This is a genomic window from uncultured Pseudokineococcus sp., assembly GCF_947499845.1.
Lineage (GTDB): Bacteria > Actinomycetota > Actinomycetes > Actinomycetales > Quadrisphaeraceae > Pseudokineococcus.
In genome coordinates, this window is sequence record NZ_CANMPM010000022.1 from 1 (window position 1) to 41,392 (window position 41,392).

34 protein-coding genes, 1 rRNA gene and 1 riboswitch are annotated in these 41,392 nt (G+C 78.7%); of the genes, 26 read left to right on the top strand and 9 right to left on the bottom strand.

What is annotated here, in order from left to right:
- The 15 genes from rrf to Q0789_RS14970 form a co-directional block, all read left to right on the top strand.
- Window positions 1-70 (top strand): 5S ribosomal RNA (gene rrf, locus Q0789_RS14900); the annotation flags it as partial.
- Between the two features lie 650 nt (window positions 71-720).
- Window positions 721-1,401 carry a hypothetical protein gene (locus Q0789_RS14905; protein WP_298806581.1) on the top strand — a complete coding sequence of 227 codons (681 nt, stop codon included), beginning with the start codon at window positions 721-723 and terminating at the stop codon, window positions 1,399-1,401.
- Window positions 1,398-1,967 carry a tetratricopeptide repeat protein gene (locus tag Q0789_RS14910; RefSeq protein WP_298806583.1) on the top strand — a complete coding sequence of 190 codons (570 nt, stop codon included), beginning with the start codon at window positions 1,398-1,400 and terminating at the stop codon, window positions 1,965-1,967. Before Q0789_RS14905 ends, Q0789_RS14910 begins: the two co-directional genes overlap by 4 nt.
- On the top strand, window positions 1,960-2,955 hold the full coding sequence (locus tag Q0789_RS14915; protein ID WP_298806585.1) for an HAD-IIA family hydrolase: 996 nt from the start codon (window positions 1,960-1,962) through the stop codon (window positions 2,953-2,955). Before Q0789_RS14910 ends, Q0789_RS14915 begins: the two co-directional genes overlap by 8 nt.
- Window positions 2,956-2,964: 9 nt before the next feature.
- Complete coding sequence (locus Q0789_RS14920) at window positions 2,965-3,192, top strand: hypothetical protein (RefSeq protein ID WP_298806587.1); 228 nt, start codon at window positions 2,965-2,967, stop codon at window positions 3,190-3,192.
- On the top strand, window positions 3,189-4,094 hold the full coding sequence (locus Q0789_RS14925; RefSeq protein WP_298806589.1) for a TlyA family RNA methyltransferase: 906 nt from the start codon (window positions 3,189-3,191) through the stop codon (window positions 4,092-4,094). Before Q0789_RS14920 ends, Q0789_RS14925 begins: the two co-directional genes overlap by 4 nt.
- Window positions 4,091-5,134 (top strand): NAD kinase, encoded by a 1,044-nt coding sequence (locus tag Q0789_RS14930; protein ID WP_298806592.1) that lies wholly within the window; start codon window positions 4,091-4,093, stop codon window positions 5,132-5,134. The genes Q0789_RS14925 and Q0789_RS14930 overlap by 4 nt, the downstream gene beginning before the upstream one ends.
- Before the next feature lie 3 nt (window positions 5,135-5,137).
- On the top strand, window positions 5,138-6,853 hold the full coding sequence (gene recN, locus Q0789_RS14935; protein ID WP_298806593.1) for a DNA repair protein RecN: 1,716 nt from the start codon (window positions 5,138-5,140) through the stop codon (window positions 6,851-6,853).
- A 70-nt stretch (window positions 6,854-6,923) separates the two neighbouring features.
- Window positions 6,924-8,111, top strand: a complete 1,188-nt coding sequence (gene steA, locus Q0789_RS14940; protein ID WP_298806595.1) for a putative cytokinetic ring protein SteA — start codon at window positions 6,924-6,926, stop codon at window positions 8,109-8,111.
- A 106-nt stretch (window positions 8,112-8,217) separates the two neighbouring features.
- Complete coding sequence (locus Q0789_RS14945) at window positions 8,218-9,207, top strand: copper transporter (protein ID WP_298806597.1); 990 nt, start codon at window positions 8,218-8,220, stop codon at window positions 9,205-9,207.
- The gene (locus Q0789_RS14950) at window positions 9,204-10,154 is read left to right on the top strand and encodes a hypothetical protein (RefSeq protein ID WP_298806599.1); all 951 of its coding nucleotides are present in this window, start codon (window positions 9,204-9,206) and stop codon (window positions 10,152-10,154) included. The genes Q0789_RS14945 and Q0789_RS14950 overlap by 4 nt, the downstream gene beginning before the upstream one ends.
- Window positions 10,151-11,962, top strand: coding sequence for a murein biosynthesis integral membrane protein MurJ (locus tag Q0789_RS14955; RefSeq protein ID WP_298806601.1), 1,812 nt, complete (start codon window positions 10,151-10,153; stop codon window positions 11,960-11,962). Before Q0789_RS14950 ends, Q0789_RS14955 begins: the two co-directional genes overlap by 4 nt.
- The gene (locus Q0789_RS14960; RefSeq protein WP_298806603.1) at window positions 11,959-13,173 is read left to right on the top strand and encodes a glycosyltransferase family 4 protein; all 1,215 of its coding nucleotides are present in this window, start codon (window positions 11,959-11,961) and stop codon (window positions 13,171-13,173) included. Before Q0789_RS14955 ends, Q0789_RS14960 begins: the two co-directional genes overlap by 4 nt.
- 94 nt (window positions 13,174-13,267) lie before the next feature.
- Window positions 13,268-14,989 carry a CTP synthase gene (locus Q0789_RS14965; RefSeq protein WP_298806606.1) on the top strand — a complete coding sequence of 574 codons (1,722 nt, stop codon included), beginning with the start codon at window positions 13,268-13,270 and terminating at the stop codon, window positions 14,987-14,989.
- The gene (locus Q0789_RS14970; protein ID WP_298806608.1) at window positions 14,986-15,633 is read left to right on the top strand and encodes an NUDIX hydrolase; all 648 of its coding nucleotides are present in this window, start codon (window positions 14,986-14,988) and stop codon (window positions 15,631-15,633) included. The genes Q0789_RS14965 and Q0789_RS14970 overlap by 4 nt, the downstream gene beginning before the upstream one ends.
- Window positions 15,634-15,697: 64 nt before the next feature.
- Here Q0789_RS14970 and Q0789_RS14975 read toward each other — a convergent pair whose 3' ends face one another.
- Together Q0789_RS14975 and Q0789_RS14980 are read right to left on the bottom strand one after the other, a co-directional pair.
- Complete coding sequence (locus Q0789_RS14975) at window positions 15,698-17,575, bottom strand: DNA polymerase (protein ID WP_298806610.1); 1,878 nt, start codon at window positions 17,573-17,575, stop codon at window positions 15,698-15,700.
- Window positions 17,572-19,317, bottom strand: coding sequence for an ATP-dependent DNA ligase (locus Q0789_RS14980; RefSeq protein ID WP_298806612.1), 1,746 nt, complete (start codon window positions 19,315-19,317; stop codon window positions 17,572-17,574). Before Q0789_RS14980 ends, Q0789_RS14975 begins: the two co-directional genes overlap by 4 nt.
- A 111-nt stretch (window positions 19,318-19,428) precedes the next feature.
- Here Q0789_RS14980 and Q0789_RS14985 point away from each other — a divergent pair, with 111 nt between their 5' ends.
- From Q0789_RS14985 to Q0789_RS15000, 4 genes are all read left to right on the top strand, one after another.
- Window positions 19,429-20,073 (top strand): hypothetical protein, encoded by a 645-nt coding sequence (locus Q0789_RS14985; protein WP_298806614.1) that lies wholly within the window; start codon window positions 19,429-19,431, stop codon window positions 20,071-20,073.
- 206 nt (window positions 20,074-20,279) lie between these two features.
- Window positions 20,280-20,705, top strand: a complete 426-nt coding sequence (locus Q0789_RS14990; RefSeq protein ID WP_298806616.1) for a YkvA family protein — start codon at window positions 20,280-20,282, stop codon at window positions 20,703-20,705.
- A gap of 106 nt (window positions 20,706-20,811) precedes the next feature.
- Window positions 20,812-22,197, top strand: coding sequence for a DUF4192 family protein (locus Q0789_RS14995; RefSeq protein WP_298806618.1), 1,386 nt, complete (start codon window positions 20,812-20,814; stop codon window positions 22,195-22,197).
- 97 nt (window positions 22,198-22,294) lie between these two features.
- Window positions 22,295-22,406: riboswitch (SAM riboswitch) on the top strand.
- Between the two features lie 292 nt (window positions 22,407-22,698).
- A complete protein-coding gene (locus Q0789_RS15000; protein WP_363325950.1) occupies window positions 22,699-23,862 on the top strand; it encodes a homoserine O-acetyltransferase in 1,164 nt (387 codons plus the stop codon).
- Here Q0789_RS15000 and Q0789_RS15005 read toward each other — a convergent pair.
- Window positions 23,859-24,356 carry an NUDIX domain-containing protein gene (locus Q0789_RS15005; protein ID WP_298806621.1) on the bottom strand — a complete coding sequence of 166 codons (498 nt, stop codon included), beginning with the start codon at window positions 24,354-24,356 and terminating at the stop codon, window positions 23,859-23,861. The two genes, Q0789_RS15000 and Q0789_RS15005, sit on opposite strands and share 4 nt — an antisense overlap.
- 140 nt (window positions 24,357-24,496) lie before the next feature.
- On the opposite strand from Q0789_RS15005, the gene Q0789_RS15010 reads away from it, so the two are divergent.
- Window positions 24,497-24,910: a universal stress protein gene (locus tag Q0789_RS15010; RefSeq protein ID WP_298806623.1), complete on the top strand. Its 414-nt coding sequence runs from the start codon at window positions 24,497-24,499 to the stop codon at window positions 24,908-24,910.
- 341 nt (window positions 24,911-25,251) lie between these two features.
- Window positions 25,252-26,856, top strand: coding sequence for an RNA polymerase sigma factor (locus tag Q0789_RS15015; protein ID WP_298806626.1), 1,605 nt, complete (start codon window positions 25,252-25,254; stop codon window positions 26,854-26,856).
- A gap of 90 nt (window positions 26,857-26,946) precedes the next feature.
- Here Q0789_RS15015 and Q0789_RS15020 read toward each other — a convergent pair whose 3' ends face one another.
- The 3 genes from Q0789_RS15020 to Q0789_RS15030 all read right to left on the bottom strand — a co-directional run bounded on the left by Q0789_RS15020 (window position 26,947) and on the right by Q0789_RS15030 (window position 28,204).
- Window positions 26,947-27,372, bottom strand: a complete 426-nt coding sequence (locus tag Q0789_RS15020; RefSeq protein ID WP_298806628.1) for a hypothetical protein — start codon at window positions 27,370-27,372, stop codon at window positions 26,947-26,949.
- Complete coding sequence (locus tag Q0789_RS15025; protein ID WP_298806630.1) at window positions 27,369-27,875, bottom strand: DUF456 domain-containing protein; 507 nt, start codon at window positions 27,873-27,875, stop codon at window positions 27,369-27,371. The genes Q0789_RS15020 and Q0789_RS15025 overlap by 4 nt, the downstream gene beginning before the upstream one ends.
- A gap of 128 nt (window positions 27,876-28,003) precedes the next feature.
- A complete protein-coding gene (locus Q0789_RS15030) occupies window positions 28,004-28,204 on the bottom strand; it encodes a hypothetical protein (RefSeq protein ID WP_171203702.1) in 201 nt (66 codons plus the stop codon).
- Window positions 28,205-28,479: 275 nt separating this feature from the next.
- Here Q0789_RS15030 and Q0789_RS15035 point away from each other — a divergent pair, with 275 nt between their 5' ends.
- Window positions 28,480-30,612 carry a DNA topoisomerase IV subunit B gene (locus tag Q0789_RS15035; protein ID WP_366917751.1) on the top strand — a complete coding sequence of 711 codons (2,133 nt, stop codon included), beginning with the start codon at window positions 28,480-28,482 and terminating at the stop codon, window positions 30,610-30,612.
- Between the two features lie 83 nt (window positions 30,613-30,695).
- Window positions 30,696-32,135: an APC family permease gene (locus Q0789_RS15040; RefSeq protein WP_298806637.1), complete on the top strand. Its 1,440-nt coding sequence runs from the start codon at window positions 30,696-30,698 to the stop codon at window positions 32,133-32,135.
- An 84-nt stretch (window positions 32,136-32,219) separates the two neighbouring features.
- Here Q0789_RS15040 and Q0789_RS15045 read toward each other — a convergent pair whose 3' ends face one another.
- Window positions 32,220-34,748, bottom strand: a complete 2,529-nt coding sequence (locus Q0789_RS15045; protein WP_298806639.1) for a DNA topoisomerase IV subunit A — start codon at window positions 34,746-34,748, stop codon at window positions 32,220-32,222.
- A 93-nt stretch (window positions 34,749-34,841) separates the two neighbouring features.
- Window positions 34,842-35,480, bottom strand: a complete 639-nt coding sequence (locus Q0789_RS15050) for a nitroreductase family protein (protein WP_298806641.1) — start codon at window positions 35,478-35,480, stop codon at window positions 34,842-34,844.
- Window positions 35,481-35,556: 76 nt separating this feature from the next.
- Between Q0789_RS15050 and Q0789_RS15055 the strand changes: the two genes are divergently transcribed.
- The gene (locus tag Q0789_RS15055; protein WP_298806642.1) at window positions 35,557-38,256 is read left to right on the top strand and encodes a GNAT family N-acetyltransferase; all 2,700 of its coding nucleotides are present in this window, start codon (window positions 35,557-35,559) and stop codon (window positions 38,254-38,256) included.
- Between the two features lie 42 nt (window positions 38,257-38,298).
- Here the strand turns inward: Q0789_RS15055 and Q0789_RS15060 are convergent, their stop codons facing one another.
- The gene (locus Q0789_RS15060) at window positions 38,299-39,273 is read right to left on the bottom strand and encodes an FkbM family methyltransferase (protein WP_298806644.1); all 975 of its coding nucleotides are present in this window, start codon (window positions 39,271-39,273) and stop codon (window positions 38,299-38,301) included.
- Between the two features lie 160 nt (window positions 39,274-39,433).
- Here Q0789_RS15060 and Q0789_RS15065 point away from each other — a divergent pair, with 160 nt between their 5' ends.
- Complete coding sequence (locus Q0789_RS15065) at window positions 39,434-40,030, top strand: DUF5998 family protein (RefSeq protein WP_366917752.1); 597 nt, start codon at window positions 39,434-39,436, stop codon at window positions 40,028-40,030.
- 83 nt (window positions 40,031-40,113) lie between these two features.
- A complete protein-coding gene (locus Q0789_RS15070) occupies window positions 40,114-41,202 on the top strand; it encodes an alkaline phosphatase family protein (RefSeq protein ID WP_298806650.1) in 1,089 nt (362 codons plus the stop codon).
- The last annotated feature ends 190 nt before the right edge of the window (window positions 41,203-41,392 follow it).

The window sequence follows — 41,392 nt, forward strand, 5'->3', positions numbered from 1 at the left end:
GGAAGCTAAGCCCGTTCGCGCCGATGGTACTGCGTGGGGGACTGCGTGGGAGAGTAGGTCGCCGCCGGACTTCACTTAGGAAGGGCCACCCCCCTGTGTGGGGGGTGGCCCTTTCGCATGCCCGGACCCGGTCGACTCCGTGGGGCCGCGCGAGCCCCACGGGACGCCGTGGGTCCGCAGCGACGGGCTCTGGTCCCGGGCCCCTCGAGGGCGACGAGTCGGTCGCAGCCGAGCGCGGGGCGAGATGGGCACCCGTCGGCTCGTGGAGCGACATCGCCGTCGCGCATGATGGGGTCGGTCGCCGAGCGCGCGCCGGTGCAGCCCCAGGAGGTCGTGCGCCGTCGCCCGGCGAGAGCAGAACAGCTGGTGGACCGAGTGCGCGTCCCGGACCGAGGAGGACCCATGGCCGAGTGGACCGGAGACGACCGTGCGGTGCGGGGAGAGCCACGCGAGGGCGACGGCGCCGGCCGTCACGGCGGCGACCGCGACCGTGCCCCGCGGGGTCGCGGTCCCCGTACCGGTGACGACCGCGGCCGCGGACGGGACGAGCGGACGAGCCGAGGGGAGCGGGACCGGACCGGGGGACCGCGGTCCCGCACGGGAGGCGCGGGCGACCGTGGCCTGGGCGACCGCGGGGCGGGGGCGCGCGGAGACGCCCCGCGCGGCCGCACGAGCCCCGGAGGTGCGCACCGTGGTCGCGAGGCCCGAGCCCCCCGACCGGTGGAGCCGCCGCTGCCCGAGGACGTCACGGGCAAGGAGCTCGACGCCGACGTGCGCCGCGACCTCAGCGGGCTGTCCGGCGAGAACGCCACCGCGGTCGCGCGGCACCTCGTGCAGGTGGCTCGCCTCCTCGACGACGACCCCGCCCTGGCGCTCGAGCACGCTCGCGCCGCCCAGCGCCGCGCGGGCCGGGTGGGCGCCGTCCGCGAGGCGACCGGGCTCGCGGCCTACCGGGCCGGGGAGTACGAGGAGGCGCTGCGCGAGCTGCGCACCGCCCGCCGGATCACCGGTTCCCAGGAGCACCTGCCGGTCATGGCCGACTGCGAGCGCGGGCTCGGACGACCGGAGCGCGCCCTGGACGCCGCCGCGGGCCCGGCGGCGGACGCGCTGGACCGCGCGGGCCGCATCGAGCTGGCCATCGTCGTCGCCGGCGCGCGCCGCGACCTCGGGCAGGCGGACGCCGCCGTCCTGGAACTGCGGCTGCCCGAGCTGACGGCCTCGGTGCCTCCCGGGCTGCGCGAGTCGCAGGCCCGCCTGCAGGAGGCCTACGACGACGCCCTCGCCGCGGCGGGCCGACCCGTCCCGCGTCGCGGGCGCGGCGGTGCCGCCGGCCCCCAGGTCGCCGAGGGCGGTGTCGCTGACGAGGACGACGACGTCCTGCTGTGGGAGGAGGAGGCGTGAGCGGACCCGGCCCGGGGGCCGCCTCCGGCTCGCCCGAGCGGGGGGACGGCCTCGGCACCTACGAGTGGCTGCAGCGGGGGCTCGGGCTCCTCGAGGGCGGGCACGCCGCCGCGGCCGCCACGGTGCTCGAGCGGGTCGCCGAGGACGAGCCGCGCTCGGCGAGCGTCCTCGAGGCCCTGGCGCGCGCGCAGTTCATCGCCGGTCGGCCGGGGGCCGCCGTCCGCACCTTCGAGCGCCTGGCCGAGGTGGCCCCGGACTCGGACTACGCCCGCTTCGGCTACGGCCTGTCCCTGCGACGCCTGGGGCGCCTGCCGCAGGCCGCCGAGCAGCTCGCGCTGGCCGTCGCCATGCGCCCGCAGCGCGCCGAGTACGTGGAGGCGCTCAGCAGCGTCCGCGCCCTCCTGCGGCCGCGTCCCGGTGCGAGCGGTGCGGGGGAGCCGACGGGCGAGGGCCCCGACAGCGCCGCTCCCGGCCTCCTCGACGTCGGCGGGACCTCGGCCACGCCCGACGACGGTGGCACGGACGGCGATGGTGGCACGGGCACGGACGGCGACGGCCGTGGCTGACGCCCTCGTCGCCTCGGCCGAGGTGCTCCTGCTCGACCTCGACGGCACCGTCTACGCCGGGGACCGACCGGTCCGGGGCGCCGCCGAGGCCGTCGCCGCCTGCCGCGAGCGCGGGGTGGCCGTGCGCTTCGTCACGAACAACGCCTCCCTGCCCCCTGAGGACGTGGCCGCTCACCTCGGCCGCACGGGCGTGCGCGCCTCCGCCGACGAGGTCCGCACGTCCTCGCAGGCGGGCGCGAGCCTCGTCGTCGACCGCTGCGGCGCCGGGGCGAAGGTGCTCGTCGTCGGCGGGCCGGGCGTCGCCCTCGCGTGCCGCGCCGCCGGTCTGGTGCCCGTGACGTCCGCGGACGACGAGCCGGTGGCGGTCCTCCAGGGCTTCGGCCCCGACGTCGGCTGGGCCGCGCTCACCGAGGCCGCGTACGCCGTCCGCGCGGGCGCCCTGTGGGTGGCGACCAACGTCGACACCGTCCTCGCGCGCGAGCGCGGCCCCGCCCTCGGCAACGGCAGCCTCGTCGCGGCGGTCCGGACGGCCACGGGCGCCGAGCCCCTCGTCGCCGGGAAGCCGGAGCGGCCGCTCCTCGACGCGGCGGCCGACGGGCGGCGGGCCCTCGTCGTCGGCGACCGGCTCGACACCGACGTCGCCGGAGCGCGGGCGGCGGGCCTGAGCAGCCTCTGGGTGGCCACGGGCGTGGACGCCACCGCGGCCGTGCTCGACGCCCCGCCCCACGAGCGCCCCGACCACCTCGGCGCCGACCTCGGCGCCCTGCTCGCGCCGGCGGCGACCGTCGTCCGGGAGGGCGAGGGCTCGCAGCGCAGCTGGCGCTGCGGCGACGCGCGGGTCCGGCGGGGTCCGGACGGCCTCGTGGCGGACGACGGCGGCGAGCCGCTCGACGTGCTCAGGGCCGCCTGCGCCGCGCGCTGGGAGCTCGAGGACGTCGCCGTGACCGACGACCTGCGACGCCGGGTGTCGCCGCTGGACGCCCGGTAGCGTGCCCGGGTGACCTCCGGCGACGCCCCGGCCTCCCGACCGGGCCCCGCGCCCGGCCCGAGGCCCGCTCCGGGGCCCCGCCCGGACGGCGCCGACCCGGTCCCGGACCCGGAGGTCGCGCAGGTGCTGGCCGACCTCGCGGCGACGCCGGACGAGGCGGGGCCGCTGGAGCAGGCCGCCGCCCTCGAGCGGGCGCAGGAGCGCCTCGCCCGACGGCTCTCCGGTACGGCGCGGTGAGCGCGCCCCGCCGCGCGCGCCTGGACGCCGAGCTGGTCCGCCGGGGCCTCGCCCGCTCGCGGCAGGAGGCCGGTGAGCTCGTGGGAGCCGGGTCGGTGCTCGTGCGGGGCCAGCGCGCCACGAAGCCGGCCACGCAGGTCGAGCGCGCCGACCCGATCGTCGTGGACGAGGTCGGCGAGGGGGAGGGGCCGTCGGGCTCCGGCCGCCGCTGGGCGAGCCGCGGGGCGCACAAGCTCCTCGGCGCGCTCGGGGCCTTCCCCGACGTCGACGTCACCGGGCGCCTCGCGATGGACGCCGGGGCGTCGACGGGGGGCTTCACCGACGTCCTGCTCGACCGGGGGGCGGAGCGCGTCCTCGCCGTCGACGTCGGCTACGGCCAGCTCGCCTGGCCGGTGCGCAGCGACGACCGCGTCGTCGTCCTCGACCGCACCAACGTCCGACTCCTCGCGCCCGACGCCGTCCTCGAGCAGCTCGGCGCCCTGCCGGCCCTCGTGGTCGCCGACCTGTCCTTCATCTCCCTGCGGCTCGTGCTGCCCGCCCTGGCGGCCTGCAGCGCCCCCGGCGCCGACCTGCTGCTCATGGTCAAGCCGCAGTTCGAGGTGGGGCGCGAGCGGCTGGGAGCCGGCGGCGTGGTGCGCGACCCGCGCGCCCGGGCGGACGCCGTCGTGGACGTGGCCGCCGCCGCCGTCGACGCCGGCCTCCTCGTCGTCGGCTGCGCCGCGAGCCCGCTGCCCGGCCCGAGCGGCAACGTCGAGTACTTCCTGCGCCTGCGCGCCGGGGGGCCGGGCCCCGCCGGGGTTGACCCGGCCGACCTCGAGGACGTCGTGCTGGCGGCCGTGCGCAGCGGCCCGGGCGGCAGCGCCACCGAGGACGACGCGAGCGACGAGAGGGGCGCGCAGTGACCCAGGACAGCCCGGAGACCCCGGGGACCCGGGTCGCGGACGGCGCGGACCCGCAGGCCCCCTCGGGCGAGCGGACCGTCCTCGTCCTGACCCACACCGGGCGGGCGACCGCCGTCGCCGCGGCCCGCGAGCTCGTGGACCTGCTGCGGGAGCGCGGGCTGCGGCCGGTCATGCTCGCCGAGGAGGTCGGGGACATCCCGGGCGTCGGGGACGTGCCCGTGCTCGACCCGGACGAGCTCGAGGACTCGGTCGTGAGCGGGGCCGAGATGGTCGTCGTGCTCGGCGGCGACGGCACGATCCTGCGGGCGGCCGAGCTCGTGCGGCACCGCCCGGTGCCCCTGCTCGGCGTGAACCTCGGCCACGTCGGCTTCCTCGCCGAGAGCGAGCGGGACGACCTGGCGCGCACGGTCGACCGCATCGCCGCCCGCGACTACGTCGTCGAGGAGCGGCTCACGCTCGACGTGCGCGTGCTGCGCGACGGCGAGGTCGTGACGACGTCGTGGGCGGTCAACGAGGCCAGCGTCGAGAAGGCCGAGCGCGAGCGGATGCTCGAGGTCGTCACCGAGGTCGACGGCCGGCCCGTGTCGGTCATCGGCTGCGACGGCGTCGTCATGGCGACGCCGACCGGCTCGACCGCGTACGCCTTCTCGGCCGGAGGACCGGTGGTGTGGCCGGAGGTCCAGGCGCTGCTCATGGTGCCCATCTCCGCGCACGCCCTGTTCGCCAAGCCGCTCGTGGCCTCGCCGGGCTCGGTCCTCGCGGTCGAGGTGCTCTCGCGGACGGCCGGCGGGGGCGTCCTGTGGTGCGACGGGCGACGCACGGCGCAGCTGCCGCCCGGCTCGCGCATCGAGGTGACCCGGGGCGTGCACCCGCTGCTGCTGGCCCGCATCTCCGACGGGCCCTTCACCGACCGCCTCGTCGCGAAGTTCCGGCTGCCCGTCGAGGGGTGGCGCGGACCGGTGGACCCCCTCGACGAGGCAGCCGACGAGGGCGCCGACGGCGCGGCGGACGACCGGGGCGGGCCGTCCGGGGGACGCTGAGGCGTGCTCGAGGAGATCCGGATCCGCGACCTCGGGGCCATCGACGCCTCGGCGCTCGAGATCGGCCCCGGCCTCACCGTCCTCACGGGGGAGACGGGCGCCGGCAAGACGATGGTCGTCACGAGCCTCGGCCTGCTGCTGGGGGCCCGGGCCGACCCCACGGCCGTCCGCTCGGGCGCGCGGAGCGCCCTCGTCGAGGGGCGCTTCACGCTGCCCGCCACGGGACCCGCCGCCGAGCGCGCCCGGGGGTCCGGCGCCGAGCTGGAGGACGTCGGGGCCGGGCGCAGCGAGCTGCTCGTGGCCCGCAGCGTCGCCGCCGGGGGCCGCAGCCGCGCCCACGTCGGCGGTCGCGCCGTCCCCAACGGCCTGCTCGGCGAGCTCGCCGACGACCTCGTCGCCGTCCACGGCCAGAGCGAGCAGGTGCTGCTGCGCTCGCCCGCGCGCCAGCGCGAGGTCGTCGACGCGTCGGCGGGCGAGGCGGTCGCGCAGCCGATGGCGCGCTACCGCACCGCCTTCGAGCGGCACCGCGCCGTGCGCGCCGAGCTCGACGAGATCCGCACGCGGGGCCGCGAGCGCGCCCAGGAGGCCGACCTCCTGCGGCACGGGCTCGAGCGCGTCGAGCGCGTCGACCCGCAGCCGGGGGAGGACGTGGCCCTGGCGCAGGAGGCCGAGCGCCTCACCCACGCCGAGGACCTCCGACTCGCCGCGGCCACGGCTCGCGCCGCTCTCACGGGTGACGACGACGCCGGCGGGGGCGAGGCCCCGGGGGACGCGGTCGGCGCCGTCGAGGTCGCCCGTCGGGCGCTGGAGGCGGTGCGGGCCCACGACCCGGCGCTCGCGGCGCTGGCCGACCGCCTCGCCGAGGTGTCCGTCCTCGTCGTCGAGGCCGGCGCCGACGCCGCCGCGCACCTCGCCGAGCTGGAGGCCGACCCCGCGCGGCTCGCCGTCGTGCAGGAGCGGCGCGCCGAGCTCGCGGCGCTGGTGCGCGCCTACGGCGAGGACGCGTCCGCCGTCCTCGCCTGGGCCCGGGAGGCCTCGCAGCGCCTCCTCGAGCTCGAGGGCGACGACGACCGGGTGGGCGCCCTCGCGGAGGAGGAGCGCGCCCTCGCCGAGGAGCTGGAGGCCCTCGCCGGCCGGCTGCACGACGCCCGGGCGGCGGCGGGCGAGCGGCTGGCCGCGGCGGCGAGCGCGGAGCTCGAGGCCCTCGCGATGGCCGGGGCCCGGCTCGAGGTGAGGGTGGAGCGCACCGAGCGGCTGTCGGCCACGGGGGGCGACGACGTCGCGCTGCTGCTCGCGGCCCACGCCGGCGCCGAGCCCCGGCCGCTCGCCCGGGGCGCCTCCGGCGGCGAGCTGTCGCGCGTGATGCTCGCGCTCGAGGTGGTGCTGGCCGAGGCCGACCCGGTGGAGACCTTCGTCTTCGACGAGGTCGACTCGGGCGTGGGCGGTCGCGCCGCGGTCGAGATCGGCCGCCGCCTGGCCGCGCTCGCGGAGCGCTCCCAGGTCCTCGTCGTCACCCACCTGCCGCAGGTGGCGGCCTTCGCCGACCACCACCTCCTCGTGGAGAAGGGCGGCGACGGCAGCGTCGTCGCGAGCGGCGTGCGCGCGCTCGAGGGCGAGGACCGGGTGGCGGAGCTGGCGCGGATGCTCGCCGGGCGCGGCGGCTCCTCGAGCGCGCGCGCCCACGCGGCCGAGCTCCTCGAGGGCGCCCGCCACCGGTGACGCCCGACGGCGCGGCGCGCGCGGGTCGTGGTGCCGGGGACGGGGCGTCGACGTGGGACCATCGGCCACGATGAGACGCGTCCTGCGCCGGCGGCCCGCCGCGCCCACCACCGCCGACGGCGTCGTGCGCGTCGACCGCCGCACGAAGGACCTCACCAAGAGGCTCCAGCCCGGGGACGTCGCGCTCATCGACCACGAGGACGTCGACCGCGTCGCCGCCGAGGCCCTCGTCGCCGCGCAGCCGGCCGCCGTCGTCAACGCCGCGGCGAGCACCTCCGGCCGCTACCCCAACCTCGGGCCGCAGATCCTCCTCGACGCGGGCGTCGTCCTCCTCGACCGGGTGGGCCCGGACGTCATGGGAGCCCTGCACGAGGGGCAGGCGGTGCGCGTCGACGGCGACCGGCTCCTCCTCCTCGAGGACGGCCGGGAGCGCGTCGTCGCCACCGGCGTCCGGCAGACGCCGGAGACCGTCGCGGCGGCCATGGAGGAGGCGCGCGAGGGCCTCGGGTCCCAGCTCGAGCTCTTCGCCGCCAACACGCTGGAGTACATGCTCCGCGAGAAGGACCTCCTCTTCGACGGGGTCGGCGTGCCCGACGTGCGCACGTCCTTCGCCGGGCGCCAGGCCCTCGTCGTCGTCCGCGGCTACCACTACCGGGAGGACCTGGCCACGCTGCGGCCCTACATCCGCGAGTACCGGCCGGTGCTCATCGGCGTCGACGGCGGAGCGGACGCGGTGCTGGAGGCGGGCCACGCCCTCGACATGGTCGTCGGCGACATGGACTCCGTCTCGGACGCGGCGCTGACGAGCGGTGCCGAGGTCGTCGTGCACGCCTACCGCGACGGCCGCGCCCCCGGGCTCGACCGCGTGCGCGCCCTGGGCGTCGACCCCGTCGTCTTCCCCGCCACGGGCACGAGCGAGGACGTCGCCATGCTCCTGGCCGACGACCGCGGCGCCGAGCTCATCGTCGCCGTCGGCACCCACGCGACCCTCGTGGAGTTCCTCGACAAGGGGCGCGCCGGCATGGCCAGCACCTTCCTCACGCGCCTGCGCGTGGGCGGCAAGCTCGTCGACGCGAAGGGCGTCTCGCGGCTGTACCGCCAGCGGATCTCCACGGCGCAGGTGGCCGCCCTCCTGCTCGCGGGCCTGCTCGCGCTCGTCGTCGCGCTGCTGTCGACGTCGGCGGGCCAGACGCTCGTGTCGCTCCTCGGGGCCCAGCTCGACGGCCTGCTCGCGCCGCTGCTCTCGTGGACCGGCTGAGCCGCCGGCAGGCCGCGGGCCGGACCGCCCCGCCCCGGCGGCCCGCCGCACCGACCCGCACCCCGCGCGCCGCACGGCGGGCACGACCGCTCCTGGGAGACCTCCGGTGATCGACTTCCGCTACCACCTCGTCTCGCTCGTCGGGGTCTTCCTCGCCCTGGCGATCGGCGTGGTGCTCGGCGCCGGGCCGCTGCGCGACTCCATCGGGGACACCCTCTCCAGCCAGGTCGACCTGCTGCGGGAGGACCGCGCGCAGCTCCAGGGGCAGGTCGACGACCTGTCCGGCCAGCTGGCCGCCCGCGACGCCGCCCTGGCCGCGGTCGCGCCCGCCGTCGCGGAGGGGGTCCTCGGCGGCACGACGACCGTCGTCGTCGCCCTGCCCGGCGCCGACGGCGAGCTCGTGGAGGACCTGTCGGACGCGATCACCGACGCGGGCGGCGACGTCACCGGCGTCGTCGACCTCCAGGGCGCCTGGAGCGACCCCGAGGCGTCGGACGCCCGCGACGAGGTGGCCGCGGCCCTCCCGGAGCGCGCTCTCGGGGAGGTGACGACCGAGGACGCCGGGACGTCGGCGCTGCTGTCGGCCGCGCTGGCCGGTGCGGTCGTCGCCCCCGACCCGGTCCTCGCGGGGACGGCGTCGGTCGCCGGTCGCGAGGTCCTCGACGCCCTCGCGGCCGCCGACCTCGTGCATCTGGAGGGCGACCCCGTGCTGCGCGCCGCGACGGCGCTGGTCGTGGCCCCGGCCTCCGCGCCGGAGCCGGCAGACGGCGACGCGGCGCCCGGCGCGAGCGCGGAGCTGGCCCTGCTGCAGGCGCTCGAGGCCACGGGCGCCGGGGTCGTCCTGGCGGGCCCGGCGGAGGCGGCGGCCGAGGGCGGCGCCGTCGCCCTCCTGCGGGGGGACGACCTCGCGGGTCTCGTCACGGGCGTCGACGGCGCGGGCTCCGCCGCCGGGGAGCTCGCCGTGGTGCTCGGCCTGCGCGAGCAGCTCGACGGCGGCGCCGGGCAGTACGGGGCGGGCGACGGCGCGGGCGCGGCGCTGCCGCCGCTGGCCGCGGCGCGCGCCACGGCCGCCGAGCAGCCCGGCGGTGAGGGGTGAGCGCCCGGGCCCTGCCGGCCGCCACCGCCGCGGCGACGGCGGGGCTCGCCTGGGCCGGGGCGCGGCGCCTGGCCGCCCGACCGGCGGGGGAGCGCTGGGCGCGCACCAACCACCGCGGCCGGCCGCTGACCCTCCTCGAGGGTCCCGCGCTCGCCGTCGGCGCCCTGGCCGCCGTCGCCGTCGCCCCCCTGCCCGCCCGGGCGCGGGCCGGGGCGGCCCTCGCCACCGCGGTCGCGGGCGCGCTCGGCGCGGTCGACGACCTCGCCGGCTCCGCCGACGCCCGCGGCCTGCGCGGCCACCTCGGCGCGCTGGCGCGCGGCCGCCTCACCACCGGCGGGCTCAAGGTCGTCGGCATCGGCCTCGGCGGGCTCGTCGGCGCGGCCGTCCTCGACGGCCGCGGCCCGGACCACGACGCGCCCTCGGCCCTCGACCGGCTCGTCGCGGGCGCCGTCGTCGCGGGCAGCGCCAACCTCGTCAACCTCCTCGACCTGCGCCCGGGGCGGGCCCTCAAGGCCGTCCTGCTGCTCGGGCACCTCGTCGGCGGCGCCGGCGTCCCGGGCTCGCGGCCGGGCGCGCCGCTGGCGTCGGCGGGAGCCGGCGCGGCCGCGGCGCTGCTGCTGCCCGACCTGCGCGAGCGCGGCATGCTCGGCGACTGCGGCGCCAACGCGGCGGGCGCCCTCTTGGGCTGCGCGGTGCTCACGCGGACGCGCTCGCGCGCCGCCCGCGCCGCCGTCCTCACCGCCCTGCTCGCGCTGACGGGGGCCTCGGAGCGGGTGAGCTTCACGCGCGTCATCGAGTCCACGCCCGGACTGCGCCAGCTCGACCGCCTCGGCCGCGCCGCTCCGCCCGCGGGCCGGCCCACCGCCCCGCACGCCGGCTCGCCCACTGCCGCGCCCACCGCCCCGCCCACCGCCCGGGCGGCGCCGGCCACCACGCCCGGGCCGTGAGGCCGCTCGGCCGCGGCCTGCTGGGCGCGGCCGCCCTCATCGCCGTCCTCACCGCTCTCGCCCGCGTCGCGGGCTTCCTGCGCGGGCTCGTCTTCACCGCCGGCGTCGGCAACGCGACCGTGGTCGGCGAGGCCTACAACGCCGCGAACACGGTGCCCAACGTCCTCTTCGAGGTCGTGGCGGGCGGCGCGCTGGCGGGCGCCGTCGTCCCGCTCCTCGCCGGGCCCCTGGCGGCGGGGGACCGGCGGGGCGCCGAGCGGGTCGTGGGCGCGCTGCTGGGGTGGACCCTCGTCCTGCTCGTGCCCGCCGCCGTGGCGGTGGCGGCCCTCGCCGGGCCCCTGTCGCACCTCCTGCGGCCCGGCGCCGCGCTCGCCGACCAGCGGGCCCTCGTCGCCGCGATGCTCGTCGTCTTCGCCCCCCAGGTCGTCCTCTACGGCCTCGGCGTCGTCCTCACCGGGGCGCTCCAGGCGCAGCGGCGCTTCACCTGGCCCGCGCTCGCCCCGCTCTTGTCGAGCCTCACGGTCATCGGCGCCTACGCCCTCTACGCGCGTCTGTCGGGGCCCGGGTCGGGCGACGGCGCCGCGGCCGGTCCGGCGCTCGCCGTCCTCGCGGGGGGGACGACGCTCGGCGTCGCCGTCCTCACGCTGCCGCTGCTCGGCCCCGTCCTCGCCGGCGGGCTGCGCCCCCGGCCGACGCTCCGGTTCCCGCCCGGCGTGCTGCGCCGCGCCCGGGGGCTCGCCGCGGCGGGGCTGCTGGCGCTGCTCGCCCAGCAGGCCGCCGTCCTGACGGCCCTGCTGCTGGGGGGGCGGCTCGGCGACCCGGTGCCCGGCTCCTTCAGCGTCTTCGTCCAGGTCGTGCAGCCCGTGTCGCTGCTGCCCTACGCCGTGCTCGCCGTCCCCCTCGCGACGAGCGCCTTCCCGCGGCTCGCGGAGATGGCGGCGCGGGGGGACGCGGTCGGCTTCGCCCGGACGGCGGCCGCGAGCACCCGCGCCGTCGTGCTCGTGGCGCTCCTGGGCAGCGCCCTCCTCGTGGCGGTCGCCCCCGCCGTCCAGGCCCTCTACGCGGCGCTCGACGCGGGCGGGGCGGGGGCCGGGGGCGGCCGCACGACCGCCTACGCCGCCGTGGCGGACGCCGTCACGGCCGTCGCCCCGGCGCTGCTGGGGCTCGCCCTCGTGGCCCACGTGGGGCGGGCGCTCTACGCCCTCGAGCGCGGCCGGGCGGCGGCCACGGCCACCGTCACCGGCTGGCTCGCCGTCGTCGTGGCCGAGGTGGCGCTGGCCGCGGTGCTCCCCGGGGAGGACCGCGTGGTGGCGCTGGCGGCCGGCACGAGCGCCGGCATGGTGGTGGCCGCGGCGCTGCTCCTGCGGGCCCTGGGCGCCGCGGCGGGGCCCCGCGCCCTGGCCGGCGTGGGGCGCACCCTCGCCGCGTCGCTCGGCGCCGGGGCCGCGGGCGCCGTCGTCGGCCGGCTGGTCGTCGACGCCCTCCTCGGCGCGCTGGACGGGAGTGACGCCGGCACGGAGCTCGCGGCCGTGGGCGCGGGCGCCGCGGGCGCGGCCGCCGCCGTCCTCGTCACCGCCGCCGGCGCGGCCCTGCTGGACCGCCGGACGGCGGCCGCGGCCCTGGCCCGCCTGCGCGGCCGGCGCGGGGTGCGCCAGGGTGGGGCGGTGCCCGGCTCGACCCCGGGCGCGACCCCGGGCGACGGGACGGGCCGCGACGGGGGACCCGGGGGCGCGCCGGGCAGCACGCCGCCGCGCGCCGCGCGGGACGACGAGGGGCCGACGGACGGCCGCGGGAGGGAGCGGACGTGAGGGTTGTGCTCGTCGCCGGCCGCGCCACGGGCGGGATCGCCGGCCACGTCGCCGCGCTCGCCTCGGGGCTCGCGGACGCCGGCGTCGACGTCGCGGTCGCGACGGGCGACGCGACGGCCGACCGGTGGGAGGAGCTCGGTGCCGGCGCGGGCCCGGGAGACGTGCACGCGCCCGTCCCGCCGGGCGTCCCGGTGCTGCGGCTGTGGCCGAGCCCCCGCCGGCCGCTCGCGGCCCTGCGCCGTGCCCGGGCGCTGCGGCGCCTGCTCGGCGGCGCCGACGTCGTGCACGCCCACGGCCACCAGGCCGGGCTGCTCGCGCTGCTCGCCGCGCGGGGGCTCCGCGGGCCCCGCCGGGCGCGCGGCCGCGTGCGGGCGGCCGGTCCGGCCGTCGTCGTCACCTGGCACAACGCCGTCCTCGCCGCGCCCGGCGGCGCGGCGCAGCGCGCCCTCGAGGTCGCCGAGCGCCTGCAGGCCCGCCGGGCCGACCTGCTCACCGGGGCCTCCGGGGACCTCGTCGCCCGCGCTCGCGCGCTCGGCGCCGGGCGGGTCGAGGTGACGCCCGTCGGGGTCCCCGACCGGGCGGCCGACGGCGGGCGCGGGCGCGGCGGGCCGGTGCCGGCCCCGCCGCCCGCCGGCCTGGAGGACCTGCCGCCGGACGCCCTGGTGGTCCTCACCGTGAGCCGCCTGGCCCCCCAGAAGGACCTGCCGACGCTCGTGCGCGCGGCGGCCCGCCTCGGCACCGGGCGCGGGGCGCGGGGGCGGGGCGCCCCCGTCACGTGGTGCGTCGTCGGCGACGGCGACCCGGCGGTCGAGGCGCGCGTGCGCCGCCTCGTCGCGGAGCTCGACGCCCCGGTGCGCCTGCTCGGGGCCCGCCCCGACGTCCCGGAGCTGCTCGCGCGCGCCGACGTCTTCGCGCTCTCGAGCACGTGGGAGGCCAGGTCGCTGGCCGTGCAGGAGGCCATGGCCGCCGGGCTGCCCGTCGTCGCCACCCGCACCGGCGGCCTGCCGGACCTGCTCGAGGGCGTCGGCGCCCTCGTGCCGGTCGGCGACGACCGCGCGCTCGCCGACGCCGTCGCGGCCCTGCTCGCCGACCCCCTGGCGCGCGAGCGCGCGGGCCGCGCGGCCCGCGAGGCCTTCACCGCCCTGCCGGGACCGCAGGACGTGCTCCGCGGCTGGATCGACCGCTACGCCCGCCTGGCCGCCGACCGCTGACCCCGCCGACGGCTGGGCCCGCCGACGACCGGGCCCGCCGACGGCTGGGCCCGCCGACCGCCGAGCCCATCCGTCGCTGCTACCGTCGAGGTCCGTGGTGGAACGCGGTCTCTCCCGGTCAGGCGGCGCGCTCAGCGGCAGCGGCACGCGGCACATCTTCGTCACCGGGGGGGTGGCGTCGTCCCTCGGCAAGGGGCTGACGGCCTCGAGCCTCGGTCACCTCCTGCGGGCCCGCGGGCTGCGGGTGTCCATGCAGAAGCTGGACCCGTACCTCAACGTCGACCCCGGGACGATGAACCCGTTCCAGCACGGCGAGGTCTTCGTCACCGACGACGGCGCCGAGACCGACCTCGACATCGGCCACTACGAGCGGTTCCTCGACGTGGCGCTCGACGCGGCGGCCAACATCACGACGGGGCAGGTGTACTCCGAGGTCATCGCCAAGGAGCGGCGCGGGGAGTACCTCGGCGACACCGTCCAGGTGATCCCGCACATCACCGACGAGATCAAGGCGCGCATGCGCGCCAAGGCGGTGCCCGGCCCGGACGGCGAGCCGGCGCCGGACGTCATCATCACCGAGGTCGGCGGCACCGTGGGCGACATCGAGTCGCTGCCCTTCCTCGAGGCCGCCCGCCAGGTGCGCCGCGACGTCGGCCGCGACGACGTCTTCTTCGTGCACGTCTCCCTCGTGCCCTACATCGGCCCGAGCGGGGAGCTGAAGACCAAGCCCACCCAGCACTCGGTGGCGGCCCTGCGCAACATCGGCATCCAGCCCGACGCGCTCGTGTGCCGCTCCGACCGGCCGATCCCCGAGGGCGTCAAGCGGAAGATCGCCGCGAGCTGCGACGTCGACGAGGCGGCGGTGGCCAACGCCGTCGACGCGCCGTCCATCTACGACATCCCCAAGGTGCTGCACGCCGAGGGCCTCGACGCCTACATCGTCCAGCGCCTCGGGCTGCCCTTCCGCGACGTCGACTGGAGCGAGTGGGACCAGCTCCTGCAGCGCGTCCACGCCCCCCGGCACACCGTGCGCGTGGCCCTCGTCGGCAAGTACGTCGACCTGCCCGACGCCTACCTGTCGGTCACCGAGGCGCTGCGCGCCGGCGGCTTCGCGGCCGACGCGCGCGTCGTCCTGCAGTGGGTCGCCTCGGACGAGTGCGCGAGCCCCGAGGGCGCCCGCCGCGCGCTGGCGGGCGTCGACGCCGTCTGCGTCCCCGGCGGTTTCGGCGTCCGGGGCATCGAGGGCAAGCTCGGCGCGCTGACGTGGGCGCGGACCAACAAGGTGCCGACCCTCGGCCTGTGCCTGGGGCTGCAGTGCATGGTCATCGAGCACGCCCGCTCTGTAGCCGGCCTCGAGGGCGCCTCGAGCTCGGAGTTCGACCCCTCGACGCCGTACCCGGTCGTCGCGACGATGGAGGAGCAGAAGGCCTTCGTCGAGGGGGCGGGCGACCTCGGCGGCACCATGCGGCTCGGGCTCTACCCGGCCGCGCTCACGCCCGGCTCGGTCGTGGCCGAGGCCTACGGCGCGGAGCTGGTCCACGAGCGCCACCGCCACCGCTACGAGGTGAGCAACGACCACCGCGAGCAGCTCGAGGCCGCCGGCCTCGTCGTCTCCGGCCAGTCGCCGGACCGCGCGCTCGTCGAGTTCGTCGAGCTGCCCCGCGAGGTGCACCCCTTCTACGTGGGCACGCAGGCGCACCCGGAGTTCCGCTCCCGCCCCACGCGCGCCCACCCCCTCTTCGCCGCGCTCGTCGAGGCGGCCGTCGCGCGCCAGCGCGAGGAGCGGCTCGTCGAGGTCGACGAGGTGCTCGCGTGAGCGGCGCCGAGGGGGGCGAGCTCGCCGACGTCCTGGCCCCGCGGCCCGTCGTCGGCCGCGAGACCGTGTTCTCCGGCGCGGTCTGGGACGTCGCGAGCGAGCGCGTCGACCTCGGCGGCGACGAGCCCGTGCAGCGGGACAAGGTCGTGCACCCCGGCGCCGTGGGGATCCTCGCCCTCGACGACGCCGACCGGGTGCTGCTCGTGCGGCAGTACCGCCACGCCGTGCGCCACGAGCTGTGGGAGGTGCCGGCCGGCCTGCTCGACGAGGCCGGGGAGGCCCCGCAGGACGCCGCGGCCCGCGAGCTGGCCGAGGAGGCCGACCTCGTCGCGGGGCGCTACGACGTCCTCGCCGAGTGGTACAGCTCCCCGGGCGGGTCGGACGAGGCGCTGCGCGTGTACCTGGCCCGCGACCTGCGGCCCGTCCCCGAGGGCGAGCGCTTCGCGCGCGAGCACGAGGAGGCCGACATGGTCACGCGCTGGGTGGCGCTGGACGAGGCGCGCGACGCGGTGCTCGCCGGCCGCCTGCACAACCCGACGCTCGTCGTGGCGGTGCTGGCCGCCGTCGCGGCGCGCGAGCAGGGCTGGGCCACCCTGCGCCCGGCCGACGCGCCCTGGCCGGCCTTCGAGGACCGCCGGGACTGACGCGCCCGCCGACGGTCGGCGACCGCGGTCCCGGTCGCCGTCCCCGGGCCGTCGCTCCCGGGCCTCAGCCCTTGGCCTGCGACCACCGCTCGACGACGGCGACGTCCGCCGTGAAGCGCACGGGCGGCCGTGCGACCGCACGGCACCAGCGCGCGGAGGCCGCCTCGAGGTCCCGGGCGAGCCCGGCGGCGACGTCCTGGGCCGCGTCCTCGCGCACGTGCAGCAGCAGCTCGTCGTGCAGGCAGAGCACGACCTCGCCGTCGCCGGAGGCGAGCAGCCGGGCCCGCACCGTGGCGGCCCACGCCTTGAAGAGCTCGGCCGCCGAGCCCTGGACGACGGCGTTGCGGGCGTAGCGGCCGCGCGCCGCCCGCGCGGCGCGCTCGCGGTCCACGGCCGCCGCTCCCGCCTCGACGGGCACCTCCTCGACGGCGGGCACGCGGACCCGGCGCCCTCCGGCCGTCCGCACGTCCTCACCGGCGGCGCCGCGGCGCGCGGCGTCGACGAGGAAGCCCGTCGCCACGGGGTAGGCCCGCTCCATGGCGGCGAGCGTGGCCCCGGCGGCGCCGCTCGTCTGCCCGTACATGGCCGCGAGCACCGCCACCTTGGCGACCTCGCGGGCCACGCCGAGGCGCGCGGCGACGGGGGAGTAGAGGTCGTCGGCGTCGGCCGCCCGGGCGAGGGCCCGGTCACCCGAGACGACGGCGAGGACCCGCGGCTCCACCTGGCCGAGGTCGGCGCGCACGAGGAGCCGCCCCGGCTCGGCCCGCACCGCGACGCGCAGCTCGCGCGGCAGGTTGTGCAGCCCGGCCGACGCCGTCATGCGCCCGGCGCCGCCGTCGCTGGCCGACCAGGCCGCGCGCAGGCGCCCGTCCCTCACCGCCTCGTCGAGCCAGCGGTAGCCGTGGGCGACGGCGAAGCGCTCGGCCCGCCGCCACGCCACGAGCGCGCCGAGGGCGGGGTGGGCGCCGTCCTCGGCGGCCAGCCCCTCCAGGCGCCAGGAGCGGGTGTCCGGCAGGTCGAGTCCGACGTCGTGCAGGGCCCGGCGCACCTGGGCGGGGCTGCGCAGGTCGACGGGCGACCCCGGTGCGCCGGCGCCCCCGTCGTGGCGGACCAGCGCGCCGTCGGGGACGCCGAGCGCCGCCAGCACGGGGGCGTCGCGCGCCGCTCGCTGCCGGGCCGCCTCCGCCTCGTCGCGCGGGCGCGGCCCGACCACGCCCTCGACGACGCGAGCCGCCTCCGCGGCGTCCAGGGGCAGACCGCCGTGCGCGAGCTCGACGGCGAGGACGGCCGCCGCCGACTCCGACCAGGCCGTCTGGACGGGGTCGCCGGACGCCCCGGCCGTGCCGCTGGGGCCGCCCGTGCTCCGGGGGCCGCCGGCCGGGGCCGGGGCCGGGGCGACCGCGCGCAGGCGCCGCTCCTGCAGGCGGGCGGTCTCCAGGGCGACCGCCGCCCAGCGGGCGGCCCGGGCGGGGGAGTCCGCCCACGCCCCGTCCACCCAGTCGGGGCTCAGGTGCCCGTCGGGGCGCACCGGCCCGTCACCGTCCCCGGCGGCGGCGGGTCCGGCGGCGGCGACCTCCCCGCCGTCGGGCGTCCCCCCGAGGTCCAGCTGCCCCGGCACGGGGGCCCGGGCCGGGTCCAGGCCCGCCGCCGCCGCCCGCACCGCCGCCGGGCCGTCGTCGTGCCCGCCCTCGAGGAGGCGGTGGACCGCGGCCAGGTCCCAGGCGCGGGCCGGGCGGGGCGGGCTCCCCGCCGCCTGGAGCGCCCCGAGGACCTCCGCGGCCGACCACCACACCCACCGCGGCGACCGCTCGCGCTCCAACCGGTCGAGGGCGGCGGCCGCGGCGTCGACGCCGGACGCCGCCACGGCCCACGACCGCTCACCGTCCGCCAGGCCCAGCCCGCCGGGCGCCCGGACGACGGCCAGCAGCGCCCCCGGGCTCACGGCGCGGACCTCTCCCCGGAGCCCTCGCGGCCCGCGTCGCGCCCGCCCCGGTCGTCCTCGGGCTCCTCGTCCGCGCCGTGCGTCGCGACCGCGGTCGCACCGCCGGCGGCGGCGTGCAGCCGCTCGACCGCCTCGACGACGTCCGCCTCCGCCGCGGGCTTGTCGGGCCGATGGGCGAGCACCCGCGCGAAGCGCAGGGCGAGGCCGGCGGGGTAGCGGGGGGAGCGCTGGACGCCGTCCAGGGCGATCTCGACGACGAGCTCGGGGCGCACGCGCACGACCCAGCCGTCCTCCTCGACCGCGAGGGAGCGCAGCTGCTCCGTCTGCCACGCGAGCATGGCGTCGGTGAGCCCCTTGAAGGTCTTGCCGAGCATGACGAAGCCGCCCGGCGGCCCGAAGCGGCCCTCCGGGTCGCGGGCGCCCAGCCAGAGGTTGGAGAGCGTGCCGCGGCGGCGGCCCGAGCCGTGCTCGGCGGCCAGCACGACGAGGTCGAGGGTCAGGCGCGGCTTGACCTTCACCCAGGCGGCACCGCGCCGGCCGGCGGCGTAGGGCGCGTCCGCCGCCTTGACGACGACGCCCTCGTGGCCGCGTGCGAGCGCGTCGCGGGACGCCTCCTCGGCCGCGCCCGGCTCCGCGGGGGAGGCCTCGACGCCGGGCACGGCGAGGGAGGGGGCCAGGCGCAGGAGCTCGGCGCGCCGCCGGCGGAGCGGCTCGTCGAGGAGGTCCTCGCCGTCGCGGTGCAGCAGGTCGAAGAGGACGAGCCGGAGGTCGGGCTCCTCGGCCCCGTCGCCCTCCGCCCCCCGCGCCGGCCCCGGCCCGGCCGCGCCGGCGGACCCCGCCGCTCCGGCCGCGGGGCGCCGCCGGGTCGCCACCCGTGAGGCGGTCTCCTGGAAGGGCAGGGGCCTGCGGTCGCGCCAGTCCGCCGCGCCGCCGGGGAGGAGGCCGAGGACCTCGCCGTCGAGGACGAGCACCCGGGCGGGCAGCGCGCGCACGGCGTCGGCCACGCCCGCCAGCCGGTCGGTGACCTCCTCGCCCGTGCGCGTCCAGAGTCGGACCTCGTCGCCCTCGCGGTGGACCTGCACGCGGACGCCGTCCAGCTTCCACTCGACGACCGCCGGTCCCGTGCGCGCCAGGGCGTCGGCCACGGAGGGGGCCGAGGCGGCCAGCATGGGCGCGAGGGGACGGCCGACCCGGAGGCCGACGGCCGCGAGCGCCCCCTGCGCCTCGGCGGGCCCGGAGGCCCCCAGCGCCCGACCGGCCACCTCGACGACGTCGCCGGAGAGCGTGAGGGCGCGGCGGACGTCGGCGGCCGGGACCCCCGCGGCGGCCGCCACGGCCTCGACGAGGACCCCGCGCTGGGCGCCCTGGCGCAGCTCGCCGGACACGAGCCCGCCGACCAGCCGCTGCTCGGGCCCGGTCGCGGCGGCCAGGACCGCCGCGAGCAGCTCGCGCCGCCGGCCGGCCGACCCCGGACCCGCCTCCGCCGCGGCGGCCTCCATGGCCGCGTCGAGGTCGAGGACGTCGAGCGACGCCTCGGCCGCCGGCGGCGGGCGGTCGGCCAGCGACCGCCACCCGAGGCCCGTGCGCCGCTGCCGCAGCTCGCCCTCGAGGTAGCGGACGACGACGTCGCGCTCGTCCTCCGCCGCCTCGCGCAGCACCGCGGCGACGAGGTCGCGCTTGCGGGTGCGCGACGACGTGGCGGCGACCTCGTCGAGGCGGGCGGCGAGCACGGCGAGCAGCACGCCCCCATCATGGGCGGGCGCACCGACAGCCGGCCCGGCCGGCTCCGCCCCCGCCGCACCTGCGCGGGGGAGGCCCGTCGGCCGCCGCCCGACGACCCGACGGAGGACACCGTGCCCGACGCTCCCCGCAGCCACCCCGACGACGCGGGCGTGGTGCAGCGCCTCGTCGACCTGGGCGTCCGGGGGGCCGGGCCCCTCGACAGCGCGGCCGAGGTCGCCGCAGCGGCCGTGCGCGCCTCCGGGAGCGCCGAGCAGGCGATCGACCGGCTGGTGGCCCAGCACGTGCGCCTCGCCGGGGCCGAGGGCTTCGCGACCGGGCTCGGCGGCCTCGTCACGCTGCCCGTCGCCCTCCCCGCGAACGTCGTCGCCTTCTACGCGCTGGGCACGCGCCTCGCGGCCGCCGTCGCCCACGTCCGCGGCTACGACCTCGAGGACGGCCGCGTGCGCGCCGCCGTCCTGGACAGCCTGATCGGCGCGGGCAACGCCCTGCCGGGGGCGGCCGGCGGGGGGCTGCTCTCGCGGACGCTGCTGCGCGGCCTGCCCACGCCGATGCGGATGGCGGTCAACAAGGGCGTCGGCTTCCGGCTCCTCGGGCAGACGGGCGCGCGCGCCGCCGGGCGCCTCGGCCGCTTCGTGCCCGTGGCCGGCGGCGTCGTCGGCGCCGCCGCCGACGCCTGGCTCATGCGCGGCATCGGCCGCCGCGCCCGCGAGGACTTCCCGGCCGATGGCACCGCGGGACTCGCCCGCCGCGCCTGAGGGGGACCTCGGCGGGCGAGCCCGGTGCCCGCACGACGGGCGGAGCACCGGTGCGGGCTGGCGCCTCACGGGGCGCCCGACCCGCCAGGCGGGCGTCGGGACGTCGGGGCCTCGGGGCGTCGGGGGCAGGTCTCCGCGGGGCCGGCCCGCGACGGCGCTCGTAGGCTGGGGACGTCGGTCCACCGCCCAGCCCCCGGAGGTCCCCCGTGGCCGCTCGTCGTTCCCGCGCCGGCGCGTGGCGCGCCCTCGCCGCCGCCCTCGCCCGCTCCCGCCGCCCGGGCGACCCGGGCCTGCTCGACCAGCTGTCCGCGCTCCCGCGCCTCGTCGTCGCGACCGCGCGCGGCCGCTACACCGGCACCTCGACGCAGCGGCTCGCCCTCATGGCGCTGGCCGCGGCGTACGTCGTCTCGCCCGTGGACCTCGTGCCCGAGGCCGTCTTCCTGCTCGCCGGCCTCGCCGACGACGCCCTCGTCCTCGCCTGGCTCGCGGGCGCCGTCCTCGACGAGACGAGCGCCTTCCTGCGCTGGGAGCGCACCGACGGCGCCGCACGCGGCGCCAGCGGCGGCCGCGACGGCCGCGACGGCCGCGGCTCCTCGCGCGGGGAGACGGTCGAGGGGCACGTCGTCGTCTGAGCCGCGCAGGGCTCGCGCCGACCGGCCGCCGGAGACCTCCGGCCGCCGCCCGCGGCCTGTGGACGAGCGCTGCGGGCGGTCGCCGCCCGCCGCCACGCTCGCCCGCATGCCGAACCCCTCGCAGCCCCCCGCCCCCTCTCCGTCGTCGCCCCACGGCCGCTCCGCCGGCGGTGGCCCGCCGGCCGTGCTGCGGGTCTCCGACCCGCGCGAGCTGCTGGCCCTGGTGCCGCACCAGCTCGGCTTCACCCCGCGGCGCAGCGTCGTGCTCGTGTGCCTGCGCGGCGAGCGCCGGCGCGTCGGCCTCGTCGTCCGGGCGGACCTGCCGGCGGTCGACGAGCGCGAGCGGCGCCTGCTCGCCGCGCACCGCGTCGAGGCCGACCTCGTCGACCGCCTGGGCGCCGTGGTCGACCGGCTCGTGGCGCTCGCGGTCCGCGACGGCGCCGCGGCCGTGGTGGCCGTCGTCTACGACGACCCGGCCGCTCCCGACCCGGGGGCTGCCGCTCCTGTCGCTCCTGACCCGGGGGCGACCCACCCGCTCCTCCCCGGGGCGGCGGCGTCCGGGGAGGACGCGCGCGACACGTCGGTGGCCGGGCTGGTCGAGGTCCTCCTCGGCGGTGCCTGCGCCACGGCGGGCGTCGCGCTGGCCGACGTCTGGTGGGTCGACGGGCACCGCTTCCGCTCCCTCGGCTGCCGCGAGGAGCGCTGCTGCCCGGCGGCCGGCGAGCCGCTGGAGGCGCTGGACGGCACGGTCGTCGCCGCGGAGATGGTCTCCCGCGGCTCCTCGCCCGCCGGCGCGCGCGAGAGCCTGCTCGACGACCTGCGGCCCGCGGGCGCCGAGGCGCGGCTCGACGCCGCCCGCAGCGCGGCCTCGGCCCGGCGCCGGGCGCGACGGGCCGCGGGGGAGCCCCCCCGCGCCGCCCGCGTGCGCGCCGAGGCCCTCGCGGGCCTGCGCGCCGCCGCCGAGGTCGAGCGGCTGGCCCACCTCGCCCGCGAGGAGGGCGGCCGCGGCGGCGGCGCCGACGAGCTCCACGACCCCGCGCTGCTGGGGCGCCTGGCCGCCGCCCTGCGCGACCCCTGGCTGCGGGACGCCCTCCTGGTGAGCCTCGTCCCCGGCGCGGGCGACCTGCCCGAGCAGCTCGTGCTCACCGGCCCGGACGAGCGCGCCGAGGCGCTGCTGGAGACCGTCGTCGGCGACCCGGGGGGCGCCCGCGAGCCGGACCCGGCGCTGCTCGAGCCCACCTGCGCCGTCCTGGCGGCCGTCGTGCGCCACCTGCCGGGCGCAGCGGGCGCCGACGCGCTGGCGGCCCTGGCGTGGGCCGCCTGGTGGAGCGGTGACGGCGCCCGCGCCGTCTCGTGCGCCGAGCGCGCGCTGGAGGCGAGGGCGGGGACGCCGATGGCCGAGCTCGTCCTCGACCTCGTGGACGCCGGGGCGGCGCCCGCCTGGGTGCGGGCGCGACGCGACGCGGAGGTGGCCGGCGGGGCGGACGGGTGACCTGCGGCCCGACCGCCCGCGCCGCCGGCGGTCCGCACGGTGGGACGCCGCGGCGGACGGTTGAGCGGCCCGAGGCGCCGCGGGTACCGTCGGCGCAGGTCATGAGTCCCAGCGCCAAGCCCCGGCTCGCTGGGCGGCAACCCTCCTCCGCGGTGGGGTGCCCCGGGTGATGACCTGGCCCGTCGGAGCCCGGCGGGCAAGCGCGGGCCGGCGAGCACGGCCCCGGGTCCCGAGGAGACGACCGTGGGCAGCACGTCGACCACCACCCGCAGCGGCGCCACGGCGGACGCCGGCGCCGAGCCCGCCCCGGTGCGGGCGGCGTCCCGGCCCGTGCCGGCGGCCCGCTCGTCCCGCCCCGCGGCTCCCGGCGCCACCGCGGACCCGGGCTCCCGCGCCGACCGGGCCCCCACCGACCAGGCCCCCGCCGACCGGGTCTCCACCGACCTTTCTCGCGCGACGGACGGGCCGGAGGGGGAGCCCGCGGTGCGCGCCCCAGGAGAGGTGGGGCCACCGCCGGCCTCGGGGGCCTGGCGCCCGGGCGACCCCGTCGGCGGACGCCGGTTCTGCGCCGTCGGCGACCTGCGCCTGGAGTCCGGCGAGGTCCTGCCCGACGTCGTCCTGGCCTACGAGACGTGGGGCGAGCCCGACGCCGACCGCGCCAACGTCGTCCTCGTCTGCCACGCCCTCACGGGGGACAGCCACGTCAGCGGTCCGGCGGGGGAGGGGCACCCCTCCCCGGGCTGGTGGGACGCGCTGGTCGGCCCGGGCCGGGCCCTGGACACGAGGCGCTGGTGCGTTGTCGCCGTCAACGTGCTGGGCGGCTGCCAGGGCAGCACCGGTCCGTCGTCGACCGCGCCCGACGGCCGGCCCTGGGGCAGCCGGTTCCCGGCCACGACTGTGCGCGACCAGGTGGCCGCCGAGGCGGCGCTGGCCGACGCCCTGGGGGTCCGCGCCTGGGCGCTCGTCCTGGGTGGCTCGATGGGCGGCATGCGGGCGCTCGAGTGGGCCGTCGACCGCCCCGAGCGGGTCCGTCGCCTCCTCGTCCTCGCCTCCTGCGCCGCGTCGAGCGCCGACCAGATCGCCTGGTCGGCGGCCCAGCTGGCCGCGGTCGAGGGCGACGCCGGCTGGGCGGGCGGCGACTACCACGGGGCTGCGGACGGCGAGGGCCCGCACCGCGGCCTCGGGGTCGCGCGGCGCATCGCCCACACGACCTACCGCAGCGCGGAGGAGCTCGGCGAGCGGTTCGGGCGGGCGGGGCAGCCGGGGGAGGACCCGTCCCGCGGCGGGCGCTACGCCGTCGAGTCCTATCTCGACCACCACGCCGACAAGCTGGTCCGGCGCTTCGACGCGGGCTCCTACGTCGTCCTCGTGCGGGCGATGAACGGCCACGACGTCGGGCGCGGCCGCGGCGGCGTCGCCGCGGCCCTGGGGCGCGTGACGGCGACGAGCACGGTCGCCGCGGTGAGCAGCGACCGCCTGTACCCGGTGCGCGACAGCGAGGTCCTCGCCGCCGCGCTGCCCGGGTCCCCGCCGGTCCGCGTCCTGGAGTCCCCGGCCGGCCACGACGGCTTCCTCGTCGAGGTCGAGGCCGTGGGCGAGCTCGTGCGCGAGCTGCTGGCCGCCCCGGGAGGGCCGACGGACCCGGCGCCCCGGCCGGCGGGCTAGGCGCCCGGGCGCCCGTCGGCGGCCCAGGACCGCAGGCCGTCCCAGGTCGTGGCGAGGCCCGGGTGCAGCGGCAGCGCCCCCACGTCCTCCAGGGCGACCCAGCGCACCTCGTCGGACTCGGCCGTCGCCGCGTGCGGTCGCACGTCCTCGGCCCCGCGCAGGCGGCCGAGCACGACGGTGTAGGTCCACCCCCCGAGGTCGGCGGTGACGCGGCGGTCGAGGACGTCGACGGCGCCCGCCGGGACGCCGGTCTCCTCCCACGCCTCGCGCAGGGCGCCGGCGACCGCGTCCTCGTGGCTGTCGACGGCCCCGCCGGGCAGCCCCCACGTGCCCCCCAGGTGCGTCCACCCGGCCCGCAGCTGCAGCAGGGCGTGGGTGCGCCCCGCCGGGGCGCCGCCGGCGCCGTCGGCCAGCAGCAGCAGGCCCGCGGCGCCGTGGAGGCCCCAGCGGCGGGCGCCCGAGGCCGTCCGCACCCACCCGTCCCCGTCGCCCACGCGGCCACGCTACGGCGCGGCCGACCGGGCGGCGGGCCGGGTCTCGTCCGGTAGCGTCCTCCGGGCGCCCTCGCGCGGGCCCGGACCGGCGGGCACCGCGCCCGCGGGGGCGGTGCCCGGAGGAGCCCGAGGGAGGCCGCATGAGCGTCGTCGTGGGTTTCGCGCCGACCCGGGAGGGCCGCGCCGCCCTCGCCGCGGGCCTGGCCGAGGCGGTCCGCCGCGGGTCGCGCGTGGTCGTCGTCGACAACCGGCGCGCCGACCCCGACGACCCGGACCCGCGCGCGACGAGCACCGCGGCCCTCGAGGCGCTGCGCCCCGAGGTGGAGGAGGCGCTCGGCGCGGACGCCGCCGCGCCCGCGTACGAGCTGCGTCCCCTGACGCCCGGAGCCGAGCCGTCCGCCGACCTGCTGGCCGTCGCGACCGACGCGGGCGCCGACGTCGTCGTCATCGGCCTGCGCCGGCGGACCCCGGTGGGCAAGCTCATCCTCGGCTCGGGCGCCCAGCGCATCCTCTTCGACGCCCCCTGCCCCGTCCTGGCGGTCAAGCCCTCCTGAGGCGCCCACCGCCCGGACGGGCGGCGACCACCCTCCGCGACGCGCAGGCCCCGACGGGCACGGCCCCCGGCCCCGGACGCGCTCCCGGGCGACGGCCCGTGACCGCGGGCCCCGGTGCCCCCCGGCCGGCCCCGAGCACCGCGCGCGCTGTGCGACGATGGGGACTTGCGAACGACCTGTCTCGCCATGCCCGAAAACGACGCGCCCACCGGGGCATGGATCGGGGCGGGTGCTCGTTGACCACCTCGTCATCCCGTCCCCGCCTTCTCCCGGGCGTCGCCGCCGTCCCACCCGCCGGTGGTCCCGCCGCCCCGCTCGTCCACCTCGACGAAAGGCAGTCCGTGTCGTCGGTCCCCAGCCCCAGCACCGCCCAGCAGCTCCCCGCCGAGTTCTCCCACCCGCAGCTCCAGGAGCTCCTCAGCTCCGGGCGCGCCTCCGGCAGCGTGACGGCCAGCAGCCTCCGCACCGCCTGCGAGAGCGCCGAGGTGCCCATGTCCCGCATGAAGTCGGTGCTGCGCGCCCTGGACGAGGCGTCCGTGTCCGTCGTCGTGGACGACCCCCAGCCCGTCGCGAAGCGCGCCAAGCGCACCGCCGCGGCGACGAGGACCCGGGCGGCGACGACCGTGGCGGCGCAGCCGGCCGAGGCGCCCGAGGCGGACGGCGAGCCGGCGGCGCCCGCGGCCCCGGCCCGCAAGGCCCCCGCGCGCAAGAAGGCCGCGCCGGCCGCCGGGGCGGCGGGCGCGAAGACCACGACGTCGAAGAGCACCACGACGAAGAGCGCCGGCGCGAAGACCGCCGCGAGCGGGTCGAAGACTTCGGCGAAGGGCTCGCGCGGCGGGAGCGCGGACGAGGGCCCGACCGACGTCGCGACGCCGGACGTCGCCGACACCCTCGCCGACGAGGACGCGCAGGCGCGCCCGACGGTCGCCGAGACCGACGCGGCGGACGCCCCCGCCACCGAGGGCAAGGGCGACTCCTTCGTCCTGCGCGACGACGACGACGAGGACGCCCCCGCGGTCCAGGTCGTCACGGCGGGCGCCACGGCCGACCCGGTCAAGGACTACCTCAAGCAGATCGGCAAGGTCGCCCTCCTCAACGCCGAGCAGGAGGTCGAGCTGGCCAAGCGCATCGAGGCGGGCCTCTTCGCCGAGGAGCGCATGACCTCGGGCGAGGTCACCGACGCGCGCTACCACCGCGAGCTGCAGTGGATCGCCCACGACGGCCGCCGCGCGAAGAACCACCTGCTCGAGGCCAACCTGCGCCTCGTCGTCTCGCTCGCCAAGCGCTACACGGGCCGCGGCATGCTCTTCCTGGACCTCATCCAGGAGGGCAACCTCGGCCTCATCCGCGCGGTCGAGAAGTTCGACTACACCAAGGGCTACAAGTTCTCGACCTACGCGACGTGGTGGATCCGCCAGGCCATCACCCGCGCCATGGCGGACCAGGCGCGGACCATCCGCATCCCGGTCCACATGGTCGAGGTCATCAACAAGCTGGCCCGCGTCCAGCGGCAGATGCTGCAGGACCTGGGCCGCGAGCCCACGCCCGAGGAGCTCGCCAAGGAGCTGGACATGACGCCCGAGAAGGTCGTCGAGGTCCAGAAGTACGGCCGCGAGCCCATCTCGCTGTCGACCCCCCTGGGTGAGGACGGCGACAGCGAGTTCGGCGACCTCATCGAGGACTCCGAGGCCGTCGTCCCGGCGGACGCCGTGTCCTTCACGCTGCTGCAGGAGCAGCTGCACTCGGTGCTCGACACGCTGTCCGAGCGGGAGGCCGGGGTCGTGTCCATGCGCTTCGGCCTGACCGACGGCCAGCCGAAGACGCTGGACGAGATCGGCAAGGTGTACGGCGTCACGCGCGAGCGCATCCGCCAGATCGAGTCCAAGACGATGTCCAAGCTGCGCCACCCCTCGCGCAGCCAGGTCCTGCGCGACTACCTGGACTGATCGCCCGCCGGCAGCACGACGACGGCCCCGTCGCTCCGCGAGGAGCGACGGGGCCGTCGTCGTCCGTGGGCGGTTCGACGGGCCGCTCCGCTAGGAGGTGCCCGCGCCCAGCGCGCCGAGCGGCGCGGCGGCGGTGCCGCTCTCCTCGCAGACCCAGTGCGGGTCGGGGCCGAGGTCGGGCAGCACGTGGAGGACGTGCGGCTGCACGTCGTCGCCCGCGTGGGGGAAGGGGCACGGCGGCCACGCCAGGCCCGAGCCGTCCCGGAGGGCTTCCTGCACGTCCTGGGCCACCTGGCCGGCGACGTGCTCGGCGCCGCCCGGCCACGCGTCGAGCCACCAGCGCCGCTCGCGGACGCAGGCGTCGACGACGTCCACGTGCGCGGCCGAGCCGAGGCCGGCGGCGGACAGGTCGTGGACGACGCGGGCGCGCGCCTCGAGGAGGGCCGGGTGCGTCGCAGGCCCGGGCGCCGGGGGGCCGGGGGAGGGGCCGTCGTCGGGGGCGCCGTCGTCGCTCACGGGAGCCACCACAGCACGGCCGTGAACCACAGGACGGCCGACACGAGGACGGCCGCCAGCTCGATGAGCAGGGCGACGCCGGCGGCCCGCAGCCCCGTCCTCGTGCTGCGCCACGCCGTCGCGGCGTCGGGCTGGCGGTGCCGCTCGGCGAGGTAGAGGCCGCCGAGGAAGCCGAGGACGAGCCCGAGCACGGGGACGACGAAGAAGCCGACGACGCCCGCCAGCCCCCCGATGACCAGGGAGCGGTTGGGCACGCCCGCCCGCTTGAGCGAGACGCCGGCGGTGAGGTACTCGAGCAGCTGGCCCGCCGCCAGCACGACGACGACGCCGACGAGGACCCACCACGCGGCGCCGCCCGTGACGAGCGCCCAGACGAGCACCGACGCCGCGACGAGCAGGCCGCCGGGGAGCACGGGCACGACCGTCCCGAGGACGCCGAGCACGACGCCGACGCCGGCGAGGACGGTCACCGTGCTCGCGAAGCCGTCGAGCACCTCACCCACGGCGCCGCCCGGGAGCGCCGCCGCGACCCGTCACCGGACGCACGACGGCCGCCGTCCCGGTCGGGGACGGCGGCCGTCGGAGCGCCACGAGGTCAGGGTCGCGCGGGGGTCAGAGGTGGGTCGAGGGCTCAGGAGCCCGCGAGGCGCGAGGACTCGTCGACGATGTCGGCCCCCGACTCGCGGAGGCGCCCTTCGTGCTCGCGCCCGTGGTGGTTGCAGAAGTACAGCTCGCCGCCGGAGGGCATCCGGACGAGCAGGTAGGCCTGGGCTCCGCACCGGTCGCAGCGGTCGGCCGCGGTGAGGTGCTCTGTCGCGAGGGTGGCGGTCACGTCGTCCTTCCCAGGGGCTCTCGGTCGTTCCGTGGTTCACCGACTCCAACATCGAACCACGGCCTGCCGTTCCCCCATCGGTCGGACGGGGCCGTTCGCTGACGGAGGAACACCGCGACGCCCCCCGGGCGCCAGCCCCCTCACCCGTCCGGACCAGCCGGCGACCGGCTCGGCTCCACCGCGCCGTCGGGGGCGCCGTCTAGCCTGGTCGCGTGGCACAGCAGACGTCCGCGCCCGCCCGACCGGCCGCGCCCCGCCGGTCGACCGAGCGCGTCGTGCGCGCGGGGGACCGCGACGACGCGTACACCGCACGGCACCTGTCGGTCCTCGAGGGCCTCGAGGCCGTGCGCAAGCGACCGGGCATGTACATCGGCTCCACCGACGCGCGCGGCCTCATGCACTGCCTGTGGGAGGTCATCGACAACGCCGTCGACGAGGCCCTGGGTGGCCACGCCACGCGCATCGACGTCGTCCTGCACGCCGACGGGTCCGTCGAGGTCCGCGACGACGGCCGCGGCATCCCCGTCGACGCCGAGCCGAAGACGGGCCTGTCCGGGGTCGAGGTCGTCTTCACGAAGCTGCACGCGGGCGGGAAGTTCGGCGGGGGCTCGTACGCGGCCTCCGGCGGCCTCCACGGGGTCGGCGCGTCGGTCGTCAACGCGCTGTCCGCCCGCCTCGACGTCGAGGTGGACCGCGGCGGCCGCACGCACGCGATGAGCTTCCGGCGCGGTGAGCCCGGCGTCTTCGACGACGCCGGCGGCGCCCCGAGCGCCTCCTCGCCGTTCGCGCCCTTCACCGACTCCTCCGAGCTCGCGGTGCGCGGGCGCACCCGCAGGGGCGCCAGCGGCACGCGCATCCGCTACTGGGCCGACCCGCAGGTCTTCCTGCCCGACGCCGCCTTCGCCTACGACGAGCTCGTGGCCCGCGCCCGGCAGACGGCGTTCCTCGTGCCGGGCCTGCACCTCGTCCTCGTCGACGAGCGGGAGGGCCGCCGCGGCGAGGGCGGGGAGCCGAGGGTCGAGGAGTTCCGCTTCGACGGCGGCATCACCGAGTTCGCCGACCACCTCGCCACCGACCCGCCGGTCAGCGACGTGTGGCGGCTGCAGGGCAGCGGCCGCTTCACCGAGACGGTGCCCGTCCTCGACGCCATGGGGCACCTGGAGCCCACCGAGGTCGAGCGCGAGTGCGTCGTCGACGTCGCGCTCCGGTGGGGGACCGGCTACGACACGACGGTCCGCAGCTTCGTCAACATCATCGCCACCCCCAAGGGCGGCACCCACCTCGCGGGCTTCGAGGCGGCGCTGCAGAAGGTGCTGCGCAAGGCCATCGAGGAGAACGCCCGCAAGCTCAAGGTGAGCTTCTCCGGCAAGCCCGGAGGCGACAAGCTCGAGCGCGACGACGTCATGGCGGGCCTCACGGCGGTGCTCACCGTCCGCCTCGCCGAGCCGCAGTTCGAGGGGCAGACGAAGGAGGTGCTCGGCACGTCGGCGGTCCGCGGCATCGTGGCCCGCACGGTGGAGAAGGAGCTCACGGCCCGGCTGGCGTCGACGCGCCGCGAGGAGAAGGCGCAGTCGGCGGCCGTGCTCGAGAAGGTCGTCTCGGAGATGAAGTCGCGCATCAGCGCGCGGATGCACCGGGAGACCCAGCGGCGCAAGAGCGCCCTCGAGAGCTCGTCGCTGCCGCCCAAGCTCAAGGACTGCCGCAGCAGCGACGCCGACCGCACCGAGCTCTTCATCGTCGAGGGCGACAGCGCCCTCGGCACGGGGATGCGCGCCCGGCAGAGCGAGTACCAGGCGCTGCTGCCCATCCGCGGCAAGATCCTCAACGTCCAGAAGGCGTCGCTGGCCGACATGCTCGGCAACGCCGAGTGCGCGGCCATCCTGCAGGTCATCGGGGCCGGGTCGGGGCGCTCCTTCGACCTCGAGGCGGCGCGCTACGGGCGGGTCATCGTCATGACCGACGCCGACGTCGACGGCGCCCACATCCGCACGCTGCTGCTCACGCTGTTCTTCCGCTACATGCGCCCCCTCGTGGAGGCGGGCCGCGTCTTCGCCGCCGTCCCGCCGCTGCACCGGGTGGAGGTCCTCGGCGCCGGCCGCCGCCCGGCGGAGATCGTCTACACCTACTCCGAGGCCGAGCTGGCGAGCCTGCTGCGCGACCTCGAGAAGAAGGGGCGCCGCTGGAAGCCGGGCATCCAGCGCTACAAGGGCCTCGGCGAGATGGACGCCGACCAGCTGGCGGAGACGACGATGGACCCGACCCGGCGCACCCTGCGGCGGGTGCGCATCGAGGACGCCGCCGCGGCCGAGCGGGTCTTCGAGCTGCTCATGGGCGGGGAGGTCGCGCCGCGGCGCGACTTCATCGTCGAGGGCGCCGCCGACCTGGACCGCGAGCGCATCGACGCCTGAGCCGGGCGGCCCCCGAGCCACGACGCCCCGACCACGGCGCGGGGGCTAGGCAGGGGAGCCGGCAGCGAGGACGATCCCGGCGCATGACGGCGCACGGGGCGGCAGCGAGCAGGCAGGACGGCGACGGCCAGCTCCGCCGGGTCATGGGCCCCGGCCTCCTCCTGCTCTTCATCGTCGGGGACGTGCTCGGCACGGGGGTCTACGCCCTCACGGGCCAGGTCGCGGCGGAGGTCGGAGGGGCTGCGTGGGCGCCCTTCCTCGTCGCCTTCCTCGTGGCCATGCTCACGGCGGCGAGCTACCTCGAGCTCGTCACGAAGTTCCCCCAGGCGGCCGGGGCGGCCCTGTACACGCACAAGGCCTTCGGCGTGCACTTCCTCACCTTCGTCGTCGCCTTCACCGTCATGGCGTCCGGCATCACCTCGGCCTCGACGGCGGCGCGGGCCTTCGCGGCGAACTTCGCCGAGGGCTTCTCCCTGTCGTTGGGCGAGGGCGTCGGCGTCACCGTCGTGGCGCTCGCCTTCATCCTCCTGGTCGCGGCCGTGAACTTCCGCGGCGTGGGCGAGAGCGTCAAGGCGAACGTCGTCCTGACCCTCGTGGAGCTGACGGGGCTGCTCTTCATCATCGCCGTGGGCGCCGTCGCCCTCGGTGGCGGCGAGGGCGACCTCTCGCGGGTGACGGAGTTCGAGACGGGCTCGGGCGGCGTCTTCGGGTCGGTCACCACCGCCACGGCGCTGGCCTTCTTCGCCATGGTCGGCTTCGAGGACTCGGTCAACATGGCCGAGGAGACCCGCGACCCGGTGAGGATCTTCCCGCGCGTCATGCTGATCGGCTTGGCGGTCACGGGCCTCATCTACGTGCTCGTCTCCATCTCGGCGGTCGCCCTCGTGCCCGTCGAGCAGCTCGGCGAGGGCGACACCCCCCTCCTGCAGGTGGTCCAGGCCGGCGCCCCCGGCTTCCCGCTCGGGATCTTCGCCTTCGTCACGATGTTCGCGGTCGCCAACTCGGCCCTCATCAACATGCTCATGGCCTCGCGCCTCATGTACGGCATGTCGCGCCAGGCCGTCATCCCGGCCGTCTTCGGCCGCGTGCACGCCGGGCTCCGCTCCCCCTGGGTCGCGATCCTCGTGACCACCGGCATGGCCGTGGCCCTCATCACCGTGGTCGGCCGCGTGCCCGCCCTCGGCGGGACCACGGCCCTGCTGCTCCTCTGCGTCTTCGCCGTCGTGAACGTCGCGGTGCTCGTGCTGCGCAAGGAGCCCGTGTCGCACCGGCACTTCCGCACCCCCACGGCGCTCCCCGTGCTCGGGGCGCTGGCCTGCGCCTTCCTGGCCAGCCCGCTCGTCGAGCGGGACCCGGCCCAGTACCGCACCGCGGGGGTGCTGCTGGCCCTCGGCGTGCTCCTCTGGGTCGTGGCCGCCGCCTTCAACAAGCGCCGCTACGGCACCGCCACGCTGGCGCGCGACCCCGCGCTGCTCAAGCGCGGACCCGGCGAGGACGCCGGGCCCCGCCGACCGGGCGACTGAGCGACCGGGGAGCCCGGCGACCGGGGCCGGACGAGGCCACCGGACTCGGGGCGGAGGACGGGGACGACGTCCGGCGGACCCGCCTCAGCCGACCCGGCCGGCGACGCCGACGACGGCCTGGGGCAGCGGGGTCCCGGAGCTGTCGCGGCGCCCCTGCTCCGCCGGCAGCGGCACGGCCGCCCCGGTCGCGGCGCCCGCGGCCACCGGCCCGGCGCCGACGAAGGCGACGAGCAGCGCGTCCTCGCCCCGCAGGAAGCGGTGGCAGCGGACGCCGCCGGTCGCGCGGCCCTTGGCGGGGTACTCCGCGAAGGGCGTCACCTTCGCCGTGCCCGCCTGCGTGCCGGGCAGGGCGCCCGCCGAGCCGGCCACCGTCACCACGGCCGCGGCGTCCTCGGCGCCCTGCGCCACGGCCCCGAGGTGCAGCACCCGGGCGCCGGGCGCGAGGCGCACGCCCGCGACGCCACCGGCGGCGCGGCCCTGCGGCCGGACGGACGCGGCCGGGAAGCGGAGCAGCTGGGCGTCGCTGGTGACGAGCACGAGGTCCCGGTCGTCGTCGGGCAGGTCGAGCGCGCCGACGACCTCGTCGCCGTCCTTGAGGGCGACGACGGGGAAGTCCTCGCGGGCCGGGGCCTCGCCGGGGGCGACGCGCTTGACGACGCCGCCGGCCGTGGCGAGGGCCAGCCCGCCGGCGCCCTCGGGCACGTCGAGCCGGGCGAGGCCGACGACCCGCTCGCCGCGCTCGAGGGCGGTGGCGAAGTCGACGAGGGGCGCGCCGCCGGCGAGCGACGGCGGGCCCGCGGTCGGCGGGAGGGCGGGCACGTCGACGACGGGCAGGCGCAGCACGCGGCCGCGGCTCGTGACCGCGCCGACCTCGCCGCGGGCGGTGGTCGCCACGGCGGCGACGACGACGTCGTGGGCCGAGCGGTCGGCCCCCGGCAGGCCGGCGGGCTCGGGCGGCGGCGCCCCTCCGGCGCCGGCCCCGTCGCCGGCGCCGGAGGTCCGGGCGAGCAGGCCCGTGGCCGACAGCAGCAGCCAGCACGGGTCGTCGGGGACCTCGAGCGGCGTGGCGGGGCCCTTGCCCCGGGCTCCGCGGGCGGCGGGAGCGGCGGCGCCGGACGCCTCGAGGAGGACGGTGCGCCGCGGCGTCCCGTGCTCGCGGGCCACCTCCGCCAGCTCGTCGGAGACGACGCCGCGCAGCCGCGCCTCGTCGCCGAGGATCGTCTCGAGCTCGTCGATCGCCGCGCGCAGCTCGTCGCGGCGCGTCTGCAGCTCGAGCGTGGAGAAGCGCGTGAGGCGGCGCAGCTGCAGCTCGAGGATGTGGTCGGCCTGGGCCTGGCTCAGCTCGAAGACGGCCATGAGGCGCGAGCGGGCGGCCGCGGCGTCGTCGCTGGAGCGGATGACGGCGATGACCTCGTCGATGTCGGCGACGGCGACGAGCAGGCCCTCGACGAGGTGCAGGCGCTCGGTCGCCCGCTGCAGCCGGTACCGGCTGCGGCGGCGCACGACGTCGAGCCGGTGGTCGACGTAGACGGACAGCAGGTCCCGCAGCCCCAGGGTGCGGGGCTGGCCCTCGACGAGGCAGACGTTGTTGACGCCGAAGGAGTCCTCCATCGGCGTCAGGCGGTAGAGCTGCTCGAGGACGGCGTCGGGGTCGAAGCCGGACTTCACCTCGACGACGAGGCGCAGCCCGCTCTCGCGGTCCGTGAGGTCCTGGACGTCCGAGACGCCCTGCAGCTTGCGGGACTTCACGGCGTCGGCGATCTTCTCGACGACGCGCTCCGGGCCGACGCCGTAGGGCAGCTCGGTGACGACGATCCCCCGGCGGCGCGGGGTGGTCTGCTCGACGCGCGTGGTGGCCCGGGTCCGGAAGGTGCCCCGGCCCGTCGCGTAGGCCTCGCGCACGCCCTCCAGGCCGATGATCCGCCCGCCCGAGGGCAGGTCCGGCCCGGGCACGAAGCGGAGCAGGTCCTCGAGCGTCGCGCCCGGGTGCTCGATGAGGTGGCGGGCCGCGGCGACGACCTCGACGAGGTTGTGGGGCGGCATGTTCGTCGCCATGCCGACGGCGATGCCGCTGGCGCCGTTGACGAGCAGGTTGGGCAGCGCCGACGGCAGCACGCCGGGCTGCTGCAGCGAGCCGTCGTAGTTGGGGACGAGGTCGACGACCTCCTCGTCGAGGTCGGCCACCATGAGCGAGGCGGCGGCCGCCATGCGGGCCTCGGTGTACCGCGCCGCCGCCGGGCCGTCGTCGAGGGAGCCGAAGTTGCCGTGCCCGTCGACGAGGGGCAGCCGCAGGCTGAAGGGCTGGGCCATGCGGACGAGCGCGTCGTAGATGGCGGTGTCGCCGTGGGGGTGGAGCTTGCCCATGACCTCGCCGACGACGCGGCTGCACTTGACGTGCGCCCGCTCGGGCCGCAGGCCCATGTCGGACATCGCGTAGAGGATGCGGCGCTGGACCGGCTTGAGGCCGTCGCGCGCGTCCGGCAGCGCGCGGGCGTAGATGACGGAGTAGGCGTACTCGAGGAACGACCCCTCCATCTCGGCCGCGACGTCGATGTCGACGACGCGGCCCTCGCCCGGGGGCGGGCCGGCGGGGGCGGAGGTGCGGCGGGCCATGGCCCCATCTTCACGGACGCGGCGCGACGGTCGGGTGAGGCGCGGCCCGGGGGCCGCCCGGGACGCCGCTGCGCTGAGCCCGGTCGCCGAGGCTCAGCGCAGCGGCGTCCCGAACCGCCCGTCGTGGGCGACGTCCTCGAGGGGTCGCCGCCGCGAGGGCCGCGGCCCGTCCGGGGGTGGGCCGTCGGGGTGCGGGGCCGGCGTCCCCAGCGCCACCGCCATGACGGGCGTGCGGTCGGGCGGGACGCCGAAGGCCGCGCGGACGGCGTCGACGCGCGCGGTCGGCACGCCGAAGGGGCAGGCGCCCAGGCCGGCGTCCTCGGCACCGAGCAGGAGCAGCGCCACGGCCATGCCCGTGTCCACGTGCCAGTACGGCACGGGCCAGCGGGCGGCGAGGTCGACGGGGGCGTGGTCACCGGAGGCCTTGTCCGCCAGCGCGTACCGCTCGCGGTAGGCCTCCTCGCGGCTCCAGGCGACGACGAGGGCCGGGGCGGTGCGCAGCCCCCGCAGCCAGCGGTCGGGCGCCCGCCCGGCCTCGGTCGTCACCTCCCAGTACCGGGCGACGTCGCGGGACCGGCTGAGCGCGAGGAAGTCCCAGCCCTGGGAGGCGCCGGCGCTCGGCGCCCGGGAGGCCAGGTCCACGAGGTCGTGCAGGACCGCCCGCGGGACGGGCGCCGCGGGGTCGAAGGACCGCTGGGCCCGGCGGGCGCGGACGGCGTCGGGCACGTGCACCCGCGGAGTCTCCTCGCTGCGCCCGGTCGGTGCCGTCCCCGGTCGGTGTCGATTCCCGTCGGTACGCTCGGTCGTCGTGGACGAGGCCGTGGAGGAGGCGCCGGGCTACCCGCGCCACTGGGAGGCCGACGTCCTCCTGCGCGACGGGGGCACCGCCCACCTGCGGCCCATCACCCCGGCGGACGCGGAGGCGCTGCAGCGCTTCCACGTGGCGCAGTCGCCCGAGTCGGTCTACCTGCGCTTCTTCTCCGCGATGCCGCGCCTGTCGGAGCGGGACCTGCGGCGCTTCACCCGCGTCGACCACGTGGACCGCGTGGCCCTCGTCGCCACCATCGGCGACGACATCGTCGGCATCGGGCGCTTCGACCGCCTGGACGAGGGCGACGGCGGGCGGGCCACCGCGGAGGTGGCGTTCAACATCGCCGACGCCCACCAGGGGCGGGGCCTCGGCTCCGTGCTCCTCGAGCACCTCGCCGCGGCGGCGCGGGAGCGGGGCGTGCACCGGTTCGTCGCCGAGGTCCTCCCGCAGAACCGGCGCATGACGAGCGTCTTCCGGGACGCCGGGTACGAGGTCACCCACGCCTACGACGACGGCGTCGTGACCCTCGGCTTCGACATCGACCCGACCGAGCGGTCGCTCGCGGTGACGTCGGCGCGCGAGCACCGCGCCGAGGCGAGCAGCCTCGAGGCGCTCCTGACGCCCCGGTCGGTCGCCGTCGTGGGCGCCAGCCCGCGCCCCGGCTCCGTCGGGGGCGTCCTGCTGCAGGACCTCGTCCGCGGCGGCTACACCGGGCGCCTGCACGCCGTGCACCCGGAGGCCGTCGAGGTGGACGGCGTCCGCGCCTCGGCGAGCCTGCAGGTCCTGCCCGAGCCGGTGGACCTCGTCGTCGTGGCCGTGCCGGCGGAGTCCGTGCTCGAGGTCGTCCGCGACGCGGCCCGGGTCAGCGCCCGCGGCGTCGTCGTCGTCTCCAGCGGGTTCGCGGAGACCGGGCCGGCGGGCCTGGAGCGCCAGCGCGCGCTCGTGCGGCTCGCCCGCGCCAACGGCATGCGCGTCGTCGGCCCGAACTCCTTCGGGCTCATCAGCACCGCACCGGACCTGCGGCTCAACGCCTCCCTGGCGCCCGACCTCCCGCCGGAGGGCGCGCTCGGCCTCTTCAGCCAGTCCGGCGCCCTCGGCGTCGCCGTCCTGTCCTCCGCTGCGCGGCGGGGCCTCGGCGTCTCCAGCTTCGTGTCGGCGGGCAACCGGGCCGACGTCTCGGGCAACGACCTCATGCAGTTCTGGGAGGAGGACCCGCGCACCCGCGTCGTGGGGCTCTACCTCGAGAGCGTCGGCAACCCGCGCAAGTTCTCGCGCGTCGCCCGGCGGCTCGCGCGCTCCAAGCCCGTCGTCGTCGTGAAGTCCGGCACGACGGGCGGCGCGCCCCCCGGCCACGCGGTGCGCACCAGCCGCGCCCCCGCCGCGGCCCTCGACGCGATGCTCCGCCAGGCCGGCGTCATCCGGGTGGAGACGATCCACCAGCTCTTCGACACGGCCCAGCTGCTCGTCGCCCAGCCGCTGCCCGAGGGGCAGCGGGTGGCGGTGGTGGGCAACTCGGCGGCGCTGGGGGCGCTCGCGGCCGGAGCGCTGGAGAGCTGGGGCCTCGAGGTCCCGGAGCCGCCCCTGTCCGTCCACCCCGAGGCCGACGCCGACGAGTGCGCCCGGGCCGTCGAGGAGGTCTTCGCCCGCCCGGGCGTCGACGCCGTCGTCGCCTGCTTCGCCCCGCCGCTCGGCGTCGTCGACACGGGTGTGGCCCGGGCGCTCGCCCGCACCGCCGCGGCCTCCGACCGCACGACGGTCGCCTGCTTCCTCGGCATGCACGGGGTGGAGGAGGCGCTCTCGGCGCCGGGAGCCGACGGGCGGCCGCGGGTCGTGCCCGCCTACCCGAGCCCCGAGGACGCGGTGCGCGCGCTCGTCTCCGCCGTGCGCTACGCCCAGTGGCGGCAGCGCGACCCGGGACCCCGCGTGGCCCCCGAGGGCGTCGACGCCGACGCCGCCCGCGCCGTGGTGGAGGACGCCCTCGCCGGCCTGCCCGCCGACGACGACGGGCGCGTGGCCCTCGAGCTGGGCCCCGCGGCGGCCGGGCGGCTGCTCGCCTGCTACGGCATCGCGCTGCAGCCCTCGCGGGTCGTCGTCGACGTCGAGGAGGCGCTCGCGGCCGCCGACGACGTCGGGTACCCGCTGGCGCTGCGCTTCGCCGACCGCGAGCTGCGCCGCCGCCGCGACCTCGGCGGCATGCGCACCGACATCGCGAGCCCGGCCGAGCTGCGGGCCGACTGGGCGGCCCTGACGTCCCAGCCGGGCGTCGAGGGGCGGCCGGTCCTCGTGCAGGCGATGGCGCCGCCCGGCTCGGCCGTGACGGTGAGCACGATGGAGGACGAGCTCTTCGGCCCCGTCGTGTCCTTCGGGCTGGCGGGGGACGCCTCCGAGCTGCTCGGCGACGTGGCCCACCGCATCCCGCCGCTGACGACGGGGGACGTGGCGGACCTCGTCCGCGGGGTCCGCGCGGCGCCGCGCCTCTTCGGCTACCGCGGCAGCCCGCGGCTCGACGTCGCGGCGCTCGAGGACCTGCTGGCGCGCGTCAGCGTCCTGGCCGACGACCTCCCCGAGCTCGCCGAGGTGGTCCTCAGCCCGGTGGTGGTCTCCCCGCAGGGCCTCAGCGTGCTGCTCGCCCGCGTGCGCCTCGAGCGCGCGGCGCGGAGGCGCACGGACACGGGCTCGCGGCGCGTCCTGCGCTGACGCGGGCCCCCGAGGCGCGCTGCGGGAGCGAGCCCGCGGCGATCAGGTGCCGAGGGCGCGGACCGGGACGCCGAGGCGCCGGAGCTCCTCGGGCGTCCTCGTCGTCAGCAGCCAGTCCCGGTGCACGGGGTCGGCGTGGGGCCGGTCGTGCTCGACGAGCGCGTCGTCGGTGACGAGCAGGGCCCGGTGGCCCAGTCCGGCGAGCGCGGCCTCGACCGCCGGGACGTCGGCGGCGGGCAGCAGCTCGAGCAGCAGGTCGGGGCGCGAGGCCTCCAGCAGGCGGCGGCCCGAGCGCAGGACCTCTCCCTCGGCGCCCTCGACGTCGATCTTGGCCACCGTGGGACCCGTCCCGCCGGGCGTCCGGTCGAGCAGGGCGTCGAGCGACGTCGTCGGCACGAGGACGCCGTCCGCGACCTCCTCGCCGGTCGAGAGGAAGTCCGGCAGCGCTGAGCCGCCGCGGCCCGAGGGGACGCGCAGGGTCCCTCCGTCCCGGCCGACCCCGGCGAGGTGGACCTCGACGTGCGGCAGGAGGTCGTTGGCCAGCAGGTTGTCGAGCAGGGCGACGGCGTTCGCGGGCACGAGCTCGAAGGCGTGCACGCGCGCGGAGGGCTCGGCGAGGGCCGCCACGAGGGAGAAGACCCCGGTGTAGGCGCCGACGTCGAGGACCGTGCGCGCACCGGGGACGAGGCGGGCGAAGACCTCGAGGGCGAGCTGGTCGGCCGCGCCCGGGCGCCGGCCCCCGCCCCAGTGGAGCTCCTTGGCGACGACGCACCGGGCGGGGGACAGCATGGTGAACTCGTGGCCGGCGACGCGGCCCCGCACGCGCCGCACCGTCGCCGGGGCGGGGAGCCGGCTCGCCGCGGCCGTCCCGCTGCGACGCTCGACGACGGCGTGCAGCACCGGGGCGACGAGCGGCGCCGAGGCGGCGCGCTTCACGTGCTTCTTGGTGCCGTACCAGGAGCGGCGCCGGGCGCTGCGCGCCGCAGGTCCCGCCGTCACGACCGCGTCGTCGTCCACGCGCGCGACGGTAGCCGTGGCCGCCCCGGCGCGGGGCGCGGGAGCGTCGGCGGCGGGTGGCACGATGCGGGCCGTGCCCCCGTCGCGCCCGCCCCGCTCCTCCGGCTCCTCCGGCCGCACCCCCGCCGGTCGCCGGTCCTCCCCGGCGCCCGGCGACGCGCTGGCGCCCGACCTGCGGCGTGCGGTGGAGCACGCGGGCTACTACCCCGCGCTCGTCGCCGACGTCGTGGCGGTCGCCCTCGGCGGCGAGGAGGCGCGCGCCCACCTCGTGCACCAGGAGACGACCTTCGACGGCGAGGAGGTCCGCCGCCACGTCACGGTGGTCGTGCTGACCCCTTCCCGCCTCGTCGTCGCCCACGCCGACGACGGCACCGACCTCGTCGCCGAGGGCTCGGGGTCCCCGCGCGCGCACGCCGCCGCGGCGTCGACGGAGGCCGTGCCGCTGCAGCAGGTGCGCTCGGTGCTCCTGTCCCACGTGGTCCAGCGGCCCGACCTCTACCGGGCGGGCGACCCCGCCGCCGAGCTCACGGTGACGATCGGGTGGGGCTCCGTGCAGCGCCTGGACCTCGAGCCCGCCTCGTGCGCCGACCCGCAGTGCGACGCCGACCACGGCTACAGCGGCTCGCTGTCGAGCGACGACGTCGTCCTGCGCGTCAGCGCCGCCGCCGACGGCGCCGACGCCGTCGCCCGGGCCCTGCGCTTCGCCGCCGCCCTCTCGGCCGCCACGTCCACGGGGCCCGGCCCGGGACCGGCGTGAACGGGGGCCGGGGGAGCGGCCGGCCCGAGCCGTCGGGAGCGGGCGGCGCCGTCCGGCCGTCCACGGCCGGTGCCCTCGCGGACGTGCTGCCGGCCGCGGCCGCGGCGCTGGGCGCTCCTCTGCGTCCGCTGCCGGTCGAGCTGCCCGAGGCCCCCCGCGTCTGCGTCCTCCTCGTGGACGGCCTCGGGGACCGGCTCCTGCAGGCCGCCGGCCGCTCCGCCGGGTGGCTCGGGGAGCTGCGGTCCGGCGGGGCGCACGTCCTGAGCGCCGGGCACCCCTCCACGACGGCGACGTCGATGGGCTCCTTCGGGACGGGGCTGCTGCCCGGGGCGCACGGCCTCGTCGGCTACGAGGTGCTCGACCCCGACCGCGGGGTCCTGCTCAACGAGCTCGCCTGGGACCCGGCCGTCGACCCGCGGGCGTGGCAGCCCGCGCCGACGGTCTTCGAGCACCTCGGCGGGGCCGGCGTCGCGTGCGTGCAGGTGGGTCCGCCGCACTTCGCGGGCAGCGGCCTCACCGAGGCGGCCCTGCGGGGACCGCGCTACGTGGCCGCCCGCTCCCTGCAGGACCGGGTGGACGCCGCGGCCTCCGCGGTCCGCAGCGCCCCTCGGGCGCTCGTCTACGTCTACTGGGGCGACCTCGACAAGACCGGCCACGAGTCCGGGTGGCGCAGCGAGGCGTGGGAGCGCGAGCTCGCGGAGGTCGACCTCGCGGTGCGCCAGCTCGCGCGCCGCCTCCCCGCCGACGCGCTGCTCCTCGTCACGGCCGACCACGGGATGGTCGACGTCCCCCTCGGCGCCCGCCTCGACCTCGCCGAGGACGCCGACCTCGCCTACGGGGTCCCGCTGTCGGGCGGGGAGCCCCGGGCACCGATGCTCTACTGCGCGCCCGGTGAGGCGGACGCCGTCCTCGCCCGCTGGCGCGAGAGGCTCGGCCCGGACGCCCAGGTGCTCGCCCGTGACGAGGCCGTCGCCGCCGGCTGGTTCGGCCCCGTCGCCCCGCACGTCCTCCCGCGCATCGGCGACGTCGTCGTCTCCTGCGCGCCGGGCACCTCGGTGCACGACTCGCGGACCCAGCGCCCCCAGCTCAAGGGCCTGGTGGGGATGCACGGCGGGCGGACGGACGACGAGACGCACGTGCCGCTCCTCGTCGCCGGCCCGCGCGCCGACTGAGGAGCCGCACTGCAAGCCGTCTGCTCACTGGCGACGGCGCACGACGCGGCCGTCGTCCCACCTCGTCGCTCAGCTGCCCCGTTGACTGCGGGACGACGCGCGCCCGTCTGCCTGGAGGAGCTCAGAAGGGTGGTGGGCCTTCGCCCCAGCCGCCGTGGTCGGTGCCGTCGGGGTGGGTGGGCGTCGTCGT

Bases quoted from the DNA above. Each gene is read 5' to 3' on its own strand.
- steA (WP_298806595.1), top strand. From the start codon at position 6,924: ATGAGACGCGTCCTGCGCCGGCGGCCCGCCGCGCCCACCACCGCCGAC.
- Q0789_RS14995 (WP_298806618.1), top strand. From the start codon at position 20,812: ATGCCGAACCCCTCGCAGCCCCCCGCCCCCTCTCCGTCGTCGCCCCAC.
- Q0789_RS15010 (WP_298806623.1), top strand. From the start codon at position 24,497: ATGAGCGTCGTCGTGGGTTTCGCGCCGACCCGGGAGGGCCGCGCCGCC.
- Q0789_RS15040 (WP_298806637.1), top strand. From the start codon at position 30,696: ATGACGGCGCACGGGGCGGCAGCGAGCAGGCAGGACGGCGACGGCCAG.
- Q0789_RS15045 (WP_298806639.1), bottom strand. From the start codon at position 34,748: ATGGCCCGCCGCACCTCCGCCCCCGCCGGCCCGCCCCCGGGCGAGGGC.